The organism is Williamsia limnetica (assembly GCF_003217475.1).
Lineage (GTDB): Bacteria > Actinomycetota > Actinomycetes > Mycobacteriales > Mycobacteriaceae > Williamsia > Williamsia limnetica.
This window is the reverse complement of record NZ_QJSP01000021.1, coordinates 1-57,671: the sequence shown is the minus strand read 5'-3', so window position 1 is coordinate 57,671 and position 57,671 is coordinate 1. Positions and strand designations below refer to the sequence as shown.

At 65.8% G+C, this 57,671-nt stretch carries 50 protein-coding genes and 1 pseudogene (1 of these 51 running past the window's edge); 20 read left to right on the top strand and 31 right to left on the bottom strand.

Going from position 1 to position 57,671, the window contains the following annotated elements; all coding sequences use genetic code 11:
- Both DFR67_RS26140 and DFR67_RS26135 read right to left on the bottom strand, forming a co-directional pair.
- Positions 1-898 carry the 5' portion of a hypothetical protein gene (locus tag DFR67_RS26140; protein ID WP_110472399.1) on the bottom strand. 701 nt of this gene lie to the left of the window's left edge, so the window shows 898 of its 1,599 coding nt (coding positions 1-898); its start codon is at positions 896-898; its stop codon lies beyond the left edge, outside the window.
- Positions 895-2,187 carry a DUF7937 domain-containing protein gene (locus tag DFR67_RS26135; protein ID WP_146240543.1) on the bottom strand — a complete coding sequence of 431 codons (1,293 nt, stop codon included), beginning with the start codon at positions 2,185-2,187 and terminating at the stop codon, positions 895-897. Before DFR67_RS26135 ends, DFR67_RS26140 begins: the two co-directional genes overlap by 4 nt.
- A gap of 96 nt (positions 2,188-2,283) precedes the next feature.
- Here DFR67_RS26135 and DFR67_RS26130 point away from each other — a divergent pair, with 96 nt between their 5' ends.
- Complete coding sequence (locus DFR67_RS26130) at positions 2,284-3,843, top strand: molybdopterin-dependent oxidoreductase (RefSeq protein WP_110472397.1); 1,560 nt, start codon at positions 2,284-2,286, stop codon at positions 3,841-3,843.
- Between the two features lie 10 nt (positions 3,844-3,853).
- On the opposite strand, the gene DFR67_RS26125 is transcribed toward DFR67_RS26130, so the two are convergent.
- From DFR67_RS26125 to DFR67_RS26115, 3 genes are read right to left on the bottom strand one after another with little or no spacing between them, the layout of a single operon-like run.
- Complete coding sequence (locus tag DFR67_RS26125) at positions 3,854-4,498, bottom strand: TetR/AcrR family transcriptional regulator (protein WP_110472396.1); 645 nt, start codon at positions 4,496-4,498, stop codon at positions 3,854-3,856.
- A 58-nt stretch (positions 4,499-4,556) separates the two neighbouring features.
- The gene (locus DFR67_RS26120) at positions 4,557-6,089 is read right to left on the bottom strand and encodes an MFS transporter (protein WP_110472395.1); all 1,533 of its coding nucleotides are present in this window, start codon (positions 6,087-6,089) and stop codon (positions 4,557-4,559) included.
- 3 nt (positions 6,090-6,092) lie between these two features.
- Positions 6,093-6,770, bottom strand: a complete 678-nt coding sequence (locus tag DFR67_RS26115) for a PadR family transcriptional regulator (RefSeq protein WP_245938172.1) — start codon at positions 6,768-6,770, stop codon at positions 6,093-6,095.
- A 118-nt stretch (positions 6,771-6,888) separates the two neighbouring features.
- Here DFR67_RS26115 and DFR67_RS26110 point away from each other — a divergent pair, with 118 nt between their 5' ends.
- The 4 genes from DFR67_RS26110 (at position 6,889) to DFR67_RS26095 (ending at position 16,594) form a co-directional block, all read left to right on the top strand.
- On the top strand, positions 6,889-7,941 hold the full coding sequence (locus DFR67_RS26110) for a glutathione S-transferase family protein (RefSeq protein ID WP_110472394.1): 1,053 nt from the start codon (positions 6,889-6,891) through the stop codon (positions 7,939-7,941).
- 7 nt (positions 7,942-7,948) lie between these two features.
- Positions 7,949-8,728: a hypothetical protein gene (locus DFR67_RS26105; protein ID WP_245938171.1), complete on the top strand. Its 780-nt coding sequence runs from the start codon at positions 7,949-7,951 to the stop codon at positions 8,726-8,728.
- Complete coding sequence (locus tag DFR67_RS26100) at positions 8,725-12,567, top strand: ABC transporter ATP-binding protein (RefSeq protein ID WP_110472393.1); 3,843 nt, start codon at positions 8,725-8,727, stop codon at positions 12,565-12,567. The genes DFR67_RS26105 and DFR67_RS26100 overlap by 4 nt, the downstream gene beginning before the upstream one ends.
- Before the next feature lie 133 nt (positions 12,568-12,700).
- Complete coding sequence (locus DFR67_RS26095) at positions 12,701-16,594, top strand: multifunctional oxoglutarate decarboxylase/oxoglutarate dehydrogenase thiamine pyrophosphate-binding subunit/dihydrolipoyllysine-residue succinyltransferase subunit (RefSeq protein ID WP_110472392.1); 3,894 nt, start codon at positions 12,701-12,703, stop codon at positions 16,592-16,594.
- A 59-nt stretch (positions 16,595-16,653) separates the two neighbouring features.
- On the opposite strand, the gene DFR67_RS26090 is transcribed toward DFR67_RS26095, so the two are convergent.
- The gene (locus DFR67_RS26090) at positions 16,654-17,262 is read right to left on the bottom strand and encodes a TetR/AcrR family transcriptional regulator (RefSeq protein ID WP_245938170.1); all 609 of its coding nucleotides are present in this window, start codon (positions 17,260-17,262) and stop codon (positions 16,654-16,656) included.
- Between the two features lie 93 nt (positions 17,263-17,355).
- Here DFR67_RS26090 and DFR67_RS26085 point away from each other — a divergent pair, with 93 nt between their 5' ends.
- From DFR67_RS26085 to DFR67_RS26075, 3 genes are read left to right on the top strand one after another with little or no spacing between them, the layout of a single operon-like run.
- Entirely contained in the window at positions 17,356-18,873 is a 1,518-nt protein-coding gene (locus DFR67_RS26085) for a flavin-containing monooxygenase (RefSeq protein ID WP_110472390.1), read from the top strand.
- On the top strand, positions 18,870-19,730 hold the full coding sequence (locus DFR67_RS26080) for an SDR family NAD(P)-dependent oxidoreductase (RefSeq protein WP_110472389.1): 861 nt from the start codon (positions 18,870-18,872) through the stop codon (positions 19,728-19,730). The genes DFR67_RS26085 and DFR67_RS26080 overlap by 4 nt, the downstream gene beginning before the upstream one ends.
- Complete coding sequence (locus DFR67_RS26075; protein WP_110472388.1) at positions 19,727-20,662, top strand: alpha/beta hydrolase; 936 nt, start codon at positions 19,727-19,729, stop codon at positions 20,660-20,662. The genes DFR67_RS26080 and DFR67_RS26075 overlap by 4 nt, the downstream gene beginning before the upstream one ends.
- Here the strand turns inward: DFR67_RS26075 and DFR67_RS26070 are convergent.
- From DFR67_RS26070 to DFR67_RS26060, 3 genes and pseudogenes are all read right to left on the bottom strand, one after another.
- Complete coding sequence (locus tag DFR67_RS26070) at positions 20,642-21,409, bottom strand: glycine betaine ABC transporter substrate-binding protein (RefSeq protein WP_158540046.1); 768 nt, start codon at positions 21,407-21,409, stop codon at positions 20,642-20,644. The two genes, DFR67_RS26075 and DFR67_RS26070, sit on opposite strands and share 21 nt — an antisense overlap.
- A 134-nt stretch (positions 21,410-21,543) precedes the next feature.
- Complete coding sequence (locus DFR67_RS26065; RefSeq protein ID WP_110472386.1) at positions 21,544-22,737, bottom strand: NAD(P)-dependent malic enzyme; 1,194 nt, start codon at positions 22,735-22,737, stop codon at positions 21,544-21,546.
- Positions 22,738-22,836: 99 nt separating this feature from the next.
- Positions 22,837-23,458 (bottom strand): annotated as a pseudogene (locus DFR67_RS26060) (MarC family protein).
- 134 nt (positions 23,459-23,592) lie between these two features.
- On the opposite strand from DFR67_RS26060, the gene corA reads away from it, so the two are divergent.
- Positions 23,593-24,663 (top strand): magnesium/cobalt transporter CorA, encoded by a 1,071-nt coding sequence (corA, locus tag DFR67_RS26055; RefSeq protein WP_110472385.1) that lies wholly within the window; start codon positions 23,593-23,595, stop codon positions 24,661-24,663.
- A 10-nt stretch (positions 24,664-24,673) separates the two neighbouring features.
- Here the strand turns inward: corA and DFR67_RS26050 are convergent, their stop codons facing one another.
- Positions 24,674-25,267 carry a suppressor of fused domain protein gene (locus DFR67_RS26050; RefSeq protein ID WP_110472384.1) on the bottom strand — a complete coding sequence of 198 codons (594 nt, stop codon included), beginning with the start codon at positions 25,265-25,267 and terminating at the stop codon, positions 24,674-24,676.
- 74 nt (positions 25,268-25,341) lie between these two features.
- On the opposite strand from DFR67_RS26050, the gene DFR67_RS26045 reads away from it, so the two are divergent.
- Complete coding sequence (locus tag DFR67_RS26045) at positions 25,342-26,076, top strand: metallophosphoesterase family protein (protein WP_110472383.1); 735 nt, start codon at positions 25,342-25,344, stop codon at positions 26,074-26,076.
- Positions 26,066-26,929, top strand: coding sequence for a chromosome partitioning protein ParB (locus DFR67_RS26040; protein WP_110472382.1), 864 nt, complete (start codon positions 26,066-26,068; stop codon positions 26,927-26,929). The genes DFR67_RS26045 and DFR67_RS26040 overlap by 11 nt, the downstream gene beginning before the upstream one ends.
- A gap of 72 nt (positions 26,930-27,001) precedes the next feature.
- On the opposite strand, the gene DFR67_RS26035 is transcribed toward DFR67_RS26040, so the two are convergent.
- The 5 genes from DFR67_RS26035 to DFR67_RS26015 form a co-directional block, all read right to left on the bottom strand.
- Positions 27,002-28,174, bottom strand: coding sequence for an ABC transporter ATP-binding protein (locus DFR67_RS26035; RefSeq protein WP_110472381.1), 1,173 nt, complete (start codon positions 28,172-28,174; stop codon positions 27,002-27,004).
- Positions 28,175-28,177: 3 nt separating this feature from the next.
- Positions 28,178-29,008 (bottom strand): carbohydrate ABC transporter permease, encoded by an 831-nt coding sequence (locus tag DFR67_RS26030; protein ID WP_110472380.1) that lies wholly within the window; start codon positions 29,006-29,008, stop codon positions 28,178-28,180.
- A gap of 6 nt (positions 29,009-29,014) precedes the next feature.
- Positions 29,015-29,950, bottom strand: a complete 936-nt coding sequence (locus DFR67_RS26025; RefSeq protein WP_110472379.1) for a carbohydrate ABC transporter permease — start codon at positions 29,948-29,950, stop codon at positions 29,015-29,017.
- Positions 29,947-31,431, bottom strand: a complete 1,485-nt coding sequence (locus DFR67_RS26020) for an extracellular solute-binding protein (RefSeq protein ID WP_425451346.1) — start codon at positions 31,429-31,431, stop codon at positions 29,947-29,949. Before DFR67_RS26020 ends, DFR67_RS26025 begins: the two co-directional genes overlap by 4 nt.
- A gap of 232 nt (positions 31,432-31,663) precedes the next feature.
- Positions 31,664-32,149, bottom strand: a complete 486-nt coding sequence (locus tag DFR67_RS26015) for a YflT domain-containing protein (protein ID WP_110472436.1) — start codon at positions 32,147-32,149, stop codon at positions 31,664-31,666.
- A 445-nt stretch (positions 32,150-32,594) separates the two neighbouring features.
- Between DFR67_RS26015 and DFR67_RS26010 the strand changes: the two genes are divergently transcribed.
- The 4 genes from DFR67_RS26010 to DFR67_RS25995 all read left to right on the top strand — a co-directional run bounded on the left by DFR67_RS26010 (position 32,595) and on the right by DFR67_RS25995 (position 36,900).
- The gene (locus DFR67_RS26010; RefSeq protein WP_110472377.1) at positions 32,595-33,887 is read left to right on the top strand and encodes a magnesium transporter MgtE N-terminal domain-containing protein; all 1,293 of its coding nucleotides are present in this window, start codon (positions 32,595-32,597) and stop codon (positions 33,885-33,887) included.
- On the top strand, positions 33,887-34,516 hold the full coding sequence (locus tag DFR67_RS26005; RefSeq protein WP_110472376.1) for a DUF1003 domain-containing protein: 630 nt from the start codon (positions 33,887-33,889) through the stop codon (positions 34,514-34,516). Before DFR67_RS26010 ends, DFR67_RS26005 begins: the two co-directional genes overlap by 1 nt.
- Before the next feature lie 92 nt (positions 34,517-34,608).
- Complete coding sequence (locus DFR67_RS26000) at positions 34,609-35,679, top strand: lytic transglycosylase domain-containing protein (protein ID WP_110472375.1); 1,071 nt, start codon at positions 34,609-34,611, stop codon at positions 35,677-35,679.
- Between the two features lie 63 nt (positions 35,680-35,742).
- Complete coding sequence (locus DFR67_RS25995; protein ID WP_110472374.1) at positions 35,743-36,900, top strand: Mrp/NBP35 family ATP-binding protein; 1,158 nt, start codon at positions 35,743-35,745, stop codon at positions 36,898-36,900.
- A gap of 18 nt (positions 36,901-36,918) precedes the next feature.
- Here the strand turns inward: DFR67_RS25995 and DFR67_RS25990 are convergent, their stop codons facing one another.
- Positions 36,919-37,698, bottom strand: coding sequence for a TetR/AcrR family transcriptional regulator (locus DFR67_RS25990; protein WP_110472373.1), 780 nt, complete (start codon positions 37,696-37,698; stop codon positions 36,919-36,921).
- Positions 37,699-37,770: 72 nt separating this feature from the next.
- Here DFR67_RS25990 and DFR67_RS25985 point away from each other — a divergent pair, with 72 nt between their 5' ends.
- Together DFR67_RS25985 and DFR67_RS25980 are read left to right on the top strand one after the other, a co-directional pair.
- On the top strand, positions 37,771-38,724 hold the full coding sequence (locus DFR67_RS25985; RefSeq protein ID WP_110472372.1) for an ATP-binding cassette domain-containing protein: 954 nt from the start codon (positions 37,771-37,773) through the stop codon (positions 38,722-38,724).
- Positions 38,721-39,551, top strand: a complete 831-nt coding sequence (locus DFR67_RS25980) for an ABC transporter permease (RefSeq protein ID WP_245938169.1) — start codon at positions 38,721-38,723, stop codon at positions 39,549-39,551. Before DFR67_RS25985 ends, DFR67_RS25980 begins: the two co-directional genes overlap by 4 nt.
- Before the next feature lie 53 nt (positions 39,552-39,604).
- Here DFR67_RS25980 and tatB read toward each other — a convergent pair whose 3' ends face one another.
- The 4 genes from tatB to sigE all read right to left on the bottom strand — a co-directional run bounded on the left by tatB (position 39,605) and on the right by sigE (position 43,127).
- Positions 39,605-40,150: a Sec-independent protein translocase protein TatB gene (gene tatB / locus DFR67_RS25975; protein WP_110472371.1), complete on the bottom strand. Its 546-nt coding sequence runs from the start codon at positions 40,148-40,150 to the stop codon at positions 39,605-39,607.
- A 46-nt stretch (positions 40,151-40,196) separates the two neighbouring features.
- Positions 40,197-41,720, bottom strand: a complete 1,524-nt coding sequence (locus DFR67_RS25970; protein ID WP_110472370.1) for a S1C family serine protease — start codon at positions 41,718-41,720, stop codon at positions 40,197-40,199.
- A gap of 115 nt (positions 41,721-41,835) precedes the next feature.
- Positions 41,836-42,339, bottom strand: a complete 504-nt coding sequence (locus DFR67_RS25965) for a cupin domain-containing protein (protein ID WP_110472434.1) — start codon at positions 42,337-42,339, stop codon at positions 41,836-41,838.
- Between the two features lie 158 nt (positions 42,340-42,497).
- Positions 42,498-43,127: an RNA polymerase sigma factor SigE gene (gene sigE / locus DFR67_RS25960; protein WP_425451348.1), complete on the bottom strand. Its 630-nt coding sequence runs from the start codon at positions 43,125-43,127 to the stop codon at positions 42,498-42,500.
- Positions 43,128-43,489: 362 nt separating this feature from the next.
- Here sigE and DFR67_RS25955 point away from each other — a divergent pair, with 362 nt between their 5' ends.
- Positions 43,490-44,188, top strand: coding sequence for an O-methyltransferase (locus DFR67_RS25955; protein ID WP_110472369.1), 699 nt, complete (start codon positions 43,490-43,492; stop codon positions 44,186-44,188).
- 32 nt (positions 44,189-44,220) lie between these two features.
- Here the strand turns inward: DFR67_RS25955 and DFR67_RS25950 are convergent, their stop codons facing one another.
- The 5 genes from DFR67_RS25950 to DFR67_RS31280 all read right to left on the bottom strand — a co-directional run bounded on the left by DFR67_RS25950 (position 44,221) and on the right by DFR67_RS31280 (position 48,774).
- Positions 44,221-45,015, bottom strand: coding sequence for an SGNH/GDSL hydrolase family protein (locus DFR67_RS25950; protein ID WP_110472368.1), 795 nt, complete (start codon positions 45,013-45,015; stop codon positions 44,221-44,223).
- Positions 45,008-46,099 carry a mannose-1-phosphate guanylyltransferase gene (gene manB / locus DFR67_RS25945; protein ID WP_110472432.1) on the bottom strand — a complete coding sequence of 364 codons (1,092 nt, stop codon included), beginning with the start codon at positions 46,097-46,099 and terminating at the stop codon, positions 45,008-45,010. Before manB ends, DFR67_RS25950 begins: the two co-directional genes overlap by 8 nt.
- Positions 46,100-46,110: 11 nt before the next feature.
- Entirely contained in the window at positions 46,111-47,049 is a 939-nt protein-coding gene (locus DFR67_RS25940) for a glycosyltransferase family 2 protein (RefSeq protein ID WP_425451345.1), read from the bottom strand.
- 79 nt (positions 47,050-47,128) lie between these two features.
- Entirely contained in the window at positions 47,129-48,004 is an 876-nt protein-coding gene (gene rfbD, locus DFR67_RS25935) for a dTDP-4-dehydrorhamnose reductase (protein ID WP_110472367.1), read from the bottom strand.
- Positions 48,005-48,360: 356 nt separating this feature from the next.
- On the bottom strand, positions 48,361-48,774 hold the full coding sequence (locus DFR67_RS31280; RefSeq protein WP_170135285.1) for a hypothetical protein: 414 nt from the start codon (positions 48,772-48,774) through the stop codon (positions 48,361-48,363).
- Between the two features lie 89 nt (positions 48,775-48,863).
- Here DFR67_RS31280 and DFR67_RS31275 point away from each other — a divergent pair, with 89 nt between their 5' ends.
- Positions 48,864-50,264 (top strand): LCP family protein, encoded by a 1,401-nt coding sequence (locus DFR67_RS31275; protein ID WP_245938168.1) that lies wholly within the window; start codon positions 48,864-48,866, stop codon positions 50,262-50,264.
- The gene (locus tag DFR67_RS25925; protein ID WP_110472365.1) at positions 50,261-50,968 is read left to right on the top strand and encodes a TIGR03089 family protein; all 708 of its coding nucleotides are present in this window, start codon (positions 50,261-50,263) and stop codon (positions 50,966-50,968) included. Before DFR67_RS31275 ends, DFR67_RS25925 begins: the two co-directional genes overlap by 4 nt.
- Positions 50,969-50,998: 30 nt before the next feature.
- Here the strand turns inward: DFR67_RS25925 and DFR67_RS25920 are convergent, their stop codons facing one another.
- The 6 genes from DFR67_RS25920 to DFR67_RS25895 all read right to left on the bottom strand — a co-directional run.
- Positions 50,999-52,042, bottom strand: a complete 1,044-nt coding sequence (locus DFR67_RS25920; RefSeq protein WP_110472364.1) for an Rv2578c family radical SAM protein — start codon at positions 52,040-52,042, stop codon at positions 50,999-51,001.
- 61 nt (positions 52,043-52,103) lie between these two features.
- Positions 52,104-54,560, bottom strand: a complete 2,457-nt coding sequence (locus tag DFR67_RS25915; RefSeq protein WP_110472363.1) for an FtsX-like permease family protein — start codon at positions 54,558-54,560, stop codon at positions 52,104-52,106.
- Positions 54,557-55,387, bottom strand: a complete 831-nt coding sequence (locus DFR67_RS25910; RefSeq protein ID WP_110472362.1) for an ABC transporter ATP-binding protein — start codon at positions 55,385-55,387, stop codon at positions 54,557-54,559. Before DFR67_RS25910 ends, DFR67_RS25915 begins: the two co-directional genes overlap by 4 nt.
- Before the next feature lie 143 nt (positions 55,388-55,530).
- The gene (locus DFR67_RS25905; protein ID WP_110472361.1) at positions 55,531-56,235 is read right to left on the bottom strand and encodes a response regulator transcription factor; all 705 of its coding nucleotides are present in this window, start codon (positions 56,233-56,235) and stop codon (positions 55,531-55,533) included.
- Positions 56,229-57,443 carry a sensor histidine kinase gene (locus DFR67_RS25900; RefSeq protein WP_110472430.1) on the bottom strand — a complete coding sequence of 405 codons (1,215 nt, stop codon included), beginning with the start codon at positions 57,441-57,443 and terminating at the stop codon, positions 56,229-56,231. The genes DFR67_RS25905 and DFR67_RS25900 overlap by 7 nt, the downstream gene beginning before the upstream one ends.
- A gap of 126 nt (positions 57,444-57,569) precedes the next feature.
- Positions 57,570-57,671, bottom strand: a 102-nt coding sequence (locus tag DFR67_RS25895; protein WP_146240542.1) for an acyl-CoA dehydrogenase family protein, incomplete at its 5' end; no start/stop codon positions are given.

Here is a 57,671-nt window from a genome sequence, read left to right as displayed (position 1 = left end):
CCGTGCCCAGCCCGAGGTCCGGATCAGACTTCAGTTCGGCATTGATACCTGCGGCGTAAGTTCGCAACAGCCGCGCCTCCACGCCGCCCATGGCGTCGGCCACGTGTCCGATGTCCGCGGTCACGATGGTCTCGGCCAACCCTTCCACGAATCCTGCCGCGGCTTCTTCCGGGGAATCGAAGGTGACATCTGATCCGCCGGAATCCGCGGCGTCCCAGCCGGCTTCCTCGGCGAGGTACTGCGCGATGGTGAACGCGGGACTGACGAACCACCCACCGTCTCGGCGCACCGACATCAGGAACGGGGGCTGGGAGTCGCCGTTGATGACCACGGTCTCACGACCGGAATCACCATCGGATCCGCCGCGGTAGTCGTAGGACACCTCGGGGCCGTCGATGGACACCGTGACCGCGATACCGCCCAGATCCTCTGTTCCGGCGTCCGGGATGAGATCGGCCAGCGCTTCGGTTGCCTTCTCGTCGATCTCCATCACGATCGTCGCCCGCTCGATCACCACCTTCGTCAGGTCCTGGGCGACGTCGTCGCTCGACAGGGACAGGTCGGATACATCGATGCTGACGCCCTCCAGGTGGTCGGTCACCGAGTCGGTCGAGCCGCCGATCGATTCCTGCAGCTCCGCCGCCTGCTTCAGCAACACGGCGATCTGGCTCGTCTCATCGGGAGCCAGCGACAACCCCAGATCCGTCCAGTCCTTGTCCTCGAGCGCGTCGAAGAACTTCTCCACCGACGCGGTGGCCGACGTCGCGCCGCCCACCGCGTCGACCAGCAAGCGATTCGCGACCAGTCCCACCGTCGAGGAGAGTGCGACCACGACGAGGACGACGACAACCTTCATGGCGCCGCGGCGACGCCGCCGCGACAGCGGCATCGGGTTCATCGGTTGGTCCCGCCGGTGTGCGCGCCGGGACCCTGCGCAGCCCAATCGATGAATCCGTCCGGGGGAAAGGCGGACTCGTGAGGTGGCCGCAGTCCAGGGGCCAGCACCTCACGCCAGAGAATCAGCGCGGGAACGACGAAACCGGTCAGCCACAGCGCCATCGGCGCCGGATAGTTCCAGTTGACCCGAACACCCATGGTCACCAGCACCGCGATGCCGATCGCGATGAGCATCGCGGCCACGGAGAGCAATACGCCGCGGTGCTCGGCATCCCCGTCTGAGAGGCGTTCTCGGACGTACGTCGCACCGGCGACGGCCGCGGTGAAGAACACCAATGCCGCCAATGTCGCGACGGACGCCGAGTACAACGTCAGCCGGACCACCGACACCGCGACCCACAACGTCGACACCACGAGTACCAGCCTCAGCGGGGGAAGGTAGTAGTCGCGCTGTGTCATCGCGGGAGGAGCGGCGAGCGCCGGTGATGCCGCAGCTGCGCCGAGGCCACCGAGCACCCCGATCCCGAGGTACCCCAGTTGCACCGTGTCCAGGGAATCGAACGGTGCGCCGGGGATCGACACCAACAGAGCCCAGGTCGCCGCCGCCCAGCCGAGGAGCGTCAGGCACAGCGCCCCACCGACCCTGCCTGCCACGGTGGCCGCGACAAGCTGACCGACGATGGCCAGCCAGCACAAAGCGATCAGCGCGGAGACGAGTGGATCGAGGACCCCCATCCGGACACCGGCGACCGCATCGATGCCGTCGACGAACCGGTACAGGGCGGTCGCCACCGCGGAGAGCGCCGATACCGCGAACAGGCCGCCGATGACGGCCAGCACCGTCCGTGCCAGAGCGCGGGTCGGGCGCACATCCACGACATCGAAGAGTTCACATTCACGCGGCTGGGCCGCCAACACCGCGCCCGCGAAACCGATCCACACCGCGGGACCCAAACCTGTACTGCCATAATCCCATCCGGTCCAGCGGCTCATCACATCCCAGCCGAGATACACCGCAACGAGAACGAGGTACGGCACGCCGAGAAGAACTTTCGCCAGCCTCAATCTCGCCGGCGTCCACCGCGGCCCGAACACGCCTCGCCTGCTGGCCGCGGGCAGCACCAGCGAGAGCACCGACAGCGCCGTGACCGCCACGACATCGATGCGGCCGGCACCGACGGTGTCGGCGTTCCATTCCAGCGCCGCCGACACCAGCAGTGCCACCGCCGCGAGCACGTCCCGCGTGCGGTCGGCCCGCGTCGGTATCGCTCCCGGTATCAACTGCCGCATTGTGTGCTCCTCCCCGAGCCCCCACGAGAGTTCACATCGTAGGTCATCGATCAGCCCATCAACCCGCCCGCGCCGCCGGCGCGGATACTGGATCGCATGTCCTCCACATCCCGCCAGGGCGCTGCGGCCGCCGCGCTCGCCGGAATACTCGGCGCCGCCTTGGGCGTGGGAGTGGGATACCTCCTCGCACCTCTGGTGGACAGGGGTTCGGCCCCTCTGACCGCGGTCGGTGGCGCAGTCATCGACCGCGCGCCCGAGGGTGCTCGAGAGTTCGCCATCTCGACCTTCGGAACCTCGGACAAGCCGGCCCTGTTGGTGCTCATCGCCTTGATCATGGCGGTGTTGGCGGCCTGCGCGGGGCTCGCGGAGTATCGCAGATCGCCTGCGGGCCTCGTCCTGTTCGCGCTCATCGGGATCGCGGGTGCCATCGCTGCGGCGACACGGCCGACCGCCGACATCGCCTGGGCGGTGCCGACGCTTCTCGGCGTCGCGGTGGGTATGGCCGCCCTACGAGGACTCATACGGAGGATCCAACCGCGCACCGACCCCGTACCGCGAGCCGCCGCGCCCGGAATCGGCCGATCGAACGACGTGGCAGGCAGAAGGAGATTCCTGCTCGGCGCGGGGGCCGTGGGCGGCGGTGTGCTCGTCACCGGACTCGGCGGTGTGGCACTACGACGCTCGGTCGGGGACGTCCGGGCCGATCGCGCCGCGTTCGACGTACCGACCGCAACCAACTCCGTGACCTCCGCAGCACCGGGAACCTTGCCCGGAACACCTTTCATCACCCCGAATGCCGACTTCTATCGCATCGACACCGCACTGACGGTCCCGCAGGTCGACAGCGAGCGCTGGTCGCTGCGCATTCACGGCATGGTCGAGCGGGAGATCCGCATCGACCTGGCCCAACTCAGGCGCGAGAACACCGCTTTCGACGCGATCGTGACGCTCACCTGTGTGTCGAACTCGGTCGGCGGTGATCTCGTCGGCAATGCCAGATGGACCGGCTACCGCCTGCGAGACCTGCTCGCCGCCGCAGGGCCCGCGACCGACGCGGACATGGTGCTCTCGACCAGTGCCGACGGCTGGACGGCCGGCACCCCGCTGGCCGCACTCACCGACGGCCGTGACGCGATGCTCGCGGTCGGCATGAACGGTGAGCCCCTGCCGATCGAGCACGGCTACCCGGTGCGAATGGTGGTTCCCGGGCTGTACGGCTACGTGTCGGCGACCAAGTGGGTCGTGTCGTTGGAGGTCACCAGATTCGATCGCGCACAGGCATATTGGACGACCCTGGGGTGGGCCGAGAAGGGTCCGATCAAAACGAGTTCGCGCATCGACGTCCCCCGCCCCAATTCCTCTGTGTCGACCGGATCGGTCACCGTCGGAGGGGTCGCCTGGGCCCAGGGCCGCGGCATCAGCGCGGTGCAGGTCCGCGTCGATGACGGCCCTTGGCAGGACACCGAACTGATCGACCCCGACCTCGTCGATGCATGGCGCCTGTGGAAATGGGAGTGGGATGCCGAGCCCGGCCGCCACCAACTGACCGTCCGCGCCATCGACGGCGAAGGCAATCCGCAGACCGAGGCCCAGGAACCGTCGGTCCCCGACGGGGCCAGCGGGCTCGACACTATCGGGGTGACCGTCCGCAGCTGACTCGCGTACGTCAGCGCGGTGTGGCGCTCGCAGCGATCCAGCCGGCGATCTGGGCGAGGGACGCCAGCGCGGCGTCGTCGTCGCGGTCGACGAGCCACCACTGCACCGTGCCGAACAAAGTCTGCAGCGCAGAGCGGACAAGAACGCGCTCGGACACGTCCCACCGCATCTCGCAGCGGTCCCCGATCTCGCGGAGATAGGCGTGTCCGTACTTTTCGGCGATCTCGTTCTGCATCTCCGCTTGTCCTGCCGATGCCGACTCGGTCGGTTGCCGCAGCGAGAACAACATGGATTCGAGCATCAACAACCAGCGATTCGGAAACTCCGACGCCCGGCGCCACACCGCGATGAGAGCTTCTTGTATCCACTCCCGCAAGGCTTCTCGGCCGGTGCCCAGGTTCCCGGTCGGCACCGACCCCAGCAGAGCCTCCAGTTGTTCGGCGACCACCTTCTCGATCATCGCCGCGACGAGTTGCTCCTTGTCGTCGAAGCAGTAGTGCACCACCCCGAGGGAGACCTTTGCCTCCTCGGCCACGCCGCGCACGGTGACCGCGCTCATCCCCCCGCGATCGGCCAGCGCCAGTGCGCAGTTGATCAACTGCGCACGCCGGTCCTCCATCGACAATCGTCGTGATCCGGGGACGTCACTGCGCATGGCGCACAGTACATATCGGAGCGGCACAGTCGTCAACCGCGCAACGCGTCACCACTGGTCAATCCCGTACGGCAGCAGACCCGACAGGCCCCGTGACGACCGGCTCACCTTCGGGCTGCGGCACCATGTGCCGCGGCCTCGCCATGAAGGCTGCGGCCAGGACACCCAGCAACAGCGCCGCCGCAGGCAGCAGCAGCGACTGACCCATGGCCGACGAGAACCCGTCCCGCACCGCCTCGGGCAGTTGGCCCACGACCGCATCCATCGACTGGGCACCGAACTGAGGCACCTCGGCGGCGATGCGGGTCTGCATCAGAGCTCCGACAGCGGCACTACCGAGGACGGAGCCGATCAGTCGGGTCGTGTTGTACACGCCGGCCCCGGCGCCTGCGCTGCTCATCGGCAGATTTCGGGTGGCGGTGGCACCCAGCGGAGCCCAGATGCCGGAGCTCGCGATACCCATCAGCGAGACCGGCAGAAGCAGCTGCCAGATCGGCGTGGTCGGGGTGGCGATCACGCCGAGCCAAGCGATCGCGATCGCGTTGAGCAGCAGTGCTGTCGCGATGATGTTGCGCGGATTGACCTTGTCGACCTGGCGGCCGACGATCGGGGCGAGCACGCCGGTCAGGACAGCCATGGGTACCGTCACCACGGCCGACTCCGTCGGGGACAGCCCCCCGACCAGCTGCAGGTAATACATCAGCGGAACCATCATCCCGGCCGTGGCGAATCCCATCGTGGCGATGCCGAGACTCGCGAGCGAGAAATTGCGGTCGAGGAACAGTTTCAACGGCACCAAGGGTTCGGCGGACGACCGCACCTGCAGGATTTTGTGCTGCCAGTACACGAACAGACCCATGACCGCGAGACCGACCACGATGAGGGTCCAAATCCAGGGTGCCCAATGGTATTTCTCGCCATCCTGGATGCCGAATACCAAGGCGGTCATGCCGATACCGCTCAGCGCCACCCCGATCAGATCGAAGCTCCGCTTGTTGGTCGCGACGGTCGGGACCAACTTCCACGCCAGCGCCAGACCGAGGATCCCGACAGGGACGTTGACGAAGAAGATCCATTCCCAGCCCAGGCCGTCGACCAGGATGCCGCCTGCCAGCGGGCCGAGCAGGGTGGCCACACCGGCCACGGTCCCCCACACGCCCATCGCCGCACCACGTTTGTGAGCCGGGAACATCCTGGTGATGAGCGCCATCGTCTGCGGCGTGATCAGCGCTGCCCCGACGCCCTGCAGTCCGCGGGCGAGGATCAGCATCTCGATCGACTGCGCCAAACCGCACAGCACGCTGGCAACAGTGAAGACGATGAGACCGAGTTGGTAGATGCGTTTGGGCCCGAAACGGTCACCGAGTCGGCCGGCCACGAGCATCGGCACCGCGTACGTCAACAGATACGCACTGGACACCCAGATCACGCCGTTGACGTCGGTGTCCAATGCCCGTTGGATGGCGGGCTGAGCGACCGCCACGATGGTCATGTCGACCAAGATCATGAAGAAGCCGATACAGAGGGCGCCGAGCGCAAGCCACGGCCTGGTGGTGATCGGGGCGGTGGGAGCCGCGGTGGGACTGCTCATCGATCAGACCTCGTCCTTCGCTGGTGTGTCCGACCCCGGGGCCGGTGCCTTGCCGTCGTGATGCTTGTTGTCGTCGTGCGTCTCGCCGTGATGTCTGTGCTCCGCTCGGCGGTGCCACTCGTCGAGCCACATGAGTTCCCCCGTCCCCAGACGGTCACGCAATTTCTCGATCCACTCGATCTGGGCTGCCAGCGTGGCCCGTCGACATCCTGCGTCGAGCGAGAACATCTCCGGGAAATCCCGCGCTGCGGCGAGCGAGACCTCGGCGTCGATCGCCTTCAATCGAATGCGCATTGCGTGCAATCGCTGTCCGAGTAGCTCGATCACCTCACCACGGCCGAGAGTGTGCGCTTCGGCCAGCGCCAGATACAGGGCCGGGTACTCGTCGGCCGGCTCGGCGAGCATGTCGGCGATGTTGCGACTCAATGCCGCCTTGCCCTCGTCGGTGATCGAGTAGACCGTCCGCTCGGGTCGGTTGCCCTCGCGCCGAACCTCACTGATGAGCAGCAGATCCTGGTCATGCAGTCGGTTCACTGTGTGGTAGAGCGAGCCAGGGCGCAGCTTCGCGAATCGGTCTTCGCGGCGTTCGACAAGGGTCTGGAACATCTCGTAGGGGTGCATCGGCCGTTCGACCGCCAAGCCCAGGACGAGAACCGCCAATGGGGTCAACTCAACCCGCACTCGCCGGTCTCCTTGTGACACCCACCCACTCCTCACCGGTCGAACTAAATACTCCGCACGGAATATACCGCGCCGAACCCTCGATGCCCAGCCGCGAGGAACGACTACCCTGGGAGCGATGAGCAACGAGGACGCAGATTCGGGGACAGAGTCTTCCGGCGGCTATGTGACCACCGGGGAGGAGTTCGTCCGTGACACGAACTACATCGACAACCGGATCACCCGCGACGGCATCGGCCCTGAAGGCGAGACCTTCCCGGTCGAACCGGACCGTTACCGGCTGATCGTCGCGCGCGCCTGCCCGTGGGCCAATCGCGCGATCATCGTCCGCAGGCTGCTAGGTCTCGAATCAGTGCTGTCGATGGGAATGTGCGGACCCACCCACGATTCCGACAGTTGGACATTCGACCTCGACCCCGACGGCGTCGACCCGGTGCTCGGGATCCCGCGACTCAAGGACGCCTACCTGAAGCGCTACCCCGACTACCCGCGGGGCATCACCGTGCCCGCCATCGTCGACATCCCCACCGGCGCGGTGGTAACCAACGAGTTCCGCCAGATGACCCTCGATTTCTCGACCGAATGGGTCGAGCACCACCGGGAGGGAGCGCCCGATCTATACCCTGAGCAGCGGCGCGAGGAGATCGATGACGTCATCGACGTCATCTTCAAAGACGTCAACAACGGCGTCTATCGCTGCGGGTTCGCGGGCGACCAGCGGGCATACGACACCGCCTACGACCGGCTGTTCGAACGTCTCGACCAGTTGTCCGACCGCTTACGCGAACAGCGATACCTGGTTAGCGACACCATCACCGAGGCCGACGTCCGACTGTTCACGACACTGGTCCGATTCGATCCGGTCTATCACGGGCACTTCAAATGCAACCGCAGCACATTGAGCGCGATGCCCGTGTTGTGGGCGTACGCCCGCGACCTGTTCCAGACCCCCGGTTTCGGCGACACCGTCGACTTCACCCAGATCAAGCAGCACTACTACATGGTTCACACCGACATCAATCCCACCGCGATCGTGCCGCGCGGCCCCGACCTGTCCAACTGGCGCAGCCCCCACCACCGCGAAGAACTCGGCGGCAGACCCTTCGGCGACGGGACCCCGCCGCCTCCACCCCGTGACGGCGAAGTCGTACCCGCCGGACAAGGAGCCTGAACTCCCCGTGGCAAAGAAACAGATCTCCTCCATCGGCGACGGTCAGGTCGTCGGCGCCGCCCGCAAGACCGAGGGCGTTGTCGACAACCTCGTCGACCACGCTCAGCACCTGCAGGCGCCTGCCGTGGCCAAGTTCGTGAACCGCCTGCGCCGCGAACACCCCTACGATTCGCCCGCTCAGATCATCGAACGGCTCGAGCACCGATTCCTGCTGGCAGTCACCGGATCAGGTGGGGCGGTCGGTGCCGCCGCCGCGTTCCCCGGGATCGGGACCATCGCCTCGTTCGCCTCCCTGGGCGCCGAGACGGTCTTCTTCATCGAAGCCTCCGCGCTGCTCTCACTGGCTGTCGCCGAGGTACACGGAATCCCGATCACCGATCGGGAACGCCGCAAAGCGCTCGTGCTCACCGTCGCACTCGGCGAGTCCGGCCTCGCGGTGGTGCGCGATTCCCTGGGCGCGAAGTCCGGCAACCTGGCACGGGCCTTCGGCGGCGTCATCCCCACCCCGGTCCTCAAGACCCTCAACAAACGACTCGTCAAGACCTACTTCAAGAAGTACACATTGCAGAAGCTGCCGCTGGCGTTCGGGAAGCTGCTTCCCGCAGGTTTCGGGGCCGTCATCGGCGGCGTCGGCAACCGCGCTCTGGGCAAGATCATCGTGAACAACTCTCGCAAGGTGTTCGGCCCTGCGCCCATGGCGTGGCCCGCGGCAGGCGGACCACCGCACATCGTCTCGGGCGGCGGCCCCCAGATCGTCTCCGGCCATGACGGGCCGATGTCTAGTTGACCCGCCCCGGAGGGGCCCAGCTCACCGATCGCTGGATTCGGAGACTGGGCCGTGAGTGTCTGCGGCACCGCCGCCTCGTCGCGATCACCCTCAGCGTCACCGGCCTCGCCGTCCTCATCGACCTGACCGTGCCGCTGCTGACCAAGGCAGCGATCGACGAGGCGACGGGCGCAGCGTCGCACGGGTACACGATCGGGGCCATCGCAGGCGCCATGGCGGTGCTCGCCGTCGTCCGTTTCGGCTGCCAATACGGCAGGCGCCTGACCGCGGGCAGGTTGTCGCTCAATGTCCAGAATTCGCTGCGGTTGTCGCTGTTGAACAGCGTGCTCCGCCTCGGCGGCGCAGCGCAGGACCAGATCCGCACCGGTCAGGTGGTCTCGAGGTCAATCACGGACCTGCAGCTCGTACAGGGTTTGCTGGCCATGGTCCCGCTCTCGCTCGGCGCAGCAGTTCAGGTCGTCCTCGCCCTCGGCGTGATGTTCTATCTCTCACCGGTGTTGACGGTTGTTGCCCTGCTGGTGATCCCGACTGCAGCGGTGGTCGCTTTCGCGAGCCGCAAGAGGCTCTTCGCCGCGACGTGGTCTGCACAACAGTCGGCGGCCGACCTGGCACAGCACGTCGAAGAGACCGTCACCGGCGTCCGGGTCGTCAAGGGCTTCGGTCAGGAAGAACGCGCGGTGGACGAGCTGGTCGGATTCGGCCGGCGACTCTATGAGCGCCGGATGCGGTCGGCGAAGATCAACGCCCGGTTCGCACCGACGCTCGCCGCGGTCCCCCAGATCGGCATGGTCGCCGTCATCGCGTTGGGCGGTTACCTGACGATGAACGGGTCCATCACCGTCGGGACCTTCCTGGCCTTCGCGACCTATGTGACCACCATGACGGGGCTGGCACGTCTGCTGACCAGCCTGCTGGTGTCCGCGCAACTGGCCCGGGCCGCGGTCGAGCGGGTCTACCAGGTGATCGACGAGCCACCCGATCCCGGCCTCGCCGCGACAGGCCGCCTCCCCGACGGCCCTCTCGGCCTCACCCTTCGCGACGTCGGCTTCACCTACCCCGGCGCCGCAGCCCCGGTGCTCTCGGGGATCGATCTCGACATCGCGCCCGGTGAGGTGGTAGCGGTGGTCGGACGACCGGGGTCGGGGAAGTCCACCCTGGCGCTGCTCGCCGACCGCTTCTACCGACCCGAATCCGGAAGCGTCCGGTTGCGCGGGTCGAGTCGGGAATTCGACGTCGGCGACCTGGCATCAGAGGAGCTGCGGTCGGCCGTCGGCGTCGTGTTCGACGAACCATTCTTGTACTCGGACACGGTCGCAGCCAACATCGCGCCCAACGCCCACGTCGGCAAGTTCGACAAAGACGGCCCGCTACCTCCAGGTATCGAGTCGGCAGCCCGTAAGGCACGCGCCGACGGCTTCGTCAACGGCCTGGCGGATGGGTACCGGTCGGTCGTCGGTGAACGAGGCCTCACCCTGTCCGGTGGTCAACGCCAGCGCATCGCTCTGGCCAGGGCCCTGTACGCCGATCCGCGGATCTTGATCCTCGACGATGCGACGTCCGCGGTGGACGCGCAGACCGAGGCGGCCATCTTCACGCACCTGCGCACCTCGACCCGCACGATGCTGATCCTGGCGCACCGACGATCGACCCTCACCCTCGCCGACCGGGTGGCTGTCCTCGACGCGGGCCGCATCATCGACGTCGGGACCGAGGCGGAGCTCACGGCACGCTGCCCGCTGTTCCGTTCGCTGATGAGCACCGACGTCGACGAGTTCGATGAACTCGAGGACGAGTTCTCGGACCTGCCCGTCGACATCGAGGCGCTGTGGCCCTCCGACGCGCCCGCCCCCGTCGAACGACGACGCAGACAGGCGGCACCGGCAACTCTCGGGGTCCGCGGCGGAGGGGGCATGTCCGGCGCCCTCGGGGCGATGGCACCGACTCCCGAACTGCTCGACTCCGTCGCCGCCCTCCCACCCGCGACCGAGGACCCCGCCGCCGACGACACCGAGATACGAGCCGACCGGCCCGATTTCTCGCTGCGCCAACTCCTGCGTCCGGTGCGCTGGCTCCTCGCACTCGTGGTCGTCTGCATCACGATCGACACCCTGGTCTCCCTCGCCTTCCCCACCATCGCGCGCTACGGCATCGACGGTGCGACGAGTGAACAGTCCGGCCATCTGTGGATCGCGGCCTGCGCCGGGCTGGGCGCGGTGGCGATCGGTTTCGTCGCAGCCGCGGTGATGACCGTGGTCACGTCGCGGGCAGGGGAACGTGTGCTCTACGCCCTGCGGGTCCGCAGTTATGCGCACCTGCAGCGCCTCGGCCTGGACTACTACGAACGCGAACTGTCGGGCCGCATCATGACGAGGATGACGACCGACGTCGATGCTCTGTCGACGTTCCTGCAGACCGGGTTGTCGACCGCGATAGTCAGCTCGCTCACGCTTGTCGGCGTCGCTGTCGCACTCATCCTCACCGACGCCTCGCTCGGGCTGCTCATGCTCGCCGTCTTCCCGCCGATTGTCATCGCCACGGTCGTCTTCCGGCGCATCGCCGCCCGCGCCTACACCCGATCCCGCGAACTCGTCAGCGAGGTCAACGCCGACTTCCAGGAAAACGTGGGCGGCGTGCGTACCACGCAGGCATACCGTCACGACGGCTTCGCGATGGCGCAGTTCACCGCACGAGCAGCTGCCTACGTACGCGCCCGCATGGTTTCGCAGCAGGCCATCTCCATCTTCTTCCCGTTCATCACACTCATGTCCGACCTGGCCACGGCGGGCGTGATCGCCTACGGCGCACACCAGGTGGCCGCGGGCGAGACCAGTCCGGGCACCCTGGTGGCCTTCGTGCTGTACCTCGGGATGCTGTTCGGGCCCGTTCAGCAACTGTCACAGGTCTTCGACGGATACCAGCAGGCACTGGTGGGTCTGCGGCGGATCTCCGACCTGCTGTCCACCCGGAGCAGTGTGCGCTGCCCGGACGGCGCGGACGGGACCGTGCCCCCCGCCGGCGTAGCCGGATCCGTGCCTCCCGACGGCGTAGCCGGATCCGTGCGCGCAGCCCGAGCAGACGAGCACGGATTCGCCGGACACGCGCGCCTCGACGGCGTCGGATTCCGGTATCCCGGCGCGGTGCGCGACGCCCTCTCGGATGTCGATCTCGATTTACCCGCAGGCACCTCCCTCGCGCTCGTCGGAGAAACCGGCGCGGGCAAGTCCACGATCGTCAAACTCCTGGCCCGCTTCTACGACCCGACCACCGGATCTGTCCGAATGGACGGCACGGACATCAGGGACTTCCGGCTCGGTCACTACCGGTCCAGGCTCGGCGTCGTGCCGCAGGAGCCGCACTTGTTCACGGGCACGGTCGCCGAGAACATCGCCTTCGGCAGGCCGCGGGCGAGCCACGACGAGATCGTCGCCGCGGCGCGCGCGGTGGGTGCTCTGTCGATGATCGCCGAACTCCCCGGTGCAATGGCACATCCCATCGGAGAACGGGGCCAGGGTTTGTCATCGGGGCAGCGGCAGCTCATCGCACTGGCCCGGGCAGAGTTGGTGAACCCCGACCTGTTGCTGCTCGACGAGGCGACGGCGACCCTCGACCAGGCGACCGAACGCCGGGTCATGGCGGCGGGCAGACATCTGACGGGCTCTCGCAGTTCCGTGATCGTCGCGCACCGCCTGGCGACCGCGGCCAGGGCAGATCGGATCGCAGTGGTCGCGGGGGGACGGATCGTCGAGCTCGGAACTCATTCGGAACTCTTGTCGTTGACTGGCAGGTACCACGCGCTCTGGAAGGCTGGTATCACTCCGGATGAGGTCCCGAGTCAATGACGACTCGTGGTGGTGACCGACCGGCATAGCCCCGCCGACGCATGGGGACTAACCTTGACACCCGGAGACTTCGCAAAAGCGTCAGGTCGGCTTGGCAGCCAGACCAGTAAAGGAATTGAGGCGAGATACTGCCGTGAGCAGCAGTTCGATTTCAGACTTCGGGCAGAACGAGTGGCTGGTTGAGGAAATGTACCAGCGCTTCCAAAAAGATCCGAGCTCGGTGGATCCGAGTTGGCATGACTTCCTCAAGAATTACGCCTCCGAGAGCAACGGCTCCGGCGGCGAGGCGTCTGCCGGTGAGCGATCCGCAGACGAAGGTTCTGGGGCACAGAGCAAGAACACGTCTGGCAACGGCACGGCGGGCAAGGCTGCCTCGCTGCCGAAACCAGCGGTAGACCCCACCCCGGCGAGCAAGGCGGCCGCGGGGCAGTCCGACACCAGTCGGGACGCCTCGGCGCAGACGACAGCCCAGAGCACTCCTGCGCCCGAGAAGCAGAGTCCGAAGAACGACGCCGCCAAGGCTGCGCCCACCAAAGCCGCGCCCGGCAAGTCCGAGCCCGCGACCCAGAAGAAGGCCGCCCGCCCGACGACGGACGCGCCCCGTAAAGACGCGAAGAAGTCGGCCCCTGCCAAGGCAGCCCCTGCCGAAACCACCGACGAGGCCACGAACAAGGTGTTGCGTGGACCTGCCGCCGCAATCGCCAAGAACATGGCGGCGTCGCTGCAGATCCCGACTGCCACGAGTGTCCGTGCGGTTCCCGCGAAGTTGATGATCGACAACCGCGTGGTGATCAACAACCACCTGGCCCGCACTCGCGGTGGCAAGATCTCGTTCACGCACATCCTCGGGTTCGCGATCGTCCAGGGGATCAAGTCGTTCCCCGGCATGAACCGGCACTACGCCGAGGTCGACGGCAAACCGAACGTGGTGCAGCCCGCCCACACCAATCTCGGGCTGGCAATCGATCTTCCCGGTAAGGATGGGGCGCGCACCCTCGTCGTCGCGGCGATCAAGCGCACCGAGACCATGAACTTCGCGCAGTTCCACGCCGCCTATGAGGACATCGTCCGCAGGGCCCGTGAGGGCAAGCTCACCGGCGACGATTTCGCGGGCGTGACCATCTCGCTCACCAACCCCGGCACCATCGGAACCGTGCACTCGGTGCCGCGTCTGATGAAGGGCCAGGGCACGATCGTCGGTGCCGGCGCCATGGAGTACCCGGCCGAGTTCCAGGGTGCCTCGGATGAGCAGATCGCTGCGCTCGCCGTCGGAAAATTGATGACGCTCACATCGACCTACGATCACCGCATCATCCAGGGTGCCGAGTCGGGCGACTTCCTGCGCACCATCCACCAGTTGCTGCTGTCGGATGAGTTCTTCGACGAGATCTTCACCACCCTGCACATCCCGTACGAGCCGATCCGCTGGCGTCGTGACATTCCCGAAGGTGCCGTCGACAAGAACGCCCGCGTCCTGGAACTGATCGCGGCCTACCGCAACCGGGGCCATCTGATGGCGGACATCGATCCGCTGATGATCGACTCGGACGCACGCTCGGCGCACCCCGATCTCGACGTACTCACCTACGACCTGACGCTGTGGGATCTAGACCGCAGTTTCAACGTCGGCGGTTTCCACGGCGAGAACAAGATGAAGCTGCGCGACGTCCTGTCGATCTTGCGCGACTCCTACTGCCGGCACGTGGGCGTCGAATACACCCACATCCTCGAGCCCGAGCAGCAGCAGTGGCTGCAGGAGCGCGTCGAGATCAAGCACGTCAAGCCTCCGGTGGCCGAGCAGAAGTACATTCTGTCAAAGCTCAACGCAGCCGAAGCGTTCGAAACGTTCTTGCAGACGAAATACGTTGGCCAGAAGCGTTTCTCGCTTGAAGGCGCCGAAGCGGTCATCCCGATGATGGACGGCGTGATCGACCAGAGCGCCGAGTACGGACTCGACGAGGTCGTCATCGGCATGCCGCACCGCGGACGCCTGAACGTGCTGGCGAACATCGTCGGCAAGCCGTACTCGAAGATCTTCACCGAGTTCGAGGGCAACCTGAACCCGTCGCAGGCGCACGGCTCCGGCGACGTGAAGTACCACCTCGGTGCCGAGGGCAAGTACTACCAGATGTTCGGTGACAACGAGATCAACGTCTCGCTCACAGCGAACCCGTCGCACCTCGAAGCGGTCGATCCCGTCCTCGAAGGACTGGTGCGCGCCAAGCAGGACTTGCGTGACCTCGGCGACGGCGCCTTCACGGTGCTGCCGTTGATGCTGCACGGCGACGCCGCCTTCGCAGGCCAGGGCGTGGTTGCCGAAACCCTCAACCTGGCCATGCTGCGCGGTTACCGAACCGGCGGCACGGTCCACATCGTGGTCAACAACCAGGTCGGGTTCACCACCGCCCCCGAGGCATCACGGTCGTCCGAGTACTGCACCGATGTCGCGAAGATGATCGGTGCGCCGATCTTCCACGTCAACGGCGACGACCCCGAGGCCTGCGTCTGGGCCGCGAAGTTGGCGGTCGACTACCGGCAGAAGTTCAACAAGGACGTCGTCATCGACCTCGTCTGCTACCGGCGCCGCGGGCACAACGAGGGTGACGACCCCTCGATGACGCAGCCGGCGATGTACGACGTGATCGACACCAAGCGCAGCGTCCGCAAGAGCTACACCGAAGCCCTCATCGGCCGTGGTGACATCTCGACCAAAGAGGCCGAGGACGCCCTGCGCGACTACCAGGGCCAGCTCGAACGGGTCTTCAACGAAGTACGCGAACTCGAAAAGTACCAGGCTGCCCCGAGCCCGTCCGTCGAGTCCGATCAGGTACTCCCGGTCAAGCTGGAGACCAAGATCTCCAAGGAGACGATGGAGCGGATCGGCGACGCGTTCGTGAACGTCCCCGATGGCTTCACCGTGCACCAGCGGGTCAAGCCGGTGCTCAAGAAGCGCTACGAGATGTCCCGAAACGGCAACGTGGACTGGGCATTCGGCGAGCTCCTTGCTTTCGGTTCACTTGTCGAAGAGGGACGCACGGTGCGGTTGTCCGGCCAGGACTCGCGTCGCGGCACGTTCACCCAGCGCCATTCGGTGCTCATCGACCGTGAGAACGGAGACGAGTACACCCCACTGCGGACCGTCGCGGAGACCAACCCGGACAATCCGGGCCGGTTCCTGGCGTACGACTCGGCGCTGAGCGAGTACGCCGTCGTCGGATTCGAATACGGCTACTCCGTCGGTGACCCCGACGCCCTCGTGTTGTGGGAAGCCCAGTTCGGCGACTTCGTCAACGGCGCGCAGTCGATCATCGACGAGTTCATCTCGTCCGGTGAGGCCAAGTGGGGTCAGACGTCCGACGTGGTGCTCCTGCTCCCCCACGGTCACGAAGGTCAGGGTCCCGATCACACCTCAGGACGCATCGAGCGCTTCCTGCTGCTGTGCGCCGAGGGTTCGATGACCGTCGCGCTGCCGTCGACGCCCGCCAGCTATTTCCACCTGCTGCGCCGGCACGTCCTCGACGGGATCAGCCGGCCGCTCGTGGTCTTCACACCGAAGTCCATGCTGCGCAACAAGGCGGCGGTGTCCCCGGTGTCGGAGTTCACCGAGGGCAAGTTCAAGTCGGTCATCGACGACCCCGCCTTCGATTCCGGTGGCGACCGCGAGAAGGTGCGTCGCGTGCTGCTCGTCTCGGGCAAGTTGTACTACGAGCTGGCCGCGCGCAAGGAGAAGGACAAGCGCGACGACGTCGCGATCGTCCGTGTCGAGCAGCTCTACCCGGTGCCTCACAAGCGTCTGCGGAATGCGCTCGAGCAGTACACGAACATGGAAGAGATCCTGTGGGTTCAGGAAGAACCCGCGAACCAGGGAGCATGGCCGTTCTTCGGCCTGAACCTCCCGGAGATGTTGCCGGAGTTCTTCCAGGGTCTGCGCCGGGTGTCGCGTCGTGCGATGTCCGCGCCGTCGTCCGGCTCCTCGAAGGTGCACGCCGTCGAGCAGCAGGAGATCATCGACACCGCCTTCGCCTGATCCGATCTTGGTGGGTTTCGGCGAGCGTTTCCGCAGGTCACGCTCGCCGAAACCCACCACTATCGGAGGGTGGGGTCTGCTGCCAGCGTTGCGAGCACCGGCAGCGATCGGGCGATCAGTTCGACGATCTCGTCGCGACCGACACCCCCCTCGTCCTGTAGCCAGCGCACGGTGACCTGTTCGCTGAACGTCACCCAGCCGTGGACTGCGAGCTCGATGATCGGTGTCCGGTGCAAGTCGAGCAGAGCGGCGAGCCCGAGCACCCGTTCGGCCATGACCGTGCGCGTGTCGTCGGCGACCTTGCGCATCGCCGGGTCCGACGCTCCGGCCCCTTGCAGGATTGCCAGATAAGCCGAACGGTTGGCCGACACATAGTCGATGTACGCCGCGAGCGATCCCCTGGCGATGGCAATCGGGTCTCCGAGCGTGAGGTCGGGTTCGGTGCGTTCGAGCATCCGCCGGCTCTGCTCTGTCGTCAATGCCACCAAGAAGTCCTGTTTCGACTCGAAGTAGTGGAACAACAACGCGCGTGAGACCCCCGCCGCCTCGGCGACCTCTTCCACGGACACCTCATCGAGTGCACGATCCTCGAGCATTCGCAGACCATGGCTGATCAGCTGATCTCGCCTGGCCTGGGGGCTCATCCTGGTACGTCGCGCGGTGGTCACAGGGTCCGATCATACTGACTCGTTGTCAATAAGCGAGTGCAGCACTCGCGATTCGCTATTGACAGCACGTCAATAAGCGGTATGTTCTTACCCATGAACGTTGTAAAGATCGCCATCATCGGCGCGGGCTTCTCCGGACTGGGCGCAGCCATCAAGCTGCAGCAAAACGGCTTCGACGACTTCGTGATCCTCGATCGCGGCAGCGACTTCGGCGGGACCTGGCGCGACAACACCTACCCCGGCGCCGCCTGCGACGTCCCCTCGCACCTGTACTCCTATTCGTTCGCATTGAACCCGTCCTGGAGCCGCTCGTTCTCACAGCAACCCGAGATCCATCGCTACATCAACCATGTCGCCGACAAGTACGACCTGGGTTCGAAGACGAAGTGGAACACCGAGGTCACCAACACCGCCTGGGACGAGAAATCCGGGCAGTGGGTCATCGACACCTCCAACGGTCAGTTCCGCGCAGACTTCATGATCGCCGGCGTCGGACCTCTCTGTGAACCGAAGCTGCCCGACGTCAAGGGCATCGAAGGATTCACCGGCGAGATCTTCCACTCCGCCCGCTGGAACTCCGACTACGACCTGAAAGGCAAGCGGGTTGCAGTGATCGGCACCGGCGCCTCCGCCGTGCAGATCATCCCCGAGCTCGCGAAGAAGGTGGGCCGCCTCGACGTGTACCAGCGCACCGCGCCGTGGATCCTGCCGCGGGCCGACCGCCCGTACTCTTCCGCCGAGAACTGGGCGTTCAAGAACATCCCCGGATACCAGCGAGCGACCCGCGCGACCATCTACGCCGCACATGAACTCGTCTCTTTCGGGCTGACCCATGCGCCCAACATGCTCGCCGCAGGAAAGATCGCAGGCAAGCAGAACATCGCAAAAGGTATATCGGACAAGAAACTTCGTGCCGCGGTGACGCCGAACTGGAAGGTCGGTTGCAAGCGGATCCTGCTGTCGAACACGTATTACCCCGCGCTCGACCAGGACAATGTGGAGCTGGTGACCGACCCCATCAAGGAGGTCACGGCGACCGGGATCGTCACCGCAGACGGCGTGGCCCGCGAAGTCGATGCGATCGTGGTGGCGACCGGTTTCCACGTCACCGACTCCCCCGTGTTCGAGCACATCATCGGCAAGGACGGCCGTAGCCTCGCCCAGGTCTGGGAGAGCACCGGTATGCAGGCCTACAAGGGCACCACTGTCAACGGGTTCCCCAACATGTTCCTGATGGTCGGCCCGTCGACCGGCCTGGGCCACACCTCGATGGTGTACATGATCGAGTCCCAGCTGAACTACCTCGTCGATTACTTCAAGCTGCAGCGCCAGTACGACATCGCCCGCGTCGAGGTCCGCCCCGACGTGCAGCGCGAGTACAACGTCGGAATCCAGGAGAACCTGAAGTCCAGCGTTTGGGAGACCGGCGGCTGCGCCAGCTGGTACAAGGACGCCTTCGGCAACATCACCACCCTGTGGCCCGGATTCACCTTCAACTACCGACGCATCACCCGTAAGTTCGATCTTGCCGCCTATGACACATCCAGCGCGCGGTCTCTGAACTCCAATTCCGGCACGATCCCCGCAGCGAAAGAATCGGTGACCTCATGAAAAACTTCAAGGGCAAGGTTGCAGTGGTGACCGGCGCCGGATCCGGCATGGGACGCGACCTCGCGCTCCAACTCGCGGGTAAGGGCGCTCTCGTCGCGATCAGCGATGTGAATCCCGCAGGCCTGGAAGAAACGGAGCGACTCCTCAAATCCAAGGGAGCGCAGGTTCATTCCCAGCTGCTCAATGTCGCCGAACGCGAGGCCGTGCTCGAATACGCGGACACCGTCGCCGAGCACTTCGGCAAGGTCAACCTGGTGATCAACAACGCAGGCATCGCCCACCACGGCGAGGTCGAGATCACGGAGTTCAAGCAATACGAGCGCGTGATGGACATCGACTACTGGGGCGTGGTCAACGGCACCAAAGCCTTCCTGCCCTACCTCATCGCCTCCGGCGACGGCCATGTCGTGAACACCTCGTCGCTGTTCGGGATCCTGGCCATGCCCGGCCAGAGCGCTTACAACGCAGCAAAGTTCGCCGTACGTGGCTTCACCGAGTCGCTGTACCAGGAAATGAAGATCGCCGGGCACCCCGTTCAGGTGACCTGTGTGCACCCCGGGGGCATCAAGACCGCGATCGCCCGCAACGCGACCGTCTCCGACGGCCACGATCAGCGAACCACCGCAGAACTCTTCGACAAGAAGCTGGCGCGTACGACGTCGGCGCGCGCCGCGGAGATCATCATCTCCGCCATCGAGAAGAATCGCCCCCGTGTGCTGGTCGGTGCCGATGCAAAAGTCATCGATCTGCTGGTTCGCGCAGGCGGATCGATGTACGAGGTGGTCATCGCCAAATTCGCCGGGCGTCTGGCCCCGAAGCCGGAGACCGTCATCCAGCATCCGTCCGAGCTCCTGTGAAGGCACCCCGCCTGGCACTGTCGATCCCGGTGAGCGAGGTGCTGTTCAAGCCGGTGTTCCGGTTGTCGCTCAATGCCCGGTTGTCCCCCTCGATCCAGCGAAAGCTACTCGACGCGAGCGCGTTCGCCATTCCGCCGATCCCTGACCAGGTGATCCGTCAGATCACGCTGGCGGGCAGGGCGACGGAACGGATCACGGTGGGCCCGACTCACCACGGCCGCGCGATCCTGTATCTGCACGGTGGTGGGTACACGGTTGGTTCGGCGAAGTCCCATCGCGGGCTCACCACCAGCCTCGCCCGGGCCGCCGAAGCTGAGGTCTACGTTCTCGACTACCGGTTGGCACCGGAGAACCCGTGTCCCGCAGCGGTGAACGATGCCGTCGCCGCCTTCCGAGATCTGATGAGCCGCGGCTACGCGCCGGAATCGATCGCCATCGCGGGTGATTCTGCCGGCGGAGGGCTGTCCATCGCCACCGCCAGGATCCTGATCGATGAGCACCAGATCACGCCGGCTGCGTTGGGGCTGATCTCCCCCTGGGTCGACCCGGCTGTCAGACAGTCGAAGGATGACACCGGGAACGGGGCGACGGACATCGTCGTCAACGGCGCGTGGTCCAGTCAGGCTGCCGACATGTACCTCGGTGACGGCGATCCCGACGATCCGCGGTACGCCCCGGGTCGGGGAAACCTCGCCGGACTACCGCCGACGCTGGTGCAGATCGGACAGCCGGAAATGCTCTTCGACCAGGTCACCGAGTTCGCGGGTAAGCTGCGGGCCGCCGGTGTCGAGACGACGCTGAGCGATCTCGGTCGACTGTGGCACGTGGGGCATGTGGCCGCGCCACTCATGCCCGCTGCGAACGCCGCCGTCGAGGAACTGGGTGACTTCCTGAGCGCTCACCTCCGCACCTCAGAGGCTGTGCTCACCTAGCCAACGCTGTGCGACCGTAGAGATGTCTGCACCACCGTCGACCTCACGAGACATCGTGGAAAGGTCGGCGGTGGTCAGCTCTCCGGCTACCTTGTTCATCGCCTGGAACAGACCCCGGCTCAGGGCCGCGGTCCGGAATACCGGCACCAGGTCCTCGGCGCGCAGTACGTCGCCGGTATCGGCCAGACCCTGCAATCCCGAATCGTCCGCAACCACCCCGAGAGGGGCGAAGAGGCCTACGGCCCTACCGGCCGCGACCTCGGCGACCGCCGTCTGGATATCGAGCTTCTGCAGCGGCCCGAACTCGCAGCCGGCCGCACTCAACGCAGCCGCGATGTCGGGGTCTGGTTCGTCGATGGTCACCAGTGGCAGACCTACGGGCAACCGTGCGCACTCGGCGAGCTCGTCGACACCGACCGAGGTCGCGAGCGACTGCGCGACGAACACCAGCTCCTTGTCGGCCACGCTGGTCACATCGCCGGCCGAGACACCCTGCGGCAAAGCCTGATTGAGCTGGCCATAGACATCATCGGCCGATCGCGCGGTCGCACCCGGGTCGAGTTGCCCGAGTAGTTCACCAGACCACGCGGGCATCAGGTCGAGTGAGCGGTCGTCGAGTTTGCCGAGCAGCTCCGCATCGGTACCCACCGGGTGTTCGTCCGACACGTCAGCTCCCGCCCCGCGGAGCGCGCCGGCGTAGATGGCGGCAGCCACCCGGCTCGGTGTGTCGGCGGTGGAACCGGTCACCAACGCCTGGGGCGTCGGGCCCGGATCACCACACCCCACGAGCAGCAGGCAGCCCACAGCGAGCGCCGCAAGAACACTGCGCCCGCTTCTGGACGCCCGCCCCGAAACGGATATCGGTTTGTTCGGTACCGCGATCACCCCTGGCCGGCCACCCGTGCCACCGCGGCGGCGACTGCCGGCGCGACTCGGGGGTCCAGCGGGCTGGGCACGATCATGTCGGCGGCCAGATCGTCCCCGAGGACCTCGACGATTGCGTCTGCGGCCGCGAGCTTCATCTCTTCGGTGATCCGACGGGCTCCTGCGTCCAGCGCCCCCCGGAACACCCCGGGGAATGCCAGGACGTTGTTGATCTGGTTCGGGAAGTCGCTGCGGCCCGTTGCGACGATCGCCGCGTATTTCGCGGCGACATCGGGGTGCACTTCGGGATCCGGATTGGACAGCGCAAAGATGATGGAGTCGGAGTTCATCGTCGCCAACGCCTCTTCCGGGACCTTGCCCGCGCTGACGCCGACGAACACGTCGGCTCCCACGAGCGCGTCGGACAGCGTTCCCGTGCGGCCGTCGGGATTGGTACGACCCGCCACATCCACCTTCACACTGTTGAGGTTCTCTCGCCCGGAATGGACGATGCCCTTGCTGTCGATGACGGTGACATCGGTGATGCCATCGGCCAGCAGGATGTTCGCGCAGGCCACGCCGGCAGCGCCGCACCCGGAGATCACGACCTTGAGGGAGCTGCGCTGACGCTGCTGGAGCTTGGTCGCCGCCTTGAGCGCCGCCAGCACCACGATCGCGGTGCCATGCTGATCGTCGTGCATCACCGGGCAATCGAGTGCCTCGATGACCCGCTTCTCGATCTCGAAACACCGCGGCGCCGAGATGTCCTCGAGGTTTACCGCACCGAAGGAATGTCGCAGTCGTACAAGGGTTTCGACGATCTCGTCGGGATCGTTGGTGCTGAGCACCAACGGGATGGAATCGAGCCCGGCGAAGTTCTTGAACAGCGCCGACTTACCCTCCATCACCGGGAGCGAGGCACTCGGCCCGATGTCACCGAGTCCGAGCACCGCGCTGCCATCGCTGACGACCACGACGAGGCGGCTCGTCCAGGTGTAGCGGCGCGCCAACTCGGGTTGTTCGGCGATTGCCCGCGATACCTCTGCGACACCCGGGGTGTACGCGATCGAGAGAGCGCGTTTGGTGTCGAGTGGGGCGGTGATACCCACCGACAGCTTCCCACCCTCATGTCCGGCGAAGATCTCCTCACGGGTGATCGTCGATGCATCTGCTTCGGGTACGGGCGTTTGAACGCCGCTCACGTCGGTCACGGCGATTACGCTACTTCAACCCGAAAAGCTCTCAGGCCATTACCTGCCGATCGTGAGGAAACCGCGACCCGGGGCGATTGCGGGCCGCCCGATCGCCCTTCAACCTGCGGCGATGAACCCCTTGATCGAATCCGCGATCAGCTGCACCGCGATCGCTGCGAGCAGTAGACCGGCGATCTTCGCCATCAGGGTGATCCCCCCGATCCCGAGGATCTTGATCAGGACGGTCGAGAACCGCAAGACGAGCACCAAGACGATGTGGATACTCACGATCGCGGCGCCGATCGCCAGGTAGGCGCTGGTCGCTCCGTCTGCCTGGCCCACGTTGACGATGACGGCGGCGATCGCACCCGGCCCTGCGAGCAACGGCGTCCCGAGCGGCACCAGGGCGACATTGACGTCGTCGGAGACCGACTGCGGATTACCGGCGTTGCCGAGCCCGGTCAACAACTGCAGTGCAACCAGCAGGAGCAGCAGTCCGCCGGCACCCTGCAAGGCAGGGATCCCGATGTGCAGATAGTTCAGGATGGCGTTGCCTGCGATCGCGAACACCGTGATGACCAGGAAACTCACCGCCGGCGCCTGCCAGGCGGCCCGGTTACGGACAGCAACCGGCCGGTGACCGACCAGGGACGCCGAACAGCGGCACCTGACCGGGTGGGTCCATGATCACCGCCAGCGTGATCAGCATCGTGAGATAGAGCGTGGTGTCGAACCCCATGGAGTCAGTCTTTCATCCTCGGCGACTGCTGATCGGCATCTGGACCGCCCGTTCGCGGTACGGCCATTGATCCGGGCGTAGCATCCCCTGTGGATCGAGCACCCCGCCGACCGTACTCGCACCAGGAGGCTGCCATGCCCTCGCGGCCACATCTACGCAGCAGCTCGGCGAGCCCCAAACCGACTGCCCAAGTGCCTGTTCCGGCATCGCGGGCCGTCGTCGACTGCGCTGTCTACGTCGAGGGCAGACGACTGCCCGGTTTGCGAACTTTCTCCCATGCGCTCTCCGAGGTCCGGTCCTCGGGCACCGGCTATGTGTGGGTGGGCCTGCTCTCGCCGGACAACCGCCAGATGGAAGGTGTGGCAGAGGCTTTCGGACTTCATGAACTCGTCGTGGAGGATGCGGTCCAAGCCCATCAGCGCCCTAAGCTCGAACAGTACGACGACACCCTGTTCCTGGTGCTCAAGACTGTGAAATATCTTGAGCACGAGACGCTTCAGGTGGCCAACGAGGTCGTCGAGACCGGCGAGATCATGGTGATGTGCGGACCAGATTTCGTCATCACGGTCCGCCACGGCGACCACACCGGGCTCGCAGGTGTCCGGAAGCAACTGGAGGCGCGCCCCGAGCAACTCGCTCTGGGACCAAGCTCGGTGATGCATGCCGTCGCCGACCATGTCGTCGACACCTATGTGGAGGTGACCTCCAGCATCGAGCACGACGTCGATGCAGTGGAGGAGAACATCTTCTCACCGGGCCGGCGCATCGAGATCGAACCGGTGTACCTGCTCAAGCGCGAGGTGATGGAACTGCGGCGCGCAGTCGATCCACTCGATCTGGCGCTGCGCAGGATGACCTCCTCCGACAACAAACTGGTCCCGAAAGAGGTGCGCCGGTATTTTCGCGACGTCCAGGACCACCACAGCAGTGTCAACGAACGCATCGCCACCTACGACGAGGTACTGACGTCATTGATCGATGCTGCGCTGGCCAAGGTCGGTATCCAGCAGAACACCGACATGCGCAAGATCTCTGCCTGGGTCGCGATTGCGTCCGTGCCGACCATGGTCGCCGGGGTCTATGGGATGAACTTCGACAACATGCCGGAACTGCACTGGAGATACGGCTACTACGCGGTGCTGCTCGTCCTGATCACGTCCTGTGTCTTCTTGTGGCGGACCTTCCGGAGGAACAACTGGCTCTGAGGCCTCGCCTCTACCCGATCGTGGCGCCCGCTCGCGCCGGATCACGGACGTCGATGCCGGCTTCGGCCCAGGCGGCGCGTAGCGCATCGACCCCTTTGAGCCGGATCCACGCCGCCTCGTTGGCGGTCACCGGGATCGCCCGGAAGAAATTGACGTCCTCACGGTCGCCCGACAGCGGACACGGTGGTATCGGGTCGGTCTCCAGCACCACGGCGCTGCACCTCGACCCCTTCCATAGTGGTTCTCCGAGATCGATCAACGCGTCGGCGGTCAACACCAGACCCTCGACGGCAGGGGCCGCCGCGAGCATGGCGACCGAACGATGCAGCCCGGGCAACGGCGCCGACGCGTACATCCGGATGACGATCTCTCCCCTGGGCCCGACGTCTGGATCGACCACGATCTGATCCGGTTCGCCCATGGGGTGCCGACTGCAGCCGAGCGAGACGTACTCGACCTCGTCTGTACCGCCGGTGAACCGCAGCACGTCAATGGATTCCAGCCCCAGGAAGGTCACTGACGCCCGCTGGGGCTCGGTGTCCCCGAACGCCTTCTTCAGGTGCGCCGTCACCTGGTCGATCACCGACGATTCTGACTCACTCATCGCAGGTCCCAGTAAAACACCACCATCTCTCGGAGACGGGCCCTGGGCTGTACTCGCGCGCTAGGGTCGATGGGATGGTACGTGTGCTCTCGGTATCGGACGAAGTCGTCGACAGCCTCAATCACGGGGCGGCCGACGAACTCGCCCCTGACCTGATCATCGGCGCCGGCGACCTGCCCTTCGACTACCTCGAGAAGCTGATGGCGCGTTTCGGCGTGCCCTGTGTCTTCGTACCCGGCAACCACGACCGTGACCTCACCGGGTACAAGCGGACCCGCAGCGGCTGGACGCAGGCAGGGCTGCCGGTCACGTACCCGGGCCCCGAGGGCGCGATCAACGCAGACGGCCGCATCGTCACCGTGGCGGGTCTGCGGGTCGCAGGACTCGGCGGATGTATCCGGTACAACGACGGACCGAACCAATACCGCGAGGCCACCCAGCGGCAGCGGGCGAACCGGCTGGCACTGCGCCGCTTTCGGTACCGGATGCTGCCCGGCCAGGGCGCGGTGGACATCCTGCTCACCCACAGCCCTGCCCGCGGGATCGGCGACGCCGAGGACGGACCTCACCGCGGCTTCAAGTGCTTCCTGCCGTTGATCTATCGATTACGGCCACAACTGTTGCTACACGGGCACATTCACCCGCACGGCCAGACGCCGATGGACCACACCATCCTGCTCAAGAAACAGATCCCCGGCCAGACCCTGCGCCGCAGCACCATCTCGATCAACACGGTGGGTTACTGCCTGTTCGAGATCGAGCCGGGTGGTACCGGGGTCGAAGTCCAACGGAGACGTCATGGCGCGTGACACAGGATTTCCCGGCGCCGACGCCGAGAACGACTTCAGCAGGCAGCGCCGCCGCGCGGAACTGGCGCGGCTCTCGGCCTGGCTCACGCGGCAGCCCGCAGACGTCAACACGGTGCTGCCGTTCGATGAAGTGGTTGCCGCTCTGGGAAAGACGGGCGAGACGTTCCTCGGGCTCGTGGTCGTCGACGTCTCCTCGATCGTCGGCAGCGTCGACCGAACCCGCGATTTCGACCGCTACTTCCGTCCGACCTCGGCCCGGATCAGGGAGCGATGGCAGCGACTGGCCACCGCGCAGCGGCGGGGCGAATCGGTGCCACCGGTGCAGCTGTACCGGATCGGGACGATGCACTTCGTGATCGACGGCCACCACCGGGTGTCCATCGCCATCGCCCGGCGGTTCAGCAAGATCGACGCCTACGTCACCGAGATCCACACCCGCATCTCACCTGAGGGGATCAACGCGCGCTCCGACCTGATCATGAAAGATCACCGGCGCCTGTTCGCCTCCCGCGTACCGCTGGAAGGCAAACAACGCGAGGCCATCTGGTTCGATGACCCCTTCGACTACGCCGAACTCGCCGAGAACGTCGAGGCCTGGGGCTTCCGGCTGGCACAGGAAACCGGTACGTTCATGGGCCGAGCGGAAGTGGCACGTCGCTGGTTCGGCGAGGAGTTCCTGCCTGTCGTACGCATGGCACGGCGAGCGGACATCCTGCCGGAGATCACCAGCGACGCAGAACTGTACATCTGGCTGGCGTGTGAACGTTACCGCATGGTGCGCAGACATATCTGGGACGAAGACATCATCGACGAACTCCGCGTTCGGTCGCGACGCCGCGGCAAACTGCCCTGACCGGGGTCGCGCGAAAGGCCCCCACCGCATCGACCAGCGGTAGGGGCCTTTTCGACGACAGTGCCGCCTGCCTCACAGGCTCAGATTGGAACCACTCTGCTGGTCGAACACCGAGATCTTCGAGGTGTCGTAGAACAATTCGGCATTCTGCCCCTTGGACACGGTGGACTCCGGAGACAACCGGGCGATCAGTTGTCCGCTGCCCATCGGCTGCCCGGCGTCCGCTGCGATCTCGGCAAGGGCCTGGGCAGACGCATCGCTGCCTTCGACCGAGAAGTACGCGTAGTTGTCCGACCCCATCGACTCGAGAACGCTGACCTTCGCGGTGAAGGTCGAGCCTCGCGACTTCGTGAGGGTGTCGACGAGACTTGCGTCCTCGAAGTGCTCCGGGCGGATGCCGATCAGCACTTCGCCGTTGCTCCGCACCGATTTGGCGTTCTCGATCACCCGGCCCATCTCCGGTGGGGTGACCTCTCCGAGCGCGGTTTCGATGCCGTTCTGGGTCAGCCGACCGGGCAGGAAGTTCATGGCAGGCGATCCGATGAAGCCGGCGACGAACAGGTTCGAGGGCTTGTTGTAGAGCTCGGCCGGTGAGCCGATCTGCTGCACGAGCCCCGATCGCAGCACCACGACGCGGTCGCCGAGCGTCATGGCCTCCGTCTGGTCGTGGGTTACGTAGACGGTGGTGGTCCCGAGTCGTTGCTGGAGCTGCGCGATCTCTGTACGGGTCTGCACACGCAGTTTCGCATCGAGGTTCGACAGCGGCTCGTCCATGAGGAACGCTTTCGGCGACCGGACGATTGCCCGGCCCATGGCGACACGCTGTCGCTGACCACCGGACAGGTTGGCCGGCTTGCGATCCAGGTACTGCCCCAGGTCGAGGATTCTGGCAGCCTCGTCGACCTTGGATGCGATCTCCTGCTTCGGCATCTTCGCCAGGGTCAGCGGGAACGCGATGTTGTCCCGCACGGTCATGTGGGGATAGAGCGCGTAGGACTGGAACACCATCGCGATGTCCCGGTCCTTGGGTGCCTTCTCGTTCACGCGCTCCCCCGCGATTCGCAACTCGCCGGAAGAGATGTCCTCCAGACCCGCGATCATGTTGAGGGTCGTCGACTTACCGCATCCGGAGGGACCGACCAGGATGATGAACTCGCCGTCTGCGATGGTGATGTCCACCTCGCTGACGGCCAGCGAACCGTCCGGGTACTTCTTGCTCACCTGGTCCAGAACGATCTCGGCCATTGGTTATCCCTTCACAGCGCCGGAAGTCAGACCGGCAACGATTCGACGTTGGAACAGCAGGACAAAGATGATGATCGGGATCGTGATGACCACGGCCGCGGCCGCGATCGAACCCGTTGGTTCCTCGAATTGGCTACTACCGGTGAAGTTCGCGATCGCCACCGGCGCGGTGATCGACCTCTCGGTGGAGGTCAGCGAGATCGCCAACAGCAGGTCGTTCCACGCGAAGATGAAGACGAGGATCGCCGCGGTGACGATGCCGGGAGCCGCGAGCGGAGCGATGACCTTGCGGAATGCCTGCGACGGCGTGGCGCCGTCCATCTTTGCGGCCTTCTCTAATTCCCAGGGGATCTCGCGGAAGAACGCCGAGAGAGTGTAGATCGCCAGAGGCAGCGCGAACGTGATGTACGGCAGGATCAGGCCCGCCCACGTGTCGAACAGGCCCAGCCGGCGCTCGATGTTGAACAGGGGCGTCACCAGCGAGATCTGAGGGAACATCGCGATCAACAGCGCGGCTCCCACCAGTGCCTTCTTGCCCGGAAAGTCCAGGCGGGCAATCGCATAGGCGGCCATTGTGCCGAGTGCGACCGCGATCACCGTGGTGATCAGGCCGATACCGATCGAGTTGATCAGAGCCGACGTGAACGCACTGGTGTCGAAGATGCTGGTGTAGTTGTCGAACGTCCATTCCTTCGGGATGAAGCTGCCGTCCTTCACACTGCCCGGAGGCTTGAACGACAGACTGACGATCCAGATCACCGGGATCAGGGCATAGAGAAGGACCAGTAGGTTGACGACCGACCAGCCGATACGTTTTCCCGTCAAGGCATTCATCGGTCGTTACCGCCCCTCGTTGTCAGAGCCGGGTGCCGAGGCCCCGAACAACTTGATGAATATGAAGGCGATGATCGCGACGCAGAGAAAGATGAGCACGCTGATCGCGGATCCGACGCCCAGGTTGAAGGCTTTGAACAGGTTGTCGTAGCCCAACATCGAGACCGAGTACGTGTTGTTGCTACCTCGGGTCAGGATGTAGATGTTGTCGAACACGCGGAACGCATCCAACGTGCGGAACAGCAATGCCACGAGAATCGCGGGCTTCATCAGCGGAAGTATGATCCGCCACAGCCGAGTCCAGGCGCCGGCACCGTCCATCTGCGCGGCCTTGAGCAGGTCATCAGGTACCAGGGCGAGTCCGGCCAGGAGCAGCAGTGCCATGAACGGTGTGGTCTTCCAGACCTCGGCCAGGATGATGATCGCCAGTGAAGGCCACTGCTCGGTGAGCGGCGCACTGCCGTCTGGGAGCAGGTTCGCGAGGTAACCGGTGCCAGGCGTCCAGGCGTAGTACCAGGAGAACGCTGCGACGACGGTGACGATGCCGTACGGGATCAGGACGACGGTCCGGATGACGCCCTTGGCGAACAGCGTTCGATGCATGACGAGAGCGATCGCCATACCGAGGACCAACTCGATGATCACCGAGACCACGGTGATGAACAACGTGATGCTCAGCGAGGTCCACCAGTAACTGTCGGTGAGGACGGTGCCGTAGTTGCTGAACCAGATGAACTCGTTCTCACCGGGCGCCGACAGGCTCGCCTTCTGCAGACTCAGCCAGAATGCGTACACGATCGGATAGCCGGTGACGAGGATCATCATGATCACCGCCGGGGTGATCAACCACAATCCCAACCGGCGCTCGGCCCGTTTGCCTTCGCTGAGCTGCGCCTTCTTCTTCTTGCTCGGCGCAGCCCCCTTGTCCAGCGTTGCGGTCATGGGATCAGTCCCTCCCCTTCGATGGCCTTGGTGACCTGTTCGGCGAGAATGTCGACCATCGCCTCCGGATCCCAGGAACCGACCGGACTGAGCTTTGCGGTGATCAGAGTCGAGATCGCCTGGTAGTCAGGCGAAGCCGGCCGTAGCGCGGCGGAACCTGTCTCCAACTGCGCCTTGATCGCATCGCCCATGGGATATGCGTCTTCGAACGCGGGGTCGTCGTAGATCGACCCGATGGTCGGAGGCGTACCCCCGCTGATCGAGTACAGCTTCTGCGACTGCTCATTGGTCAGACAGGCAGCGGCCTTGAATGCGAGGTCTTTCTGCTGCGAGGTGTCTGCAACCGCGATGTTCACCCCGCCCAAGGTGACCTTCGACTGCTCGTCCGGGAGCACGCCCGGATAGCGTGAGAAGTCGAAAGCCGTCTGTACCGCGGCGTTGACCGGGGCCAGGTCCGCGTCGGCGGGCGGATTGTCGGGGTCGGCGAACAGCGGACCGAACTCGGCGTTGACGTTCGACAGGAACGCCACGTCACCGGCCGCAGCATTGGAGCGCATGGACGGGAAGACGAACGGCCAGTTGACCTCGAAGGTCGCCTGCCCGCTTTCCATCCCGAGTCGGGCCGACGACTCGTCACTGTTGGTGATCGACGGATCGGCACCCGGAGCGGTTGCCACGGCCTTGAGCGTCTGCAGCGCCTTGAGGGTCGCAGCGCGGTGCTCCGGGGTGTCGTTGAGTGTCTGCTTGTTCGGGTCGTCCGGGTCGAGGACTTGACCGCCGGCACTGGCCAGTACCGAGTTGAACCACACCATCAGGCCCTCGTACTGCTTGCCCTGCACCATGATGTAACTGGGCCCGCCTGCCTTACGGATCTCCTCGTTCTCTGCCAGCATCTGGTCCCAGGTCGCCGGTGGGGTCGGCCGATTCAGATACTGCTCGATCACGTCCTTGCGATACCAGAGCAGCTGGGTGTTGGTCCAGGTCGGGATGGCATAGAGACGTTTTTCGTTGTCATCGTTGGTCTTCCACAACGCAGTCTCATATGGACCACCGAGGGTGGTCGCCTTGATCTCCGCGGCCATCTCGTCAGGAACGGGTTCGATCCAGCCGGCGTCGGCGAACTCTGCCGTCCAGACGACGTCCATGCCCATCAGATCCAGGCCCTTGTCGTTGCCGGCGAGTCGACGGGCGAGCTGCAGTCGCTGGTCGTCCGCGGCCTTGGGCAGCGCAGTCGTCTTGATCTTGTACTCGCCGTTGGACTCCGCCGTGCACGTGTTCCCCGCTTCTTCGATGAACGAGGCCCCATCCGCCGGCGCGTAGACGTTGATCGTCCCCGTCGTGTACCCGGAGCTACACGCGCTGAGCACCGGAAGGGCCACAGCCACTGCGGCACAGGACAATCCGAGCTTCTTCAAACCACCATACTTCTTGGGTCCCGCTGATCGACCGTCACTACCGGTCGGATCGCCTTTGCTCCGCACGCAGCCTCCTCGATGAGTCCGAAAGGTGCGCCGAACGTTACGGACGCACCCCTCCATGCCTGCAAGTTAACTTATAGGCGTCTGAGAGTGACGCGCAACACAATCGGCATGATCGTGCCAACCTGACACCAAATCGTTCCCCGGTCACGTTCCGGCGTCGGGTGAGGCGAACCCCGGTACGCTGCGCCTTTGCGCCGGCAGACCGCGTCAGGTGGGTGCCCGGGCTGCCGTTCTAAGGAGTGAGCCGGCTCAGCATGTCGCGGGCCCGCTCAGCGCTCTTCGGGTCGCAGAGAACGTCATAACGCCCTGCGACCAACTGCATGGTCGACGAGAAGTCGCGTTGCCCGCGGGTGGCGGCATACGGGATAGAGGTCGACACGACACCGAACACGATGCCCCCGACCAGGCCAAAAATCAACGGCACCAGAGGATTCGTATCGACGACGATCCCGACGAGCAGCCCGAAGAACAGGCCCAGCCAGGCACCGGAGACAATTCCACCCCCGATCACCTTCCCCCAGGTCAGCCGTCCCAGGACGCGTTCGACCTGCATCAGGTCCACACCCACGATGGTCACGTCCTGGACGGGGAAGTTCTCATCGGACAGATAATCCACCGCGCGTTGCGCTTCGGCGTACGTGGTGTATGAGCCGATCGGCCACCCCCGGGGCGGCGTCGGCAAACCGGGGCGTGGCGTCGGGCGTATCGGGTTACTCATGGTGTGGTGCTCCTCGTCGCTATTGCCGGGCCGACCGAAATCCGCCATCTGCAATTGTCTGCCTGCCGTTATCTGCCTGCCGTTGTTTGTGACGTATACGGCCGTTCCCTGTAGATCATCTCAGAACCAGCACGGAGCCCGCCATCATCGCGAAGCGCGGGCGCCACCTTCTCGTGCGCGAGGACACCGAACGCCGCGACGAGCAGCAGAGAGCAGTGACGAGGCGAGAGAGTCCATCGCGCACGGCAATACACGCGCCCTTCCCTCAAAGACAGCGCTTGTCAGTACGATTGGATGGGTTTTTATCGGTGCGTTGCGACGCCGGAACCGGAGAATTCACCCACTGTTCGCCGTGCGCTGTCCGGAGGCGCCGAGCCGACCCATCCGCCGCGCTCGGGTATGCCCTGGCCGCGCCATCCGGCTGCGCCCCACTACCCTTACCTCCATGGCAGCGGTGAGCAAGGCATTCGTGGCCAGGCTTGCCGGTCTGGCCGTCATCGGACCCGACGGTGAGTCCATCGGCCGAGTGCGAGACGTGGTGGTGTCCGTTCGGTTCGGTACGGGCCAGCCGCGAGTCCTCGGACTCGCGGTCGAACTGACGACCCGCCGACGGATCTTCGTCCCGATGCTGCGCGTGACCGCCATCGAGCCGAACTCGGTCACCCTGAGCACCGGAACCGTGAGTCTGCGGCGACTGATCCTGCGCCCCGGCGAGGCTCTTGTCCTCGGCCAGATCGTGGAATCACGCGTGCGCGTGAACGATCCGGACCTCGAGCACCTTGCCGACGAAGACCTGGCGGTGGTCGACGTCGCCATCGAACGCAGACGCACCCGCGACTGGGTGATCTCCCGGGTCGCCGTCCGCGGCGCCCGCACCCGCCTCGGCCGACGCGGAGAAACCCACGTGGTCGAGTGGAATCACGTCCTCGGGTTGACCCAGAGTGCGCTCGCCCTGCCCGGTCAGGGAGTGGCCCAGATCTTGTCCCAGTTCGACGGCATGCGAGCAGCCGATGTGGCACATGCGCTGCGCGAGCTGCCGTCGAAGCGGCGCCAGGAGATCGCATCGGCGCTCGACGACGAACGACTCGCCGACGTCGTCCAGGAACTCCCGACCGACGATCAGACCGACCTGCTCGGGCACATGGCCGTCGAGCGGGCTGCCGATGTCCTCGAGGCGATGGACCCCGACGATGCGGCCGACCTCCTCGGTGAGTTGCCCGACGCCGAGGCGGAGGCGCTGCTGCAGTTGATGGACCCACAGGAGTCCGAGCCGGTTCGGCGGCTGATGCTGCACTCCCCTGACACCGCCGGTGGTCTGATGACGACCGAACCGCTGGTCGTCACACCCTCCACCACCATCGCCGAAGCGCTTGCGCGCGCCAGGAACCCGGACCTGACGCCCGCGTCGGCATCCCTGACCTTCGTCGTGCGGCCACCGACGGCCACTCCGACCGGTAAGTACCTGGGCTGCGTCCACATCCAGGCTCTGCTGCGGGAACCGCCGGCCAACCTCGTCGGTGGGATCATCGACGATCGGCTGCCCAACCTCGGCCCGAACGACTCACTCGAGAAGGTCACCCGCTACTTCGCCACTTACAACCTCGTCTGCGGACCCGTCATCGACGATGACGGACACCTCATCGGCGCGGTCACCGTCGACGACCTCCTCGATCACCTGCTGCCGGAGGACTGGCGCGAGACCGAGGGTGACGACGATCTGGCCGAAGGGTTGCGGTGATGAGCCCCAGCGATCGCGAGAGCCGGTCCATCCCCAGGACAGAGCGACAGAACGCCCGCTCCGTACGACGGCTCGACACACCCGGGGAGAACCGGCGCTGGAAGCTGAACCTGGACTCCGACGTCGTCGGCGTCTACAGCGAACGCGTCGCCCGGTTCCTCGGCACAGGCCGGTACCTGGCCATCCAGACGATCATCGTCATCATCTGGATCTTCCTCAATCTCGTGGTGATCAGTCTGCGATGGGATCCGTACCCGTTCATCTTGCTGAACCTGGCCTTCTCGACGCAGGCCGCGTACGCGGCCCCGCTGATCCTGCTGGCCCAGAATCGTCAGGAGAACCGCGACAAGGTCTCCCTCGAAGAAGACCGGATGCGCGCCGAACAGACCAAGGCGGACACCGAGTTCCTGGCGCGCGAACTCGCGGCCGTACGGCTGGCAGTCGGCGACACCGTGACCCGCGACTATCTCCGGCGCGAGCTCGACGATCTGCTCACCGAACTCTCCGACCGATTACTGGGCGACCAGGTCAAGCGTGATGAACAGGTGCGGCGCGACGAGCAATTGCGACGTGATGAGCAACGGCGGCGCGGCGATCACAAGTGGACCGAGGGTTCACCCGAAGAGTGACCGATCCCCCTGTCCGCGGGGCCGGAATCCGGGAGCCATCGCGCGAGCCCCGGCGATAAACACCGGTTTGCCCGCGCACGCATTCCGCAAATATGTATCGTGGGTCACATTCGTCGTGGCGACGTGGCGGGCCGGGGAGATCAACACAGGAGTTGCGGGACGTGCGGTGGGGTCGAGTGCAGTTGCTGACCGGGTGTGCGGTCATCGGTATCGGTTTGATGGCCGCCGTCACCTCGAGTGCACACAGCGGACCCGAACCCAGGCTCACCGCCACGGGTATCGCGCAGCCCGCGACCCCCGCCGCCGAGATCCTCCCGATCGCGGCCCGTCCACAACTCGACTTCCTACCGCCCGCCGCTGCTCCCATCGACGACCGTCCACAGGTCGTCGATCCGCTGTCGGTACCGCGGATCCGTGCCGACGCGCTGCCCTCGGGTCCGCTGGGGATACCAGGGATCGTGTTGCAGGCGTACAAGATGGCCGAACAGCGCGTCGCGGCGGAGTCGCCTCAGTGCAAACTCCCCTGGTTCCTGCTCGCCGGGATCGGCCGGATCGAGTCCGGCCACGCCGGCGGTGGCAACGTCGACAGTTCCGGCACCACCCTGACCCCGATCGCGGGCCCGCTGCTCAACGGCCATCTGTCCGGGAATGCCGTGATCACTGACACCGACGGCGGCCGCATCGACGGGGACCCCGGCCACGATCGTGCGATGGGTCCGATGCAGTTCATACCTTCTACCTGGGCGTCATGGGGCAGCGACGCCAACGGCGACGGTAAGTCAGACCCCAACAACATTTTTGATGCCACCTACTCTGCCGGACGATACCTGTGCTCGGGGGTCACCGACATCATGGGGGAAAAGACCAAGGTCAGCGCGGTGCTCCGCTACAACAACTCGATGGAGTACGTGTCGAACGTGCTGTCGTGGGCGGCGGGGTACGCGACCGGTGCGGCGCCGACGGACACCGGACCGTTGCCCGCCCCGACCTCGTCGAGTTCGTCGAGCAGCAGTTCATCCTCGCCGTCTCCGGCGAACCCCAGTTCACCGTCGGCGCCTCCGTCCACCACGACGACCACCGAGGCCTGCGTCATCATCTGTTTGCCTCCCGAGGTTCAATCACTGCTGCCACCTCCGCCGCCCGCCCCTGCGCCGGCTCGCTGACCCCCCACCCCTTGCGCGTACCGAAGGGTGGCTGGTGCGGCCACGGGCGTAAACTCGCGCGTGATGACACAAGCAACGTTGCCAACGGAATCCGCCATTCGCGCGGCACTGGCCAAGGTGGAAGACCCCGAGATCGGGAAACCGATCACCGATCTCGGGATGGTCAAGTCGATCGCTGTCGCCGACGATGCCAGCGTCGCCATCGAGATCTATCTGACGACGTCGGGATGTCCGCTGAAGACAGAGATCACCCAGCGTGTCACCACGGCCGCCGCCGACGTGGCCGGGGTCGGCCGGGTGTCGGTGGAGCTCGACGTGATGGACGACGAGCAACGCACCGAATTACGCAAGAGCCTGCGCGGTGACCGGGCGGAACCGGTCATCCCGTTCGCCCAGCCCGGTTCCCTCACGCGCGTCTACGCGGTGGCCTCCGGCAAGGGCGGTGTCGGGAAATCCAGCGTCACCGTGAATCTCGCCGCCGCACTCGCCGACAGGGGACTGAAGGTCGGCGTACTCGACGCCGACATCTACGGCCACTCGGTGCCGCGGATGCTCGGGAACGACGCCAAACCCACGCAGGTCGAGAAAATGATCCTGCCCCCGATGAGCCACGGCGTGAAGTTCATCTCGATCGCACAGTTCACCAGCGGCAACACCCCGGTCGTCTGGCGCGGCCCCATGCTGCATCGGGCGCTACAGCAATTCCTCGCCGACGTCTTCTGGGGTGACCTCGACATCCTCCTGCTCGATCTTCCTCCGGGCACAGGCGATGTGGCGATCTCGGTGGCCCAGTTGATCCCCGGCGCCGAGATCCTGGTGGTAACGACGCCACAGCAGGCTGCGGCCGAGGTTGCCGAACGCGCGGGCGCGATCGCGCTACAGACCCGTCAGAAGATCATGGGTGTGGTCGAGAACATGTCCTGGATGGAACTGCCCGACGGTAGCCGGATCGAGCCGTTCGGGTCAGGCGGTGGCGCCCGGGTGTCAGAGCGCCTGACCGTCGCGGTGGGCGCAGAGGTCCCGTTGCTCGGTCAGATCCCGCTCGACACTGCGCTGAGGGAGGGTGGAGACGAGGGGATGCCTCTGGTGCTCTCGGCCCCCGATTCGGCTGCCGGCGCTGCCCTGCGACAGGTCGCGGACCGGCTTGCCGTCCGCAAACGTGGCCTGGCCGGCATGAACCTGGGCATCGACACCACCCGGAGTGCAGGCGCGAAGAGCTGATCTTTCCCGGATGCGCGCTCAGCGGCGCAGCAACGTCTCGATTCCGTCGATGATGCGCGCCAGTCCGAACTCGAATGACCGGGCGGGATCTCCCATCGAGTTGTAGGCCTCTCCGGCAGCCTGCCCCACCCGGGACGAGATCGGGTAGTCACTGTCGCCCATCAACCGCCCCAGGACCGGCGCGTTGATCTCCCACCATTGCTGATCTGTCATGCCGGATTCCGTTCTGGCACCCGCCGCCTCGATCGACGCCCGTGCCGAACTCTCCGCGAAGCCGGTGAGAACGGCGATGGTGTGATCCATCTCGAGGTCACCCAGACCGACTCCCTCGATCGCCGCCAATTGCCATTCGTAACGGGCGGATCCGTTGGGCCCGATCCACGGTCTGGCCTTGTGGACGTGCAACAACCAGGGATGCCGATGAAGCTCGTCCCAGAGCTGCTGGGCTATCTCCGTCATCCGTTCCCGCAGGGTGCCCGCATGTGCAGGCAAGTCGGCCTCACCCATGACCTCATCGACCATCAGGCCGATCAGCTCCTCCTTGCCCGGCACGTAGGTGTACATCGACATCACACCGAGCCCCAGCTTGTCGGCGACCTTCCGCATCGACAGTGCCGACAGGCCGTCGGCGTCCGCCAGTGCGATCGCCGCCGCGATCACCTCGTCGACCGATACCCGTTGCCGCGGTCCGCGAGAACCCTGGGGAGCGCCGGCGCTTCGTCGCCAGAGCAGTGCGAGCGTCCGATCGACGGCGGGGTGGGCGGAGTCGGGCTCTGTGGGCGGGCGGACGTCATCCATCTGCACAGAATACGTCGTGTGGTGTACGGTGAACCTCCCGAAGTCCGTACACCATACGAAGTAAGGACCAGCATGACCGCTGCACCTGCGATTTACGCACGTGGACTACGCAAACGATACGGAGATGTCCCGGCCCTCGACGGATTCGATCTCGAGGTCCCCGCCGGAACCATTCACGGCCTCCTCGGACCCAACGGTGCGGGCAAGAGCACGGCCGTGCGGGCGCTCGCCACCCTGATCGATCTCGACGCCGGCGAAGCGATGGTGGCCGGTCACGATGTCGGCACACAGTCGCGTGCGGTGCGCCAACGGATAGGTCTCATCGGCCAGTCCCCGGCCGTGGACGAAATGTTGGGGGGCCGGCAGAACCTGGTGATGTTCGGACGCTTGTTCGGCCTTTCCGCCTCTGACGCGCGCCGACGAGCGGACGAACTGCTCGAGGTCTTCGAACTCACCGACGCCGCCGCCAGAGCGGTCGCCGACTATTCGGGCGGAATGCGCCGTCGACTCGACATCGCGGTGGGTCTCATCCTCACCCCGGCGGTGCTCTTTCTCGACGAACCGACGACCGGCCTGGACCCGCGCGCCCGTAACGAGGTGTGGGAGACGGTGCGAGAAATCGCGACAGCGGGCACCACGGTTCTTCTGACCACGCAGTATCTCGACGAGGCCGATCAGCTGGCCGCCAACATCTCCGTGATGAACCACGGACAGATCATCGCTGAGGGGTCCCCCGACCTGCTCAAAAGTCATATCGGGGGCGACCGCATCACCGTCACCCTGGCCCAACGCACCCCACTCGACCATGCCATCGACGTCATGCGCCGGGCCCTCGCCGCCGACCCGACAGACGTGGACGCCGAGAGCAGATCTCTCACGTTCGAAATCGACACCACCGCAGGCGGACTCGCGTCTCTCGTGCGTGCGCTCGATACGGCCGCGATCACACCCGAAGACCTCGTGTTGCGTCGTCCGACACTGGACGAGGTCTTCCTTCACCTCACCGACGCAGGGAGTGCACGATGAACGATGTATCGATGATCGACGTGCGGACTAGAACGGGCACCGTACGCGCAGGCTGGATCATTGCCTCACGCGATCTCGCGCACTGGCGGCGCGATCCGTGGACGCCGATATTCGGGCTGGCGTTCTCCATCATGTTGCTACTCGTGTTCGGGTTCCTCTTCGGCGGCGCCATCAGCATCCCCGGCGTCGACGACTCGGACCGTGCGGACTACATCGACTTCCTCGTACCCGGAATGCTTGCTCTGAGCATGATGTTCGGCGTGGAGACGACCACCGCGGCGATGGCCGCCGATGCCAAGAAGGGCATCACCGACCGCTTCCGATCCATGCCGATCGGCAATGTCGCGGTCGCGCTCGGCCGGGTCGGCGCCGACATGGTCAATTCCGTCGTCGAGCTGACGGTTCTGATCATCGGTGGACTGCTGATCGGCTGGACCATCGGCTCGGATCCCGCTTCTGCTGCGTTGGCGGTCGTCCTACTGCTGGCGCTCAGGTTCTCGTTGCTGTGGGTCGGGATCTTTCTCGGTCTGACATTCCCGAGCGAATCGGCGACCTCGGCAGTTCAGGTCCTGGTCTGGCCCATCGGATTTCTCTCGACCGCAATCGTCGGGGCGGAGACCATGCCGGGGTGGCTCGGCGCCATCGCAGCCTGGAATCCGATATCGGCCACGGCAACCGCCGCCCGCGAGCTCTTCGCCAACCCCACCGGCGTGACCGGCGGACCGCTGGACGAATGGACCATCGCCCTCGCGATCATCTGGCCCGCGGCGATCAGTGTGGTTTTCATCGCGTTGTCCGCCAGAGCGTATCGACGCCTACGCCGTTGACGATTCCCGGTTGACGGTTCCCGGTTGACGATGACACGGTTGGCGCCCGAGGCTCAGGTGGCGTCCCAGCGGTCGACCGAACCCGCCGCAGGGGCAGCGGTCTCGGTCGACCCGCTCGTCGTGTCCGGGTCAGTGGCCTTGCTCAGATTCGGCGTCGACTGCGGCCCGGTCGTCTTGCCCGGTGCGGTGTTCGCTGCGATTCCGGCGGCCTCGTCCGTACCTGTGCCCTTGCCGAGCGACACCACTGTGGAGTTCTCATCGGTGGTCGGCAGGGGCTGCGATACCGGCTTGATCTTCGACTCACCGTCGAACTTGCCGGTGAAGATCGAATCGTCGCCGTCGAGCAGATGTTTGGTGATCACCGAACGGGGGCTCATGCCACGCAGTTCGTTCAGTTCGGCAAGAGGTTTACGGAGGTCCTCGAAGTCGGCTCCGAGGTCGTCCTTGAGTGCGCTGGTGGCACCCGTCGCGTAATCGCGGACCTGCCTGATCGACTTCATCGTCCACGAGATCGCGCTGGGGAGGCGCTCGGGACCGAGGATGACGAGGCCAGCGATCATCAAGACCGCAATCTCACCCCAACCGACGCTGCTGAACACCGCTCCAGGTTACTGTGCCCCGGCGAACTGTCGAATCGAACCGGTGTCAGTCGGCGGCGGGGGTGATGGTCGCGTCGAAGGTGCGCCCGTCCCGCCAGTACTCGAACGGCACCTGCGCACCTATCTCGGACGTACGAACGGCCACGGTCAGCTCGTCGGCGTCCTCGATGACCCGATCACCGAACTTGGTGATCACATCCCCTTCACGGATGCCCGCGCGGGCAGCCGGCGATCCCTCGACCACGTTGCGCACCTGTGCGCCCAGCACCCGGTCGTTCCGCACCGAACTCGCGTTCACGCCGATCTGCGCGTGTACCACCCGGCCGTCCTTGATCAGCGCCTGCGCTATCGGCAGGAACTCATTGACGGGGATGGCGAAACCGAGGCCGATGGAACCGCCGCCCGGCGCCAGCCCAGCGGTGTTGATGCCGATGACCCTCCCCTGATCGTCCACCAACGGACCCCCGGAGTTGCCGGGGTTGATCGCGGCGTCGGTTTGGATGGCATCGATCACCGCGTCGGTGTCGGATGTCTCGTCGGGTCGCAGCGGAACCGCACGGCCCTCTGCGCTGACGATTCCGCTGGTGACCGTCTGGTCGAGACCGAGTGGGGCGCCGAACGCGACGACCTCTTCACCGATCTGGATCTTGCTGGAGTCACCGAGCTTGGCGACTGTCAGGTTGTCGATGCCGTCGACCTTGAGGACCGCGAGATCGGTGCGGATGTCGCGGCCGACGATTCGGGCAGGAACGCGGGTGCGATCGGAGAAGACGACCTCGAGTTTCGCGCTGCGATCGTTGGCCGCCATCGAGATGACGTGGTTGTTGGTGACGATGTAGCCCTCTTTGTCGATCACCACACCTGAACCGGTGCCGCCTCCGTCCGCGAGGCGCACGTCGATCATCACCACAGACTTCTCGACCGCCTGGGCGACTCTGGCCACCTGGCTGCGGGGTTCGGCTTCGTTGTCGTCGTCACTGCCGGAGAGGGAGACCGTGTCCGAGTGCAGGGGCGAGGAGACCTCTGCGGTCAGACGACCGATCAACCCTCCCGCTAGGCCGATGACCAGGGCGATGACGGCGAGTACCGTCAATGCCTTCGCGCTGACCTTGCGGTCGAAGAGCACCTCGGTGACGCCGAGTTTCGGCCCGGGGGTCGTCGGCGGAGGCGGTATGGGAGTGTCGACCGCCGGCGCGCTCAGCGCCGCAGCGGCATCAGGGTCCCGCCACGGGTCCGCGGGCTCCGGGATCGATTCTTCGACACCGAACCGGGAGTCCGGGTCACGCTGGAGGGTGTCTGCGCCCTCCGGTCGGGAGAACGCCTCTTGCAAGACCGGGTCGGGGTCGGCAATGACTGGCTGCACGGGACGCGCGCGGGCCACGTCCGGCGGGGCGAATGCGCCATCGACGCCGTCCGGCCTGCCGAACACCGCTGTGGTCTGCTCCGGAACGGCAGGGTGCGCGTTGGGGCGTGGCCCCAACCGGGGCGCCTGGTCGAGAGCACCTGGTGCGGAATCGCCGGTGGAGCGCCGCGGAGATGGCTGCGAACCGTTGTTGTCGGCGCCTGTCACTGGCCCGCCCGAATCACCGGTCTCATCAAGAACTCGAACCCCTCGCTTGCAGCTGGTCGCCTGGACATCACCGGGTACACCGGGTGATCTTCACCGAGGCTACCTGGCACCGGTCCTAGCGATTGCGCCGCCGCTGACCGCGGTGAACAGGGAAACCCGGAGCGTCCAGCGGCGATTCGTCACCGCGACGCGGATCATCGTGGGAGCCGCCGTCGGTCGTCCGGATGTCGATCTCACGGGTCGGTATCTGGTTCAGCTCGCCGAGCAATCTGGCGGGCATGGTCACCTCACCCGACCGACGCAGCGCGGCGCGGGCAGCGCTCTGCGCTTCCACTTCGGCGCGGCACTGCGGGCACACTTGCAGGTGACCGGACGCACGCAGGTGAGCATTCATCCGTAGTTCACCGTCGACGTATGCGGCGACCGCCTCGGTCGCAAGATGCTCGGTCGACAGGAACTTCCGGCCACCGGCACTGCCGGGTGCGCGGTAGTTCTTGTTCTGGGACACCATCGACGATGCCGGTAGCCATCCCAGCACCCGTCGGCGGTTCCGCAGGCCCTTGGCATCATCGTGCTCAGGTTTTTCGGTGCGTGGATCTTCGGGAGTGCGCTCATCCATGGTCTTCACCCCTTCGCCTCGGTGTCGCACCTGCGACGTCAGATCCCGACTGTACGGAATACCGGCGCGGACCGCCGGTCGTCGTCGTCATCCAAATCTAACAACGCCTCCGCCCGCCGACGAGTTCCGCGGGTCGTCTGACCCGCCGACGCGACCGGTCAGAAGTCCTGTGCGAGGACCGAGCGACCTGAGTGGTGCCCACTCGACGCGAGATGATCACGGATGGCCTGCCGACCGCGATGGATCCGGCTGCGTACGGTGCCGAGCTTGACCCCGAGGGTGGTGGCGATCTCTTCGTACGACAGTCCCTCGATGTCGCACAGCACGACCGCCGCACGGAACTCCGGTGCCAGCGAATCGAGCGCACTCTGCAGGTCCGGGTCGAGGTTGGCGTCATGGAAGATCTGCTCGGGATCGGGTTCGTTGCCGGGGACCCGCTCGTAGTCCTCGGGTAGGGCTTCCATACGAATCTTGTTGCGGCGCCGCACCATGTCCAAGAACAGGTTTGTGGTGATGCGGTGCAACCAGCCCTCGAAGGTGCCCGCCTTGTAGCTCGACAGCGAGCGGAACACCCGAATGAAGGTCTCTTGTGTCAGATCCTCTGCGTCGTGCTGGTTGCCTGACAGCCGGTAGGCCAGCCGGTAGACGCGGTCTGCGTGCTCTCGGACCAGGTCATCCCAGGCCGGCATCAGAGCGGCATCGCCGGTGGCGTCGAACCGTGCGGTTCCACTGTCGGGAATCGGGTCCCCTGTCGTTGCGATCGCGTCCGTCACACCCGCACCCGTCAAACCCTCGGATTCCGCCTCGGCCACCGCAATACCCGCCCTGTTGGTGTCGGTGTTGGCATCGATCACGATCAACTCCACATTTCTTCCAGGACCAACTACTGGCGCCGGTCGTATTGCGCACCCTCAAAGATGGGTTCTGGTTGTACTCATACCCAGTCGGTCCAACATCGAAGCCTGCCTGCTTTGTTCCCCTATGACCTTGTCCGACCGGGGTGTGCACGCACTATGAGAGGGCTGAGTGTTGCCTGAGAGTCACAACCATTTTTTCGCAGTTCACCGCCGCTATTCGAGGCCGAGCGGGGCGATGGTCAGCTCAGCGCGCCTAGACCATCATCGACAGCGACGGCGCTAACCTCGAACCCGTGTCAGATCACAGCGTCCCCGCCAACTCAGAAGCGACTGGATCGGCCGTCATCGATCCGGCGGCGCAGAGCCGCTACGCCGAAGCTGCGATCGTCGAGGACGAGGCCCTGCGGCTGGCCCGCGAGCGGTCGGACGAACTGGGCGCACCGGCCATCACTCCGGCCGTCGGTGCGACGTTGTCTTTCCTGGCCCGTCTGGTGAACGCCAAAGCGGTGGTCGAGGTCGGGACCGGCGCCGGCATCAGCGGTCTGTGGCTGCTCAACGGCATGCGCCCCGAAGGGGTGCTCACCACCATCGATTCCGAGGCCGAACATCACCGGGCCGCAAAGCTCGCGTTCAGCACCGCCGGGATCGGGCCATCGCGAACCCGGCTCATCAACGGCAGGGCAGCCGAGGTCCTCCCCCGGCTGTCCGACGCCGGATACGACCTGGTTTTCATCGACGGCGCGGTGACCGATCAGCCCAGATTCGTCGCCGAAGGGCTGCGACTGCTGCGCCACGGCGGTGTGTTGGTCGTCCACAACGCCTCCGCCGATGGAACCGTCGCCGATCCCGCCAGCTCTGAACCCGCCGCGCTCGCCGCCCGCGAGGCGGCGCTGCTGATCGCCGACGACGACTCCCTCCTGCCGGTGGTCATCCCACTCGGCCGAGGATTGCTCGCAGCCGCAAAAGCCCAGGTGGAACCGGAGCCGACGTAGCTCCCGCGGTCACCGCATCGCGGGCCGGCGGATCAGGTCTCGCTCGGAGCCATCGCGGTCAGCTCAGGATACTTCGGCCGGATCGTGTCGCCGGTCGATACCCCACGCAGGCGCCTCCCCACCCACGGAATGGCGTACTCGACGGTCCACTGGCGGCTGTCACGGCGCCGCTGAGTGGGTGAGACCCGCTGCGCCGGTCCCAATTCCACCGGTATCAGATCGTTGTCGATGCCCAGGGTGCGGAGCACTTCGATCGCCATGGACACATGTCCGGCGGTGGACATGTGCAGCCGGTCGAACTCCCACATCCGGGGTTCGGAGTAGACACGCATACGCCAGAAGTCGACCAGCGTCACCCCGCGTCGTTCGACGACCTCCCGCAGCAGTTCGTTGTAGACCGCAAACCGCCCGCGCAACGCCCCGAAGACCGACTTGCCGCCGGTGTCATAGGCGGTGAAGGTGACCACGGTGGCGCCATTGCTCTGCAACCGGCCGATCGCTTCGTCGTAGCTTTCGATCAGCGCGTCGATGTCGGCGCTCGGACGCAGTAGATCGTTGACGCCTGCGAAGATGGCCACCAGGTCCGGATTCATCGCCAGTGCGGGTTCCAACTGCTCACCGAGCACAGCGGGCAGGACACGGCCCCGGATACCCAGGTTCGCGTACCGGAACTCAGGGTCCGCGCGGGCCATCACCTCGGCCACCCGATCGGCCCAGCCGCGAACGCCGTTGGGGCAGCGCGGCTCGACGTCGCCGACCCCTTCCACGAACGAATCCCCCAGGGCCACAAAGCGTTTGTACTGCGGCGGAACCGTCACCTCAGACATCGGTCGAGAACCTGATCCCGCCGTCGGGCAGCTTCACGCCGGGCCAGACCCGGGCCCCCCGCAGCAGCTCGCACCGGGCACCGATGTCGGCGCCATCACCGATCACGCCGTCGCGGATCAAGGCCCGTGGGCCGATTCGCGCACCGAACCCGACGATCGTCCGTTCGATCACCGCACCCGCCTCGACCACGGCACCGTCGAAGATCACCGCACCGTCGAGGCGGGCCCCCGCGCCGATCTCGGCACCGCGACCCACCACCGTGCCGCCGATCAGCAGGGCACCCGGCCCCACCGAGGCGCCGTCGTGCACCAGGAATTCGCCGCGATGTCCCTGCAGCGCGGGCGAGGGCGCGATACCGCGAACCAGATCGGCGGAACCCCGGACGAAGTCCTCAGGAGTTCCCATGTCGCGCCAGTACCCGGAATCGACATGGCCGTGTACGTGGCGGCCCTCTGCGAGCAGGCCCGGGAAGACCTCACGTTCGACCGATACCGGCCGGCCCTCCGGAATCGACTCGATCACCGAACGGTTGAAGACGTAGCACCCGGCGTTGATCTGGTCGGTCGGCGGATCCTGGGTCTTTTCCAGGAACGCGGTCACCCGTCCGTCGGAGTCGGTGGGTACACAACCGAATGCGCGCGGATCGGTGACCCGCACGAGGTGCAGGGTGACTTCTGCGCCCGAGGTCTGGTGGGTGTCGATGATCGAGCGCACGTCCGTCCCACACAGGACGTCGCCGTTGAAGACCAGGACGGTCTCGGCCGTGAGCTCCGGCAGCACGTTGCGGATTCCGCCGCCGGTACCGAGCGGCTCCGATTCGTGCACATAGGTGATCGACAGTCCCATCTTGGAACCATCGCCGAAATGCTGTTCGAAGACGTGGGACTGGAACGAGGTCCCCAGCACGATGCGGGTGATACCGGCCGCGCTGATCCGGGAGAGCAGGTGGGTCAGGAACGGCAATCCTGCTGTCGGCAACATCGGTTTCGGCGCCGACAGTGTCAGAGGCCGAAGGCGAGTCCCCTTCCCGCCCACGAGGATCACCGCCTGAACATCGTCCACGGAGGTCTCAGTCGAGGTCATGGTCGCACCTTTCACTTCAGCCGCCCGGGAGCATCAGCACGCCCGAGAGAATTGTCGCGCCGTTCAGCACGTTTGGCGGAGCGGACCACCACCGAGGACCGTGCCGCCAGCCCCGCCCGTAATGCCAGGCGTAGCGGCGCCTGCCACCAATGGGGGTGGCGATCGGCCTGGAACCGATACGCGCTGCGGTGATGGGCAGGCAACATCGCGCCCGGATCACGGCCCGCCGCATGACCTTTCGCATGGAGAATCTGCGCATCGGGGACGTAGACGTTCAACCACCCGGCCTTGCCCAGCCGGTCACCGAGATCCACATCCTCCATGTACATGAAATATCGCGAGTCGAAGCCGTCGATCGAGTCGAACGCGCCACGGCGCAACAGCAGGCACGAACCCGACAACCAGCCGACCGGACGCTCGGACAGATCCTCGTCCTGCTGCCGGTACGCCGCCGTCCACGGATTCTTCTTCCACACCGTGCCCAGCACCGCATGGCCCGTGCCCGATACCAGGTCGGGGACACGGCGGGCCGACGGATACACCGTGCCGTCGGGCTCATGGATGAGTGGACCCAACGATCCTGCCCGCGGCCAGCGCCGGGCCGCCGCGAAGAGCTGATCGATCGAGCCGGGTCCCCACTCCACATCGGGATTGGCGACCACCACGAACTCCGCCGTCGCATCGACCTCGGCGACCGCTCTGTTGATCGCGCCGCCGTACCCGATGTTGCCGCCGGTGCGCAGCAGCGAGACGTTGTCGTACTTCTCGGCCGCCGCCTCGGGCGCCCCGTCGACTGACCCGTTGTCGGCCAGGATCACCGTGACCCTCGCCGAGGTCGCGTGTTCGAGCGTCTGGATGAACCGCGTCAGGTACTCACCCGGGGAGTACGTCACCGTCACGACCGCCACGTGCTCGGGGATCGAACTTTCCGGAGTGGGCTCAGCAGTCACCGGCTCAGCGTAACCGGCCACCCGGGGCCGCTCGGACAGGAGAGCATCCGTGGCCGCGCCCGGTGCCCGGACCGACGAATCACCCACCGTGGTGCACCGCTGCGGTCAAGGCCGTCCGCCAGTCCCGCAGCGGCGTGAGCCCGGCCTCCTGCCAAGCCCGCCCCGAAAGAACCGAGTACGCCGGGCGCGGTGCCGGTCGAGGGAATTGCGCCGTCGTCGTCGGCAGCACCCGCGACGGGTCCGCGCCGACTTCCGCGAACACCGCCTGGGCGAGGTCGAACCAGCTGCAATTGCCTGCGTTGGTGGCGTGCAGGATCTGCCCAGAGGCCACTGGAGCCGGGCCACTGACCTCATCGGCCAGTTCGAGCAGACCGTCGGCGAGATCACCCGAGTAGGTGGGCGATCCCACCTGGTCGGTGACGACCGACACCGTGTCGCGCTCGCGTTCGAGTCGGCGCATGGTGCTCACGAAATCGGCCGAATCCGCCGCGCCGGTGTACACCCACGCCGTCCGGACGATGGTTGCAGCCGGATCCCCGGCGCGGACGGCCTGTTCACCTGCGAGTTTCGTCGCACCGTAGACCGAGCCCGGTCCGATCGGATCGCCCGGCTCCAAAGGACGCGACGAAGAACCGGTGAACACGTAGTCGGTGGAGATGTGGATCAGGTGAGCCCCGGTCCGTGCAGTCTGTTCAGCGAGGTAACCCGGGCCATCGGCATTCACGGCATGGGCCGTGCTCCGGTCCGACTCTGCGTCGTCGACCGCCGTGTACGCCGCGCAGTTGATCACCACATCACCAGGTCCGAGCTTTCCCACCGCCTGATACACGGACACCGGATCGGTGATGTCGAGCTGTGCGGAGGTCAGACCCCGCACCCGCGGACCCCCACGAGCGCGCAATTGCCGGCCCAGCTGCCCGGCAACACCCGTCACGACAATCGACCCCGACCCCATCAAGCTCCGTCTCCTGTCCGATGGGTCGAGCTCCGCTTCGCTCCGGCTCCTGTCCAACGGGTCGAGCTCCGCTTCGCTCCGTCTCCTGTCCAACGGGTCGAGCTCCGCTTCGCTCCGTCTCCTGTCCAACGGGTCGAGCTCCGCTTCGCTCCGTCTCCTTTCCGACGGGTCGAGCTCCGCTTCGCTCCGTCTCCTGTCTCGCTCTGCATGTGCACAATCATGTCCGGTTTCGCTCCGTCTTCGCCATTCGAGCGCGTGCGGCGCCGCTCGGCGATGTGAGGGACACGGCGCATCCGGCTGCGTCGAGTGGCGAAGTTTCGCAAGTAGCATTGCGGTCAGTTCGACGTCGGGCGCGCCTACCAGGGCTTCAGCCCACGACGAGCGAGTACAGGCAGGCCGACCGCACAGACAGGAGCGCACCCCGGTGGATCGTCCATCTTCGGATCGACCGCCGGGCGAGCGACGTACGGGTCCGTCAGGGCAGCGGCGCGCAGTCGGCGGTCGCCATCAGCGATCCGGCGAAGAGCAAGCGCCGCGTCCCCCGGCAGCTCGCCGACGCGAACGAGAGCAGCCGACCGAGCCGCCCCGCCGAACGACGTCCTCGAGACCTCGCAGGCCCATCCCGGCCGACGGCCCGGACGCCGAGCGCCCATTGCGCGCGGCGTCCGAGCGCGCGGGTCGACGTGAGCGACCCCCTCGCCCGCAGGACGCGCAAGCCCCGCGAAGGCGCGGAGAGCCCGGGGATCGAACTCGGTCTGGCCGCAAGGCACCGCCACCTCCTCCGACCCAGCCCCCTACCGGCGAATCCCCCTCTGGCGGCCGGTCAGGGCGCTCGCTGACCCGGGCCGCCGTTGCACTGGTGTCGGTCGCCGTACTGGTTGCGACCGGCTTCGCCTGGAATCAGATGACCCGGCTGGAGAACAGCATCACCAAGCTCGATGGGCTCTCCCTTGGTTCAGGTAAGGACGGCGCCGTCGACATCCTCATGGTGGGCACCGATTCGCGCACCGATGCCCAGGGCAATCCCCTGTCCGAAAAAGAACTTGCGCAGCTGCATTCGGGAGACGACGTCGGCACCAACACCGACACCATCCTGTTGATCCGCATTCCGAACGACGGGTCGTCGGCCACCGCGATCTCCATTCCCCGCGATTCCTATGTCGACGTCCCCGGCATCGGGAAGACGAAGATCAACTCGGCGTACGGATCGTCGAAAGAAGAACGCCGCGAACAACTCGTGAACGACGGCATGGATCTCGAGCAGGCAGACAAAGAATCGGTGCAGGCGGGACGCGACGCACTGATCACCACGGTCGCGAACCTGACCGGCGTCGAAGTGGACCACTACGCGGAGGTCGGGCTGCTCGGATTCGTGCTGCTGACCAACGCAGTGGGCGGTGTCGAAGTGTGTCTGAAAGAGCCCGTCTCCGAGCCCTATTCGGGCGCCGACTTCCCGGCGGGTCGGCAGATGCTCGACGGTGCCGAAGCACTGAGCTTTGTGCGTCAGCGCCACGATCTCCCCCGCGGCGACCTGGACCGGATCGTCAGACAACAGGTGTTCATGGCCTCACTCGCCCAGAAGGTGCTCTCGGCGGGAACTCTCTCGAGCCCTGGCAAGCTCGGGGATCTCGAGAACGCGGTGTCGCGGTCGGTGGTGATCGATCAGAGCTGGGACATCCTCAACTTCGTCGAGCAACTCAAGGACCTCTCCGGCGGCCGGGTCCAATTCGCCACGATTCCCGTTGTGACCGAACAGGGGTGGAGTGACGACGGAACGCAGAGCGTGGTCGAGATCGACCCTGCTGCGGTCAAGGCGTTCACCGCAGGTCTCCTCGGCGAGAAGGACGCCTCGGGTCAGACGAAGTTCCGCGCGGGCGACTACACCGTCGACGTGATCAATACCGGCACCGTCGACGGACTGGCCACCAACGTGTCCAAGATCGTCGCCACCAAGGGATATCTGACCGGAAAGACCGGCAACGAGACCAACTCCACCACGGACAGTCAGGTGCAGACCGCGAGCACCGACAACCCCGGAGCCAAGGCGGTCGCCGAGCAACTCGGCGGTCTGCCCATCACAGAGGACAAGACGTTGGAGCCCAACACCATCAGAGTGGTACTCACCGACAGTTATCAGGGCCCGGGTTCGATCGATGACGAAGGCCCGCAGGACAGTCAGGACGCGCCGACCTCGGACCCCGCGGCCCCGCCCGCCAAAACCATCACTGCCGGTGGAACCGGACCGGAGTGTGTCAATTGACCACGGTGACCGATGCCGCGCTCCACCCCGCGCTGAGCACCGACGGATCCCAACCGCTGCTGACCTACTACGACGACGCCACCGGTGAACGCACCGAGCTCTCCGGGATCACCACGGCCAACTGGGCCGCGAAAACAGCGAACATGATCCGCGACGAGTTCGGTCTGATGGCCGGCGACGTGGTGTCCGTCGACTTGCCGACTCACTGGCAGAGTGCCGCGGTCCTACTCGGCGCATGGTGGGCGGGCGTCCACGTCCGGCTCGGATACTCCGACGATGCGGCGCTGGCGTTCTGTTCGATGGCAACCCTGGAGAGGGTCGACGCTGCGCCGGAGATCGCCGTCGTATCCCTCGACCCGTTCGGTATGCCCATGCGCGACCTCCCGATCGGCCTCACCGATTACGCAGCTTCGGTGCGCGTCCACGGCGACCAGTTCCGACCGGCCGGTCCGGGCGGGCCGGCACTCGACGATCGATCGGTCGACGAGGTCGTCGCCGAGGCAAGGGCTTTCGCAGCCGGGGCCGGGATCGTCGCCGGGTCGCGGATCATGACCACACGCTCGTGGGACGATCCGGGCAATCTCATCGCCAACCTGCTCGCCACGCTCGTCAGCGGCGGCTCGCTGGTGCAGGTCGCCAACCCGAATCTCGCCAAACTACCCGCACGCGCCGAGTCGGAGAAGGTCACCGCGACCCTGACCTAGCGCGAGGCACCGGGCGTTCGCGAGTCGTCGTCAGAACAGCGTCGGCTGGACGGGTGGTTGCGCTGTGAGGACCTGGTTCCGCGGGACGTGGACCTCGTCGTAGCCCATCCCACTGAGGCCGTGTTTGTCCAGTAGCGGAGTGATGCGCTCGCGCAGCCACTGGCGGTATTCCGGAGCCGGGTGCGAGCCCCGTCCGTAGATCCGCCGGTAGGTACGCAGCAACGCAGGGTGGTTGTCGCCGAGCCAGGTGAGATACCAGTTGCGGGTCGGTCCCCGCAGGAACAACTCCGACGCCGTGACGGAGGTGGCACCCGCTGCGGCCAGAGCCCCGAACAGTTCATCGAGCTCGGCTCGAGAATCCTTGAGCGCAGGCAGGATCGGCGAAGCCATCACATGGCAATCGAACCCTGCCTCGCGCACCGCAGAGATCAGGTCGAGACGGGCCTTGGCCGTCGGCGCGCCCGGCTCGACCTGGCGACGCAGGTCCTCGTCCAGCAGCGCCAGCGAGATCCCGATGGTCACCGGGACCGATTGTGCCGCCACCGACAGCAGCGGCAGATCACGACGCAGGAGGGTGCCCTTGGTCAGAATCGACATCGGCGTCCCGTGATCGGCCAGCGCACCGATGATGCCCGGCATCAGCCGGTACCGACCCTCGGCGCGATGGTAGGGATCTGTATTGGTGCCCAACGCCACCGTTTCGCGCTTCCAGCTCCTGCGGCCCAGCTCTTTTCGCAGGACTGCCGCGATGTTCACCTTCACCACGATCTGGGTGTCGAAGTCGCGACCCGCGTCGAGGTCGAGGTATTCGTGGCTGCCCCGGGCAAAACAGTAGACGCACTGGTGCAGACAACCCCTGGTCGGATTGATGGTCCATCGCATCGGCACCCGCGAGCCCTCGGGAACCTTGTTCAGTGCACTTTTGCAGAGCACCTCGTGAAAGGTCACCCCCGAGAACTCGGGGGTCTGCACAGACCGGACGAGGCCGGCTCGCTCCAATCCTGGAAGAGCCGGCCTCGCGAAGTCCTCTCCCGAGTCCTTGTCGGACTCGAGCAACTGTGCGTCCCATCGCATATCGCTCAGTCGAACATCAGTTCTATTTCGTGTCAAGTCCGGGGTCCGGCGGGTCCGAGACTCACAGCGCCGCAGCCGGATCTGCCTTCAGGGCCCGGCGAGCCGGAATTGCCGAACTCAGCAATCCGGCCAACCCTCCGACCAGGACGATTCCGGCCAATGCGACGACGGGGAGATCCGGCAGCGACACCCGGTGGGCACCGACGACGGCAGCGGCGCCCGCGATCCCGTATCCCGTCCCCAGCAGCACGCCCACCACGGATCCCACCACCGCGATCAAGGCGGCCTCCGCCAGGAGCATTCCCTGCACGCCGCGCGAACTCAGCCCGATGACCCGCAGCATCGCGTTCTCGCGGGACCGATCGATGACCGACAGCGCCATCGTGTTGCCCACGCCGATCAGCGCGACGATGACCGACACGGCCAGCAGCGCCAGCACGATTCGCAGGAGCAGAATGAGGATCTGATCGAGTTGCTGGGCTATCTCGACACCGCCACCGAAAGTGGCGTCGGGGGCCGAGTTCGCGACGATCTCCCGGATGTCGGTGACCGCCCCCGAACTGTCGGCGCCACCCGCCTGCAGCCGGACGACGATGCCAGTTGCCTGCGGCGCCGCGGACACGAGGCCGCGATCGACAAAGGACCCCGACGCGCCGTCGATGACGGTCACGGTGCGAACCCCTCCCCCGGCGGCGAGCCGGACACGCTCACCCGGTCCGACCCCTGCGAGGATCTGATCTTCTGGTGCCAGGGCGATCTCATCTGCCGCCGGGGCGTGCCCTGATCGCATCACCTGAGACAACCGCCCGGTGTCGAGGGCACCCACATTCATCTGATGCCCGTTCACCGACACCTCCGTACGGGTGACAGGCAGCGACGCCTCGACCCCGGCGGTGCTCGCCACCACGTTGATCAGCGACGGGTCAAGCGGCGCACTCGACGAGACGACCAGGTCGATCGGATGCATCTCGCCGATGAGACCTGAGACACTCGACCGCACGACCTGCGCCCCCACCACCATCATCGTCGTCAAGGTGATGCCGATGATCAGCGCCGACGCCGTTGCCGCCGTGCGTCGCGGATGGCGTGTCGCGTTCGCAGCGGCCAGTTCGGCGACCGGACCGGCCGCCGTCCGCCGCAGCAACCGCGCGGCGCCGACCCCGATGATCCGGACGAGCGGGGGTACCAGCACAACAGCAGCGAGCATGATGCCGAGGAAGCTCGACGCCCCGCCGAGTCCCGCTGCGGGTACGGACTTTGCGCCCACCCCGACGGTCATGATGATCGACCCACCGCCCACGAGCGCCGCGGCAACGAGCAGCCGCAGGATTCCGCGCCGGCCGGGTGACGACGGGACCACCGTCCGAAATGCCGCCAACGGTGATACAGCGGTCGCGAGTCTCGCCGGGACGGTCGCCGCGATCACCGTCATCACCACGCCGAGCACCATCGCGGCCACCGGCGCCGTCAGCGGCACGGTCAGTTCGGTCAGCGGGAAGTTCGCCCCCGTAGAACGCACCAGCGCCGACGCGGCGGCAACGCCGCTGATCCCGAACACGACGCCGACGACCGACGCGAGCACCCCCAGGACGAGCGCCTCGAGTCGTACCCCCGACCGCACCTGCCCGGTATCGGCGCCGATGCACCGTAGTAACGCGAGCTCCTGCGTCCGCGAGGCGATCAGTACGGCGAAGGTGTTGGCGATCACCAGGCACGACACCAACGCGGTGATGGCCGCGAAGACCAACAGCACGGTGGCCAACACATCGGTTTCACCGACGTACCGGCTCATCACCTCGTCGGTGGCCTCACCGCCGGTCATGGCCTTGCCGCCCGGCACCGCGGTGACGAGTCGGGTGATCGCCGACATCACCACGGCCTGATCTGCGCCCGGTGTGAATGACATCCGGATGACGACACTCTCGGCCTGATCGACCGCCCGTCCCGGCGCGAGGGCGGCGACGCCCGCGTTGGTGCCGAACAGTTGCGGCGCGCTCGTGGTCGTCGACGCGCGATCCAGCAGGCCCACCACAGTCATCTCTCTGGCGACCCTGTCGGTGCCGGTGTCGACGTCGGGACGGACGTAGAAATGCTCGCCCACCGCGAAATTGGACCCGGCGAAAGCCACGACCTCGTTGTCTGCCTTCGGCAGATGCCCCACCGACAGGGTCTGCCAGCGCAGCGACTCGTCAGGTGCGATGGCGGTCAGCTGGACCTGGCCGAAGGATCTCGTTCCGCTGGTCACACTCACCCACCGGGTGCTGTCGACGGCGGTCGCATCGACCCCCGGGGTGGCCGCGAGCGCCGCCCCTGTCCGTTCCGCGAACTCACCGGGCACGAAGGCGGCCGCATCGGTGTGCGAGAACTGCCCGGCCACCGATGCGCGCATCGACTCGCTCGAGGTGGCCGACAGGGTGAGGGTGGCAGCGACGAACGCGACCGCGATGGCGACAGCCAGACCTGATGCCACGTATCGCCCCTTGTATGCCCGGAGCTGTGCGAGCACAACGGTTTTCATCGGCCGACCCCCGCCGCACCGGCCACTGATCCGTGGCGGAGCATGGCCGCGGCCACCGAGTCCGTGGTCGGCGTGTCGATTTGGTCGACCAACAGACCATCTGCCATGACCAGCACCTGATCGCAGTAGCCGGCCGCCACCGGGTCGTGGGTCACCATGACGATGGTCTGGCCTGCCCGGCGACTGCTCGCCTGCAGCAGCGAAAGTACCTGCGCTCCCGAGTGACTGTCGAGATTGCCTGTCGGTTCGTCGGCGAGGATCAGCCGCGGCCGAGGCAGCAGCGCACGCGCGATCGCGACGCGCTGCTGCTGACCACCCGACAGCTCAGATGGCTTGTGATCGAGTCGATCAGCGATTCCCAGCACATGTACGAGTTCGTCGAACCATGCCCGGTCCGGGCGCCGGCGATCGAGCGTGAGCGGCAGGAGGATGTTCGCTCGCGCTGACAGTACGGGCAGCAGATTGAACGACTGGAAGACGAATCCCAACTCACGCCGCCTGATCCGGGTCCGCTGCGTGTCGTCACATCGGGACAGATCGGTGTCCCCGATCATCACGGTGCCGGCCGTCGGGGTGTCCAGACCTGCCAGGCAGTGCATGAGTGTCGATTTTCCCGAGCCCGACGGACCCATGATGGCGGTGAACCTTCCCGCCGGGATCGCCAGACTCACGTCGCGCAGGGCGTGAACCTCCGCATCCTTCTCCCCGTACGTCTTCTGCAGGCCGATGGCCCGCGCCGCCACTGTGCCACTGGAAGCGTGGCTCGGCCGCACTCCACCAGCGCCGGCGGCATCAGCAGTGTTCACCTGGGTCCTCGTAGTCGACATCGCTGTCCTCCCTTGTCCGTGCCAATGAATGTCATTGCCGGACAAGCGTATTTTCGGAGGGACCTGGATATCGTCGGAGCAGGGGCCGATCATCGGTTGCCTTCGGAGTACTCCCCTGCGGTGATCGGGGTACGACCGCAGTACTACCCGTGCCGGCCCAGGATGTCGGAGATGGCCACCATGCCGGTCCTGAATGCATACAGCACTACCTGCACTCGGTCGCGCGAGCCGGTTTTGGTCAAGACCCGACCCACATGGGTCTTGACGGTCGCCGGCGACAGGTGGAAGCTCGCAGCGATCTCGCCGTTGGTCATACCGATCGCGATGGCACGCAAGACTTCACTCTCGCGTGGCGTCAGGGGGTCGATGAGGTCAGCCGGTTCCACGGTGAGGGCCTCAGGGCCTGCGCCCACCCCTGCTGCCACGTGGGTGAGCAACCGCCGGGTGGACCGTGGTGCGATCACCGCATCCCCGGCGAAGACCGTGCGAATGGCCGCCAGCAGTTCTTCGGGACGCGCATCCTTGAGCAGGAACCCACTCGCACCGGCCGAGATGGCTGCCAGCAGGTACTCGTCGGTGTCGAAGGTGGTGAGCACCACGATCTTCGGCGCATCTGCCTGGCCCGCCAGTAGTCTGCGCGTGGCTTCGATCCCGTCCAGGCGTGGCATCTGGACATCCATCAGGACCACATCGACCTGCGTGTTCCGGATCTGCTCGAGGGCCTCGCCACCGTCGCCGCCTTCGAGGACCACTTCCATGTCGGGCTGGGAGTTGATCACCATCCCGAAGCCGGCCCGCACGAGCGCTTGATCGTCGACGAGACCGACCCGGATGACTTCGCTCACAATGCTTCTCCTGTCGGCAGGACAGCCTCTACCCGGTAGCCACGGTGGTCGCGTCGCGGTCCCGCAGTCATTGACCCACCGTGCAGTTCTGCCCGCTCACGCATACCCAACAACCCTTTACCGCCTGCGGGTGCGACCCAGTCGGCGTCCACCATCCCGTCAGTGCGTCCGTCGTCGATGATGGTGATGCGCAACTGGTCCGGCTCCCAACGCAATCGGACGTCGGCGTCGGCCCCGAGGCCTGCGTGCTTGAGAACGTTCGTCAGCGATTCCTGGATGATCCGGTATGCGGTGAGGCCACACCCTGCCGAGACCGCTCGCTCCGGACCGGACGTCGAGTAGGTCACCGGTAGGCCACCGGCCCGCACCACGGCCAGCAGGTCCGGCAGATCGGCGATGCCGGGCACCGCACGCACCTCGCGCGGCCCGTCCTCCCTGAGTACGCCGAGCAGGGAACGCATGTCCGCCAATGCTTGTCGCCCGTTCTCGGCGATGGTCTCGAGCGCACGTGCTGCCGCGCCCGGATCCTGCTCCGCGGCATATCGGCCACCGTCGGCCTGCGCGATCACCACCGTCAGGGTGTGGGCGATGATGTCGTGCATCTCGCGGGCGATGCGGGTGCGTTCGCCGATCGCGGCGAGCTCGGACTCCTGCGCGCGTTCGAGTTCGAGCAGTCGGGCCCGTTCGCGCAGCGATGAGACCTCGCGCATACGCGATCGCCGCAGCATACCGGTGGCCCAGATACCGACCGTGAGGGCCGCGAGGAAGGAAGCGCCGATGGCGTTGTACTCGAACGATCGCGACTGCGGAGCCTCCGAGTAGAAGCGACCGGACGATCCGACCCCACCGATTACGCCCAGCACCAGGGCCGCCCGGGTTCCCCAGGTCGAGCCGTAGGCCGCCATCGAGTAGAGCCCGATCACCGCGGTGATGGTCACAGCCGGACTGAGCTGCTCGTCGACGACGATGTGCACAAACGCGGCCGACGCGATCACCGCACCGGCAAGGTCGGGTCTGGTCCGGCGATATGCCAGCGCGACGCAGCAGGTCGTGCCCAGCAGCATTCGCCACCAGACGTTCGGTCCCATCTGCTCCCACAGCTCCGGCAGGACCGTCACCGTGGCGATGGCGAGCGAGAGCAGAGCATCGAGCAGCAGCTGGCGGGGCTCGGCGAATCGGTTCCAGCGCTCGAGGATCCGCTGGGTGTTCATTGCACCCAATCTATCGGCACCCAGCGCAGCCCACATCAGACCTGAGGTGGATTTCCACCTCCGATTTTGGTGGGTTCTGGCGACGCCGACCTGGGCGTATGCTCGCCAGAACCCACCAAGATCGGGTCAGCGCAGGAGTGCGCGGGACATCACGACGCGCTGGATCTGGTTGGTGCCCTCGTAGATCTGGGTGATCTTGGCATCACGCATCATCCGCTCCACCGGGAA

Excerpts from the sequence above, each read along its gene's own strand:
- DFR67_RS26135 (WP_146240543.1), bottom strand. The coding sequence starts at position 2,187 with ATGCGGCAGTTGATACCGGGAGCGATACCGACGCGGGCCGACCGCACG.
- DFR67_RS26130 (WP_110472397.1), top strand. The coding sequence starts at position 2,284 with ATGTCCTCCACATCCCGCCAGGGCGCTGCGGCCGCCGCGCTCGCCGGA.
- DFR67_RS26125 (WP_110472396.1), bottom strand. The coding sequence starts at position 4,498 with ATGCGCAGTGACGTCCCCGGATCACGACGATTGTCGATGGAGGACCGG.
- DFR67_RS26120 (WP_110472395.1), bottom strand. The coding sequence starts at position 6,089 with ATGAGCAGTCCCACCGCGGCTCCCACCGCCCCGATCACCACCAGGCCG.
- DFR67_RS26110 (WP_110472394.1), top strand. The coding sequence starts at position 6,889 with ATGAGCAACGAGGACGCAGATTCGGGGACAGAGTCTTCCGGCGGCTAT.
- DFR67_RS26085 (WP_110472390.1), top strand. The coding sequence starts at position 17,356 with ATGAACGTTGTAAAGATCGCCATCATCGGCGCGGGCTTCTCCGGACTG.
- DFR67_RS26080 (WP_110472389.1), top strand. The coding sequence starts at position 18,870 with ATGAAAAACTTCAAGGGCAAGGTTGCAGTGGTGACCGGCGCCGGATCC.
- corA (WP_110472385.1), top strand. The coding sequence starts at position 23,593 with ATGCCCTCGCGGCCACATCTACGCAGCAGCTCGGCGAGCCCCAAACCG.
- DFR67_RS26050 (WP_110472384.1), bottom strand. The coding sequence starts at position 25,267 with ATGAGTGAGTCAGAATCGTCGGTGATCGACCAGGTGACGGCGCACCTG.
- DFR67_RS26045 (WP_110472383.1), top strand. The coding sequence starts at position 25,342 with ATGGTACGTGTGCTCTCGGTATCGGACGAAGTCGTCGACAGCCTCAAT.
- DFR67_RS26040 (WP_110472382.1), top strand. The coding sequence starts at position 26,066 with ATGGCGCGTGACACAGGATTTCCCGGCGCCGACGCCGAGAACGACTTC.
- DFR67_RS26035 (WP_110472381.1), bottom strand. The coding sequence starts at position 28,174 with ATGGCCGAGATCGTTCTGGACCAGGTGAGCAAGAAGTACCCGGACGGT.
- DFR67_RS26030 (WP_110472380.1), bottom strand. The coding sequence starts at position 29,008 with ATGAATGCCTTGACGGGAAAACGTATCGGCTGGTCGGTCGTCAACCTA.
- DFR67_RS26025 (WP_110472379.1), bottom strand. The coding sequence starts at position 29,950 with ATGACCGCAACGCTGGACAAGGGGGCTGCGCCGAGCAAGAAGAAGAAG.
- DFR67_RS26015 (WP_110472436.1), bottom strand. The coding sequence starts at position 32,149 with ATGAGTAACCCGATACGCCCGACGCCACGCCCCGGTTTGCCGACGCCG.
- DFR67_RS26010 (WP_110472377.1), top strand. The coding sequence starts at position 32,595 with ATGGCAGCGGTGAGCAAGGCATTCGTGGCCAGGCTTGCCGGTCTGGCC.
- DFR67_RS26005 (WP_110472376.1), top strand. The coding sequence starts at position 33,887 with ATGAGCCCCAGCGATCGCGAGAGCCGGTCCATCCCCAGGACAGAGCGA.
- DFR67_RS26000 (WP_110472375.1), top strand. The coding sequence starts at position 34,609 with ATGTATCGTGGGTCACATTCGTCGTGGCGACGTGGCGGGCCGGGGAGA.
- DFR67_RS25995 (WP_110472374.1), top strand. The coding sequence starts at position 35,743 with ATGACACAAGCAACGTTGCCAACGGAATCCGCCATTCGCGCGGCACTG.
- DFR67_RS25990 (WP_110472373.1), bottom strand. The coding sequence starts at position 37,698 with ATGGATGACGTCCGCCCGCCCACAGAGCCCGACTCCGCCCACCCCGCC.
- DFR67_RS25985 (WP_110472372.1), top strand. The coding sequence starts at position 37,771 with ATGACCGCTGCACCTGCGATTTACGCACGTGGACTACGCAAACGATAC.
- DFR67_RS25980 (WP_245938169.1), top strand. The coding sequence starts at position 38,721 with ATGAACGATGTATCGATGATCGACGTGCGGACTAGAACGGGCACCGTA.
- DFR67_RS25965 (WP_110472434.1), bottom strand. The coding sequence starts at position 42,339 with ATGGATGAGCGCACTCCCGAAGATCCACGCACCGAAAAACCTGAGCAC.
- DFR67_RS25950 (WP_110472368.1), bottom strand. The coding sequence starts at position 45,015 with ATGTCTGAGGTGACGGTTCCGCCGCAGTACAAACGCTTTGTGGCCCTG.
- manB (WP_110472432.1), bottom strand. The coding sequence starts at position 46,099 with ATGACCTCGACTGAGACCTCCGTGGACGATGTTCAGGCGGTGATCCTC.
- rfbD (WP_110472367.1), bottom strand. The coding sequence starts at position 48,004 with ATGGGGTCGGGGTCGATTGTCGTGACGGGTGTTGCCGGGCAGCTGGGC.
- DFR67_RS25920 (WP_110472364.1), bottom strand. The coding sequence starts at position 52,042 with ATGCGATGGGACGCACAGTTGCTCGAGTCCGACAAGGACTCGGGAGAG.
- DFR67_RS25915 (WP_110472363.1), bottom strand. The coding sequence starts at position 54,560 with ATGAAAACCGTTGTGCTCGCACAGCTCCGGGCATACAAGGGGCGATAC.
- DFR67_RS25910 (WP_110472362.1), bottom strand. The coding sequence starts at position 55,387 with ATGTCGACTACGAGGACCCAGGTGAACACTGCTGATGCCGCCGGCGCT.
- DFR67_RS25900 (WP_110472430.1), bottom strand. The coding sequence starts at position 57,443 with ATGAACACCCAGCGGATCCTCGAGCGCTGGAACCGATTCGCCGAGCCC.